General features: G+C 70.0%; 48 protein-coding genes and 3 pseudogenes. 31 read left to right on the forward strand and 20 right to left on the reverse strand.

Going from position 1 to position 50045, the window contains the following annotated elements:
• Positions 1-227 precede the first annotated feature (227 nt).
• Positions 228-947: an enoyl-CoA hydratase/isomerase family protein gene (locus tag ACH4E8_RS33355; RefSeq protein ID WP_398455367.1), complete on the forward strand. Its 720-nt coding sequence runs from the start codon at positions 228-230 to the stop codon at positions 945-947.
• A 226-nt stretch (positions 948-1173) separates the two neighbouring features.
• Positions 1174-1644: an Lrp/AsnC family transcriptional regulator gene (locus ACH4E8_RS33360; RefSeq protein WP_398455311.1), complete on the forward strand. Its 471-nt coding sequence runs from the start codon at positions 1174-1176 to the stop codon at positions 1642-1644.
• 28 nt (positions 1645-1672) lie between these two features.
• Here ACH4E8_RS33360 and ACH4E8_RS33365 read toward each other — a convergent pair whose 3' ends face one another.
• Positions 1673-2161: an Lrp/AsnC family transcriptional regulator gene (locus tag ACH4E8_RS33365; RefSeq protein WP_398455312.1), complete on the reverse strand. Its 489-nt coding sequence runs from the start codon at positions 2159-2161 to the stop codon at positions 1673-1675.
• Positions 2162-2446: 285 nt separating this feature from the next.
• Between ACH4E8_RS33365 and ACH4E8_RS33370 the strand changes: the two genes are divergently transcribed.
• The 10 genes from ACH4E8_RS33370 (at position 2447) to ACH4E8_RS33415 (ending at position 13749) form a co-directional block, all read left to right on the forward strand.
• Positions 2447-3352: an ABC transporter permease gene (locus ACH4E8_RS33370; protein ID WP_398455313.1), complete on the forward strand. Its 906-nt coding sequence runs from the start codon at positions 2447-2449 to the stop codon at positions 3350-3352.
• Complete coding sequence (locus ACH4E8_RS33375) at positions 3349-4146, forward strand: ABC transporter permease (RefSeq protein ID WP_398455315.1); 798 nt, start codon at positions 3349-3351, stop codon at positions 4144-4146. Before ACH4E8_RS33370 ends, ACH4E8_RS33375 begins: the two co-directional genes overlap by 4 nt.
• 64 nt (positions 4147-4210) lie before the next feature.
• Complete coding sequence (locus ACH4E8_RS33380; RefSeq protein ID WP_398455317.1) at positions 4211-5287, forward strand: PotD/PotF family extracellular solute-binding protein; 1077 nt, start codon at positions 4211-4213, stop codon at positions 5285-5287.
• A 2-nt stretch (positions 5288-5289) separates the two neighbouring features.
• Positions 5290-6405 carry an ABC transporter ATP-binding protein gene (locus ACH4E8_RS33385; RefSeq protein ID WP_398455318.1) on the forward strand — a complete coding sequence of 372 codons (1116 nt, stop codon included), beginning with the start codon at positions 5290-5292 and terminating at the stop codon, positions 6403-6405.
• 88 nt (positions 6406-6493) lie between these two features.
• On the forward strand, positions 6494-7294 hold the full coding sequence (locus ACH4E8_RS33390; protein ID WP_398455319.1) for a carbon-nitrogen hydrolase family protein: 801 nt from the start codon (positions 6494-6496) through the stop codon (positions 7292-7294).
• Between the two features lie 7 nt (positions 7295-7301).
• Entirely contained in the window at positions 7302-7976 is a 675-nt protein-coding gene (locus ACH4E8_RS33395; protein ID WP_398455320.1) for an RraA family protein, read from the forward strand.
• Between the two features lie 44 nt (positions 7977-8020).
• Complete coding sequence (locus ACH4E8_RS33400) at positions 8021-8740, forward strand: 3-keto-5-aminohexanoate cleavage protein (protein WP_398455321.1); 720 nt, start codon at positions 8021-8023, stop codon at positions 8738-8740.
• A gap of 386 nt (positions 8741-9126) precedes the next feature.
• The gene (locus ACH4E8_RS33405) at positions 9127-9825 is read left to right on the forward strand and encodes an HAD family hydrolase (RefSeq protein ID WP_398455323.1); all 699 of its coding nucleotides are present in this window, start codon (positions 9127-9129) and stop codon (positions 9823-9825) included.
• Between the two features lie 447 nt (positions 9826-10272).
• Positions 10273-11988 carry a dihydroxyacetone kinase subunit DhaK gene (locus ACH4E8_RS33410; RefSeq protein ID WP_398455324.1) on the forward strand — a complete coding sequence of 572 codons (1716 nt, stop codon included), beginning with the start codon at positions 10273-10275 and terminating at the stop codon, positions 11986-11988.
• Positions 11989-12117: 129 nt separating this feature from the next.
• On the forward strand, positions 12118-13749 hold the full coding sequence (locus ACH4E8_RS33415; protein WP_398455326.1) for a cytochrome bc complex cytochrome b subunit: 1632 nt from the start codon (positions 12118-12120) through the stop codon (positions 13747-13749).
• A gap of 17 nt (positions 13750-13766) precedes the next feature.
• Here ACH4E8_RS33415 and ACH4E8_RS33420 read toward each other — a convergent pair whose 3' ends face one another.
• The 3 genes from ACH4E8_RS33420 to ACH4E8_RS33430 form a co-directional block, all read right to left on the reverse strand.
• A complete protein-coding gene (locus ACH4E8_RS33420) occupies positions 13767-14159 on the reverse strand; it encodes a cytochrome c oxidase subunit 4 (RefSeq protein ID WP_398455327.1) in 393 nt (130 codons plus the stop codon).
• The gene (gene ctaD / locus ACH4E8_RS33425) at positions 14156-15847 is read right to left on the reverse strand and encodes a cytochrome c oxidase subunit I (RefSeq protein ID WP_398455329.1); all 1692 of its coding nucleotides are present in this window, start codon (positions 15845-15847) and stop codon (positions 14156-14158) included. The genes ACH4E8_RS33420 and ctaD overlap by 4 nt, the downstream gene beginning before the upstream one ends.
• A 153-nt stretch (positions 15848-16000) precedes the next feature.
• Complete coding sequence (locus ACH4E8_RS33430) at positions 16001-16486, reverse strand: MarR family winged helix-turn-helix transcriptional regulator (RefSeq protein WP_398455330.1); 486 nt, start codon at positions 16484-16486, stop codon at positions 16001-16003.
• Between the two features lie 57 nt (positions 16487-16543).
• Between ACH4E8_RS33430 and ACH4E8_RS33435 the strand changes: the two genes are divergently transcribed.
• Positions 16544-17380, forward strand: coding sequence for an alpha/beta fold hydrolase (locus ACH4E8_RS33435; protein ID WP_398455331.1), 837 nt, complete (start codon positions 16544-16546; stop codon positions 17378-17380).
• Positions 17381-17461: 81 nt separating this feature from the next.
• On the opposite strand, the gene ACH4E8_RS33440 is transcribed toward ACH4E8_RS33435, so the two are convergent.
• Positions 17462-19102: a purine-cytosine permease family protein gene (locus ACH4E8_RS33440; RefSeq protein WP_398455332.1), complete on the reverse strand. Its 1641-nt coding sequence runs from the start codon at positions 19100-19102 to the stop codon at positions 17462-17464.
• 259 nt (positions 19103-19361) lie between these two features.
• Positions 19362-20135 carry a YoaK family protein gene (locus ACH4E8_RS33445; RefSeq protein ID WP_398455334.1) on the reverse strand — a complete coding sequence of 258 codons (774 nt, stop codon included), beginning with the start codon at positions 20133-20135 and terminating at the stop codon, positions 19362-19364.
• 162 nt (positions 20136-20297) lie between these two features.
• On the opposite strand from ACH4E8_RS33445, the gene ACH4E8_RS33450 reads away from it, so the two are divergent.
• The 3 genes from ACH4E8_RS33450 (at position 20298) to ACH4E8_RS33460 (ending at position 23339) form a co-directional block, all read left to right on the forward strand.
• The gene (locus ACH4E8_RS33450; RefSeq protein ID WP_398455335.1) at positions 20298-20792 is read left to right on the forward strand and encodes a RidA family protein; all 495 of its coding nucleotides are present in this window, start codon (positions 20298-20300) and stop codon (positions 20790-20792) included.
• Positions 20793-20919: 127 nt separating this feature from the next.
• Positions 20920-21669 carry a FadR/GntR family transcriptional regulator gene (locus tag ACH4E8_RS33455; RefSeq protein WP_398455336.1) on the forward strand — a complete coding sequence of 250 codons (750 nt, stop codon included), beginning with the start codon at positions 20920-20922 and terminating at the stop codon, positions 21667-21669.
• Between the two features lie 38 nt (positions 21670-21707).
• The gene (locus tag ACH4E8_RS33460; protein WP_398455337.1) at positions 21708-23339 is read left to right on the forward strand and encodes a gamma-glutamyltransferase family protein; all 1632 of its coding nucleotides are present in this window, start codon (positions 21708-21710) and stop codon (positions 23337-23339) included.
• Positions 23340-23395: 56 nt separating this feature from the next.
• Here ACH4E8_RS33460 and ACH4E8_RS33465 read toward each other — a convergent pair whose 3' ends face one another.
• Positions 23396-24286 carry a universal stress protein gene (locus tag ACH4E8_RS33465; protein ID WP_398455339.1) on the reverse strand — a complete coding sequence of 297 codons (891 nt, stop codon included), beginning with the start codon at positions 24284-24286 and terminating at the stop codon, positions 23396-23398.
• 472 nt (positions 24287-24758) lie between these two features.
• Between ACH4E8_RS33465 and ACH4E8_RS33470 the strand changes: the two genes are divergently transcribed.
• Positions 24759-25886, forward strand: a complete 1128-nt coding sequence (locus ACH4E8_RS33470; protein WP_398455341.1) for an acyltransferase family protein — start codon at positions 24759-24761, stop codon at positions 25884-25886.
• A gap of 17 nt (positions 25887-25903) precedes the next feature.
• On the opposite strand, the gene ACH4E8_RS33475 is transcribed toward ACH4E8_RS33470, so the two are convergent.
• Entirely contained in the window at positions 25904-27280 is a 1377-nt protein-coding gene (locus ACH4E8_RS33475; protein ID WP_398455342.1) for a carotenoid oxygenase family protein, read from the reverse strand.
• A gap of 112 nt (positions 27281-27392) precedes the next feature.
• Here ACH4E8_RS33475 and ACH4E8_RS33480 point away from each other — a divergent pair, with 112 nt between their 5' ends.
• The 4 genes from ACH4E8_RS33480 (at position 27393) to ACH4E8_RS33495 (ending at position 31189) form a co-directional block, all read left to right on the forward strand.
• Positions 27393-27989 (forward strand): helix-turn-helix transcriptional regulator, encoded by a 597-nt coding sequence (locus ACH4E8_RS33480; protein WP_398455343.1) that lies wholly within the window; start codon positions 27393-27395, stop codon positions 27987-27989.
• Between the two features lie 147 nt (positions 27990-28136).
• Positions 28137-29555, forward strand: a complete 1419-nt coding sequence (gene argG / locus ACH4E8_RS33485; RefSeq protein WP_398455344.1) for an argininosuccinate synthase — start codon at positions 28137-28139, stop codon at positions 29553-29555.
• A 587-nt stretch (positions 29556-30142) separates the two neighbouring features.
• Positions 30143-30601, forward strand: a complete 459-nt coding sequence (locus ACH4E8_RS33490) for a Fic family protein (protein WP_398455345.1) — start codon at positions 30143-30145, stop codon at positions 30599-30601.
• Between the two features lie 264 nt (positions 30602-30865).
• A complete protein-coding gene (locus ACH4E8_RS33495; protein WP_398455346.1) occupies positions 30866-31189 on the forward strand; it encodes a resolvase in 324 nt (107 codons plus the stop codon).
• A 543-nt stretch (positions 31190-31732) separates the two neighbouring features.
• Here the strand turns inward: ACH4E8_RS33495 and ACH4E8_RS33500 are convergent.
• The 3 genes and pseudogenes from ACH4E8_RS33500 to ACH4E8_RS33510 all read right to left on the reverse strand — a co-directional run bounded on the left by ACH4E8_RS33500 (position 31733) and on the right by ACH4E8_RS33510 (position 33233).
• Positions 31733-32239: a DUF6624 domain-containing protein gene (locus tag ACH4E8_RS33500; protein WP_398455347.1), complete on the reverse strand. Its 507-nt coding sequence runs from the start codon at positions 32237-32239 to the stop codon at positions 31733-31735.
• A gap of 126 nt (positions 32240-32365) precedes the next feature.
• A pseudogene (locus ACH4E8_RS33505) lies at positions 32366-32671 on the reverse strand (IS5/IS1182 family transposase); the annotation flags it as partial.
• Between the two features lie 394 nt (positions 32672-33065).
• On the reverse strand, positions 33066-33233 hold the full coding sequence (locus tag ACH4E8_RS33510) for a hypothetical protein (protein WP_398455348.1): 168 nt from the start codon (positions 33231-33233) through the stop codon (positions 33066-33068).
• A gap of 131 nt (positions 33234-33364) precedes the next feature.
• Between ACH4E8_RS33510 and ACH4E8_RS33515 the strand changes: the two genes are divergently transcribed.
• A complete protein-coding gene (locus ACH4E8_RS33515; RefSeq protein WP_398455349.1) occupies positions 33365-34408 on the forward strand; it encodes a winged helix-turn-helix domain-containing protein in 1044 nt (347 codons plus the stop codon).
• 176 nt (positions 34409-34584) lie between these two features.
• On the opposite strand, the gene ACH4E8_RS33520 is transcribed toward ACH4E8_RS33515, so the two are convergent.
• Complete coding sequence (locus ACH4E8_RS33520) at positions 34585-34830, reverse strand: hypothetical protein (RefSeq protein ID WP_398455350.1); 246 nt, start codon at positions 34828-34830, stop codon at positions 34585-34587.
• Positions 34831-35038: 208 nt separating this feature from the next.
• On the opposite strand from ACH4E8_RS33520, the gene ACH4E8_RS33525 reads away from it, so the two are divergent.
• Both ACH4E8_RS33525 and ACH4E8_RS33530 read left to right on the forward strand, forming a co-directional pair.
• Positions 35039-36172, forward strand: coding sequence for an alpha/beta hydrolase family protein (locus ACH4E8_RS33525; RefSeq protein WP_398455368.1), 1134 nt, complete (start codon positions 35039-35041; stop codon positions 36170-36172).
• Between the two features lie 339 nt (positions 36173-36511).
• Complete coding sequence (locus tag ACH4E8_RS33530) at positions 36512-36877, forward strand: transposase family protein (RefSeq protein ID WP_398455370.1); 366 nt, start codon at positions 36512-36514, stop codon at positions 36875-36877.
• Positions 36878-37083: 206 nt separating this feature from the next.
• On the opposite strand, the gene ACH4E8_RS33535 is transcribed toward ACH4E8_RS33530, so the two are convergent.
• From ACH4E8_RS33535 to ACH4E8_RS33545, 3 genes are all read right to left on the reverse strand, one after another.
• Entirely contained in the window at positions 37084-37458 is a 375-nt protein-coding gene (locus ACH4E8_RS33535; protein WP_398455351.1) for a VOC family protein, read from the reverse strand.
• 54 nt (positions 37459-37512) lie between these two features.
• The gene (locus ACH4E8_RS33540; RefSeq protein WP_398455352.1) at positions 37513-37944 is read right to left on the reverse strand and encodes a VOC family protein; all 432 of its coding nucleotides are present in this window, start codon (positions 37942-37944) and stop codon (positions 37513-37515) included.
• Positions 37945-38267: 323 nt separating this feature from the next.
• Positions 38268-38618, reverse strand: coding sequence for a hypothetical protein (locus tag ACH4E8_RS33545; RefSeq protein WP_398455354.1), 351 nt, complete (start codon positions 38616-38618; stop codon positions 38268-38270).
• Positions 38619-40207: 1589 nt separating this feature from the next.
• On the opposite strand from ACH4E8_RS33545, the gene ACH4E8_RS33550 reads away from it, so the two are divergent.
• From ACH4E8_RS33550 to ACH4E8_RS33560, 3 genes are read left to right on the forward strand one after another with little or no spacing between them, the layout of a single operon-like run.
• Positions 40208-40372 (forward strand): hypothetical protein, encoded by a 165-nt coding sequence (locus ACH4E8_RS33550; RefSeq protein WP_398455355.1) that lies wholly within the window; start codon positions 40208-40210, stop codon positions 40370-40372.
• A gap of 12 nt (positions 40373-40384) precedes the next feature.
• Complete coding sequence (locus ACH4E8_RS33555; protein WP_398455356.1) at positions 40385-40894, forward strand: hypothetical protein; 510 nt, start codon at positions 40385-40387, stop codon at positions 40892-40894.
• Between the two features lie 54 nt (positions 40895-40948).
• Entirely contained in the window at positions 40949-41833 is an 885-nt protein-coding gene (locus ACH4E8_RS33560; protein ID WP_398455357.1) for an IS982 family transposase, read from the forward strand.
• 16 nt (positions 41834-41849) lie between these two features.
• On the opposite strand, the gene ACH4E8_RS33565 is transcribed toward ACH4E8_RS33560, so the two are convergent.
• Positions 41850-42245: a peptidase inhibitor family I36 protein gene (locus tag ACH4E8_RS33565; RefSeq protein ID WP_398455358.1), complete on the reverse strand. Its 396-nt coding sequence runs from the start codon at positions 42243-42245 to the stop codon at positions 41850-41852.
• A 1007-nt stretch (positions 42246-43252) separates the two neighbouring features.
• Here ACH4E8_RS33565 and ACH4E8_RS33570 point away from each other — a divergent pair.
• A complete protein-coding gene (locus ACH4E8_RS33570) occupies positions 43253-44635 on the forward strand; it encodes a transposase (protein WP_398455359.1) in 1383 nt (460 codons plus the stop codon).
• Positions 44636-45224: 589 nt separating this feature from the next.
• On the opposite strand, the pseudogene ACH4E8_RS33575 reads toward ACH4E8_RS33570, so the two are convergent.
• Positions 45225-45356, reverse strand: a pseudogene (locus ACH4E8_RS33575) (IS5/IS1182 family transposase); the annotation flags it as partial.
• 271 nt (positions 45357-45627) lie between these two features.
• Here ACH4E8_RS33575 and ACH4E8_RS33580 point away from each other — a divergent pair.
• Positions 45628-46503 (forward strand): GNAT family N-acetyltransferase, encoded by an 876-nt coding sequence (locus tag ACH4E8_RS33580; RefSeq protein WP_398455360.1) that lies wholly within the window; start codon positions 45628-45630, stop codon positions 46501-46503.
• Between the two features lie 416 nt (positions 46504-46919).
• Here the strand turns inward: ACH4E8_RS33580 and ACH4E8_RS33585 are convergent.
• A pseudogene (locus ACH4E8_RS33585) lies at positions 46920-47012 on the reverse strand (AAA family ATPase); the annotation flags it as partial.
• 38 nt (positions 47013-47050) lie between these two features.
• Between ACH4E8_RS33585 and ACH4E8_RS33590 the strand changes: the two are divergent.
• Complete coding sequence (locus ACH4E8_RS33590; RefSeq protein ID WP_398455362.1) at positions 47051-47536, forward strand: hypothetical protein; 486 nt, start codon at positions 47051-47053, stop codon at positions 47534-47536.
• 198 nt (positions 47537-47734) lie between these two features.
• Here the strand turns inward: ACH4E8_RS33590 and ACH4E8_RS33595 are convergent, their stop codons facing one another.
• Complete coding sequence (locus ACH4E8_RS33595; RefSeq protein ID WP_398455363.1) at positions 47735-48277, reverse strand: hypothetical protein; 543 nt, start codon at positions 48275-48277, stop codon at positions 47735-47737.
• Positions 48278-48413: 136 nt separating this feature from the next.
• On the opposite strand from ACH4E8_RS33595, the gene ACH4E8_RS33600 reads away from it, so the two are divergent.
• Positions 48414-48704, forward strand: a complete 291-nt coding sequence (locus ACH4E8_RS33600) for a hypothetical protein (protein WP_398455364.1) — start codon at positions 48414-48416, stop codon at positions 48702-48704.
• Positions 48705-48728: 24 nt separating this feature from the next.
• On the opposite strand, the gene ACH4E8_RS33605 is transcribed toward ACH4E8_RS33600, so the two are convergent.
• Entirely contained in the window at positions 48729-49862 is a 1134-nt protein-coding gene (locus ACH4E8_RS33605) for an IS630 family transposase (RefSeq protein ID WP_398455365.1), read from the reverse strand.
• Between the last annotated feature and the right edge of the window lie 183 nt (positions 49863-50045).

Consider the following 50045-nt stretch of genomic DNA (forward strand, 5'->3'; position numbering starts at 1 on the left):
CTGTCTCTGCGGCGAAGTCGGCTGTGGCGACGAAGCGTGCGGCCACGACGAAGTCCGCTGCGGCGAAGTCAGCCGCGCCGACGAAGCGCGCCACCACCGCCAAGTCCGCCACGACGAAGACTGCCACCACCACGAAGCGCGCCGTGCCCGCGACCCGGGCGCGCCGTACGAAGGGTGCGTCCGACGCGCCGTCCGGCACGCCGGCCACGCCGTCGACGCCCCTCGACATCCGGGAGGACGGCCCGGTCCTCCACGTCGGCCTCAACCCCGGCGGTGACGCCAGCACGCTGGACGTCGCCGTCATCGACGCACTCATCGCGCTGTTCGACGGCCTCCACGACCGGCCCGGGATCCGGGTCGTGGTGCTGTCGTCGCTGGGGGAGGACTTCTGCCTGGGAGGCAACCGCAGCGAGTACCGGGACGCGCTCGCCGCGGACCCCTCCGGGCTGTCCCTGCGTCGCATCCTGGACAAGGGGCACCGGCTGTTCCAGGCGCTGGAGGGTTCCCACGTCGTCACCGTCGCCCGGCTGCACGGCAAGGTGGTCGGGCAGGGGCTGGCGCTGGCCGCGTTCTGCGATCTGCGGGCCGCGGCGGACACCTGCACCCTGCGGCTGCCCGAGGTCGGCCTGGGGATGCCGCCCGCCTGGGGCGGCGTCCTCGGGCGGCTGATCTCGGAGGCCGGTGCCGCGAGGATCCGCGAGCTGATGCTCACCTGCGACGTCCTGGACGCCGCCGGCGCCCAACGGCTCGGCCTCGTGCACAAGGTGGCGCCGCTGGACGAACTGGACGGCGTCGTCGAGGGCTGGACCAGGCCGATGGCCCGGCGGTCGGCCGAAGCCCTCACGCTCACCAAGCGGATGTTCGCCGGTTACGCACGTGCCGACCGCACCGCCGACGTCGCCCTGCTCGACGCCCATCTGATGGCCGCACGGCTCAGCCATCCCTGACCCCGGCGCGGCCGCCGCCCGCTCAGACCAGCAGGTCCTCGTCCTCCAGCGCATCGAGGTCAGGCCCTGGCCGGAGCGGCGGCGGCCCGCGTCCGTTGATGCGTACGTCCGCACCGTCCGCGCCGTCGGCACCGTCCGCACCAGATAGGAGAGTGCACTACACCCTGGTTTGTGACGGGCGCCACATTGGGGCGTCATGCGGCGTTTCGGGTGACATGGTGGGGGCGTGCTCGACGACACCGACCGCAGGATCATGCGCGCGCTCACCCGCGACGGACGGACGCCCTACACCGCGCTCGCCCGTGACCTGGGAGTCTCCGAGGGGACCGTGCGCCAGCGGGTGGCGAGGCTCCAGGAGAGCGGGGTGCTGCGGATCGTGGCGCTCTGCGACCCGTTGCAGTTGGGGCACCAGTCCGTGCGGCTGATGATCCGGGTACGGGACCTGACCCCGCGGGCGGTGGCGAAGACGCTCTCCGGCATGCCGATGATCAACCACGTCGCGCTGTGCGCCGGCAGCCAGGACATCTTCCTGGAGGGCACCTGCCGCGACCAGGCCCAACTCGTCCAACTCCTGGACGACATCCGGATGCTGCCGGGGGTCTCGCGGGTCCAGGTCCTGCTGTTGCTGGAGCTGTTCAAGGACTACTCGTGGAGCGGGCTGGCGAGCGCGGTCGGCCAGGGCGTCGCCGAGGAGTAGCCCGTGACGAACCAGCCCGGGCCGGCCGTCACCCCGGGATGATCCGCTTCTCCGGTCGCACCGGGACCTCCCGGAACCCCGCCCACAGGTACGAGTCCTTGATGACCTCCAGCACGGTCAGCGCCTCCGCGTGCGCCACGCCGTTGACCCGGCGCACGCGCTCGGTGAGCAACTCCGCCAGGTGCTCCAGATCGCGGCAGCGGACGTCCACGATCAGGTCGTAGGGCCCCACGCAGGAGGCCACGTAGCGCACCTCCGGCATCCGGGACAGCTCCCGCGCCACCAGCGACACCGGGATGTGGTGGACCCGGACCGCGAGGTGCACCTCCATCTCGCCCATGCGCACCGCGTCGGTCATGCCGACGACCTGGAGCACGCCCTTGCGCTGGAGGCGCTGGTAGCGGGCGCGCACCGAAGCCTCGGAGAGGCCGACCGTACGCCCGATCTCGGCGAAGGAGCGACGGCCGTCCACCCTGAGCTGGTCGATGATCTGCCGGTCCAGGTCGTCGATCACCATGTCCTCCGGGGCGTGTGCGGGTGCCTGCGGGCACTGTCAGCACCCTCGTTCCCCACCCCGCCGACTGTCAAGGTCGTCCGTCACACCACCACGGCGCTGCGAGACACGTGGAAATCGGGGCCGCATTCCACGGGATTCGTTGTGGATCCATCTTCTCGGGTCACCACCCGTTCCCCCACGCTTTCCCCATCCGACAACCAGCCCCGAACGGCCCGCCCCCGGACAAGGAGTTCAGCGCATGCACACCACCCCTCCGCCCGACCGAGCGCCCCGGCGGACGTCCCGGTGACGGTCACCCAGCCCACCGCCGTCGCGCCGCCCCGCCCCGCGCCCCCGCCGCGCACCCGGCGGGCCGCGGTGACGACGTTGTTGCTGGCGCCCGCCGGGATCACCGTCCTCGGCCTCGTACTGGTGCCGCTGGTGCTGGTGGTGCGCAACAGCTTCGCCTCGGCCGATGCGTACGGCGGCATCCAGGGCGGCTGGACGCTGTCGAACTACCAGGACCTGATGGACCCGGTCTACCTCAAGGTCTTCGGCTACAGCCTGGGCATGGCGGCCCTGAACACCGCGGTCTGCCTGGTCCTCGGCTACGTCGTCTCGTACTACCTGGCCGGCCGCTCCCCGCAGCGGCAGATGCTGCTGCTCCTGCTGATCATCGTGCCGTTCTGGACCGACTTCCTGGTCCGCACCTTCGCCTGGATCAACCTGCTGAGTCCCGGCGGACCGGTGAACGCCCTGACCGACGGGATCGGGCTCACCGACGGCCCCACCCAGTGGATCCCCAGCCAGGGCGCGTCCTTCGTCGGCCTGGTGTACGCCTTCCTGCCCACCGCGATCTTCCCGATCTACGCGGCCCTGCGCGGCGTCGACGGCTCGCTCGGCGAAGCCGCCCGCGACTTGGGCTGCGGCTGGTGGCGGGTGCACACCAGGGTGCTGCTGCCGATCGCCCGGCCCGGCATGCTCGCAGCGGCGCTGCTCACCTTCATCCCGACCCTCGGCGTGTTCGTCATCCCCGTCCTGCTCGGCGGCGGACGCGACCAACTGGTCGGCAACCTGATCGTCACCCTCTACACCGAGTTCCGGAACCAGCCGATGGGCGCTGCCGCCTCCGTGGTGCTGCTGCTCCTGATGGTGGCCTCCATGGCGGCGTTCGGACTGGCCGCCCGACGGCTGAGGAGGAAGTCGGCATGAAGCACGCACTCGACACCGTGACCGCCTGGCTCGCCCGGGGCGTCATCGCCTTCCTCTACGTCCCCATCGTCGTGGTCGTGGTGCTCTCCTTCAACGACTCCGAGGTCACCTACAAGTGGGCCGGCTTCAGCACCCGCTGGTACGGGCGGCTGGCGGAGAACACCGAACTGCTCGCCGCCCTGCGCGTCAGCGCCGAGACCGCCTTGGTCTCGGCGACCCTCGCCACCCTGTGCGGACTGCTCGCAGCCATGGGCACGGCCCGGCTGCGGGCCCGCGGCAAGGCGCTCTTCTCCGGCGGCCTGTTCCTGCCGCTGATCATCCCGGAGATCGTGCTGGGCGTGGCCCTGCTGTCCGTCTTCGGCGCGATGCACGCGGAGCTCGGCATGACCACCCTGGTCCTCAGCCACCTGGTGGTGACCCTGCCGTACGCGGCGCTGATCGTGCTCGGCGCCCACCGGGCCCTGGACCCCTCGCTGACGGAGGCCGCCACCGATCTCGGCTGCAACGCCTGGCAGGCGTTCCGCCGGGTGACGCTGCCGCTGCTGCGCCAACCGCTGCTGGCCGCCTGGCTGCTCAGCTTCACCATCTCCTTCGGGAACATCGTGATGTCGACCTTCACCGGCGGCATCGGCAGCACCACCCTCCCGCTGCGCGTCTACTCGATGCTCAAGGGCGGCCTCACGCCCGAGATCAACGCACTGGGCACGCTGCTCGTCCTCTTCACCCTGCTGATCATCCTCGGCGTCGGGTTGCGGCAGATGCGCCGCGTCCTGCTCGGCGCCGACCGCCCCTGACCCGGCGAGTCGGCCCCCACTCGTCGGATCCCGCTCTTCAGCCCCGTACGAAAGGCACCACCCCATGCGCGCAAGAAGCCTCTCCAGAAGAGTCATCGCCGTCTCCGTCGTCACCGTCACCGGGCTCGTCGCCACCGGCTGCGGCGGCTCCGACGCCGACTCGGCGTCCGGTGGCGGCAAGAAGCTGAACGTCTACGCCTGGGCCGGCGAGATCCCCGACTCGGTGGTGAAGAAGTTCGAGCAGGACACCGGCATCGACGTCACCCTCGACACCTTCGACAGCAACGAGACCATGACGGCCAAGCTCAGCTCGGGCTCCGCCGGCTACGACCTCGTCGAGCCCAGCCAGTACAGCGTGCAGCAACTCATCGGACAGAAGCTGATCGAACCGCTGGACCACTCCCGCATCAAGGGCCTGGACAACCTCGCGGACAAGTTCCGCAACCCGTCGTACGACCCCGGCAACAAGTACTCCGTGCCGTGGATCTGGGGCACCACCGGCTTCGCCTACAACGACAAGTGCATCCCGTCGGCGACCAGTTGGGCGACGCTCTTCGACGACGAGTACAAGGGCAAGGTCTACATGCTCGACAACATGCTGGCCGCCTACATCGCCGGACTCCAGGTCACCGGCGCCCGCGCCACCAGCACCGACGAGGACGAGATCAAGGCCGCCACCGACGCCCTGACGAAGCAGAAGAAGATGCTCGCGGGCTACAACTCCACCAACTATCCGCAGCTGCTGTCCACCGGTCAGGCGTGCGCGGCCCAGGCGTGGAGCGGCACGGCGATGGCCAAGGCAGTCGCCGCCAACCCGAACGTGCACTACGTCCTGCCCGAGGAGGGCGGCTCCATCTGGACCGACGGCCTCGCCATCCCCAAGGGCGCCAAGAACACGGACGCCGCGTACCAGTTCATCAACTTCCTGCTGCGACCCGAGATCGCCGCCATGGCGACCGACGACGGCGGCAGCGCCAGCACCAACGCCAAGGCCCGGGACTTCGTCAAGGACAAGAAGGCGCTGGAGAACCCCGCGGTGTACGCCTCCGACGCGGCCATCGAGAAGGCGGACTTCCTGCTCGACCCGGGCACCGCGATGAAGCACTTCCAGCAGGGCTGGACCAAGGTGAAGGCGTCCTGACGATGACCTCCGGCACCAAGACCGCCGCCGCGGCGGCGACCCCCGACACCGACGCCCCGGCCGTCCGCCTCACCGGCGTGGGCAAGGCGTTCGGCGCCACCCGAGCCGTCGCGGACGTCACCCTGGACATCCGGCGCAACGAGTTCTTCTCCATCCTCGGGCCGTCCGGCTGCGGCAAGACGACCCTCATGCGGATGATCACCGGCTTCGAGACGCCCAGCGAAGGCACGGTGGAACTCGGCGGCGTCCCCGCCAACACCATCCCGCCCCACAAGCGGGACCTGAACATGCTGTTCCAGAGCTACGCCCTCTTCCCGCACCTGTCGGTGGCCGACAACGTCGCCTTCGAACTGAAGGTGCGCAGGTCCCGGCCCAAGGCCGAGATGGGCGACGCGGTGCGCGAGGCCCTCGCCCTCGTACGGCTCACCGGGTACGGAGACCGCTCCATCGCCCAGCTCTCCGGCGGCCAGCGACAGCGCGTCGCCATCGCCCGGGCCCTGATCGGACGCCCCTCCCTGCTGCTCCTGGACGAACCCCTCGGCGCCCTCGACCAGAAGCTGCGGGCCGAGATGCAGTTGGAGCTGAAGAAGATCCAGCGGGAGGTCGGGGTGACGTTCGTGACCGTCACCCACGACCAGGAGGAAGCGCTCACCATGTCCGACCGCATCGCGGTCATGGACGGGGGCCGGGTGCTCCAGGTCGACACCCCCGAAGCGATCTACGAACGACCCGCGACTCGCTTCGTCGCCGACTTCATCGGCACCTCCAACTTCCTCACCGGCACCCTGGACGCCACCGGCCTCGCCGTCCCCGGCCTCGGCCACCTCCCCGTCCCCGACGGCCACGGCCTCGCCCCCGGCACCGAGGCGCACCTCGCGGTGCGACCGGAGAACGTCCACCTCACCGGCGCCGACGAACCGTCGTCGCGGGCGGACCTCATCGACGGCACGCTCCAGCAGATCGTGTACCTCGGCAGCGCCACCCGCTACCACCTCGCCCTCGCCGACGGCACGGACCTGATCGCCGAGTCGCGCGGCCGGGGCCGCAGCGGACTCTGCGTCGGCGCCGCCGTCCGCGCCGGCTGGGACCCCGCCCGGTCCCGGCTGCTCGCCGAATGACCGCCACCGCCCCGGACCCGCTCCGGATCGCCGACGGCGGTGCACCCCGCCCCCGCCGCACCCCGCCCCTGCACAAGGAGACACGGCCGTGAAGGTCGCCGCAGCACAGTTCGCCCCGACCGCAGACGCGGCGGCCAACCTCGCCGTCATCGAGGAGATGACCGCCGAGGCCGCCGCCGCGGGCGCCGAACTCGTCGTCTTCCCCGAGGAGTCGATGATCCCCTCCGACGTCCTCGACGAGAACGACGTCCCGCTCGGGGAGTTCGCCGTCACCCACTGGGAGCCCTTCCTGGAAGGGATCTCCCGCACCGCCCGCACGCACGGCGTCGCACTCGTCGCCGCCGGGTACGAGGACAGCGGTACGGCGCTGCCGTACAACACCATGGCCGCCGTGGACGCCGGCGGAGAAGTCCTCGGCCTCTACCGCAAGATGCACCTGTACGACGCCTTCGACTACCGCGAGTCGCGGCACATCCAACGCGGGGACACCGGCCCCGTCGTCGTCCGCATCGGGGACTTCAACGTCGGCCTGGTGAACTGCTACGACGTCCGCTTCCCCGAGTTCACCCGCTCCCTGGTCGAGATGGGCGCCGACCTGCTGGCCGTGTCGGCGGCCTGGGTGAAGGGTCCGCTGAAGGAGGACCACTGGCGCACCCTGCTGCGTACCCGGGCCATCGAGAACACCTGCTGGGTCGTGGCGTCCTCGCTCACCACCCCCGACTGCATCGGCACGTCCATGGCCGTGGACCCCCTCGGCGTGGTGCGCGCATCCCTCGGCGAGGAGGAGCGCTCGCTGCTCGTCGTCGACGCCGACAAGGACCGGATCGACCGGGCCCGCACGGTCCTGCCCGTGCTCCGCAACCGCCGCATCATCATCGGACCGAGGTGACCCGACCGTGCCCCTGGACATCCGCGAACTGCCCGCCCCGCTCGACGCCGAGCTCGTCGAACGGCTGCGGACGGTCGACTTCCCCACCCTCGGCCACTACCTGGAGGAGGGCTTCTGCCACCCGGGACTGCAACGCGTCGCCGGTCGCGGCAAGTTGGTCGGTCGGGCCGTGACCGTACGGACCACCGCCACCGACTCCACGATGCTCCACCACGCCGCCGGCCTCGTCGGCCCCGGTGACGTGGTCGTCGTCGACACCGGCGGCGACCGCCGCCACGCCCCCCTCGGCGAGGTGCTCGCCAACGCGCTCGCCGCGCGCGGTGCGGCCGGCGTCGTGGTCGACGGCCTCGCCACCGACGTCGACGCCCTGCGGGAGGTCGGGCTGCCGGTGTACGCCTTCGGCCGCAGCGCACTCACGACCAAGCTGCACGGGCTGGCCGACGGCTCGCTGTGCGCCCCCGTCACCTGCGGCGGAGTCCCGGTCCACCCGGGCGACCTGGTGCTCGGCGACGCGAACGGCGTCATCATCGCCCCGGCCGGCCGGCTCGCCGCCGTGCTGGCGGACGCGATCGACGACGACGCACAGGAACCGGCGCTCGTGGCCGAAGTGCGGCGCGGTGCGCCGCTGGGGTCGCTCACCGGCGCCACCGACATGCTCCGCGGGCTGGGCGCGTTCGACTGAGCCGGCGCACCCGCCCCCGTCCGTACACCCCCGAAAGGACCACCGTGTTTCTGAAAGCCGCCGTCAACGGCGGGCGCTCCCAGGCCGAGCACCCCACCGTCCCGGTCACCGCAGCGGAGATCGCCGCCGACACCCTGGCGGTGCTCGCCGCCGGAGCGGACGTCGTCCACTTCCACGTCCGCACCTCCGACGGCGGGCAGACCATCCGCCCCGACGCGCTCGCCGAGGTGTTGACCGCCGTCCGGGCCGTCGCCCCCGAAGCCGTCGTCGGCACCACCACCGGCCTGTGGACCTGCTCGGGCCCCGAAGAGCGGTACGCCCTGGTCGAGGCGTGGGACGTGCTGCCCGACTTCGCCTCGGTCGCCTTCAGTGAACAGGGCGCGGCCGAGACCGCTCAACTCGTGCGGGAGCGGGGGATGGTGCTGGAGAGCGCGGTGTGGACCATGGACGACGTCCCCGCCCTGCTCGCCTCGCCGACCCTGCACGACAACGTGCGCATCCTGATCGAACCCGTCGAGGAGGACCCCGCGGAGGCGGTGGCAGCCGCCCGCGCCATGGCGGCGCGCATCCGAGCGGCCGGCGTCCAGTGCCCGATCCTCTACCACGGCGAGGGCCCGACGGTGTGGCCGCTGGTCAGGGCCGCGGCCGAAGACGGCCACCAGGCCCGGATCGGCTTCGAGGACGGCACCGACCTGCCCGACGGCAGCGCCGCCCCCGACAACGCGGCGCTGGTACGGGCGGTGCGCGAGCTGACGGCCGGCTGATCCCGCCCGGCGCCCCCGTCCCCCGGGAAGCAGCAGGAGCACACCCCTCCGCCATGGAACATATTCCGCAGGGAACGGGGATGCGTCGATCACATGGCTGCTTTTCCGGGGCCGGGTATCGGGATGATCCGGTATGCGATGGCCCTTTTCGATCCCGGGCGATGATAGGACTTGAGCGGCATGGGTTCCGGGCCGCTCAATTTTCCGTTTGTGTCACTTTCGGAATCCTCGTTGACTTGTAGCTGTAGCGGGAAATAGCTTGCCAATAGTCACGTTCGACTCTGGTACGGCTCGACCAATCGTGTGCGAGCGAGCCATGTGCTTTCCGGTGAGCCGACGGAATCCGGAGTTCGATCTCACTCCAGAAGGATTGAAGGGGTGTTGGCATGCTGAAAAACAGAAGTCCGCGCTGGTCCCCACGGGCCGTCGTCTTCGACTGCGACGGAACGCTACTGGACAGCGAGAAACACTGGATGGACGCCCGGCGGCACGTGCTGGCGGGCCATGGAGTCGCCCTGGACGAGAAGTTCGCCGAACTGGCGCAGGGCGTCCACTACACGGAGTGCGGCCGACTGATGGCCACCTTGGCGGGCCGGCCCCGGCTCGCCGCCACGATGACCGACGAACTGCTGCGGGCCTTCCGCGACTTCGCCTCGGCCGCTCCCGTCACCTGCCCCGGGGCGCCCGACCTCGTCGCGTCCGCGGCCAGCCGGGTGCCGCTCGCGGTGGCCAGCAACTGCCCCCAGGACGTGGTCGAGACCTGCCTGGAGTCCGCGGGGCTGCTGGGGCACTTCCGCCACGTGGTCGTGCCCGGGGGCGACGTCCGGCCGAAGCCCGACCCCGACGTCTACGCGGAGGCGGCGTCCCGGTGCGCCGTCGCCCCCGCCTCCTGCCTCGCCCTTGAGGACTCGCTCTGCGGAATCCAATCGGCGGTCAGCGCCGGCATTCCAGTGATCGGAGTCGGCGAGAACCCATCGCCGGAACACCTTCGACTCGCGGACGGGTGGGTGACGTCCCTGACTGATTCGAAACTCAACGCCTGGGTCAGCGGCTGGGAACAGTACGGCCCGTCCGGCGTGAACTGAACGCCACGGAGAAGGAAGAAACGGGGGCTCGGCCAGAAATTCTCCGCCCCTTCTCGGTGATTATCGCTGAGTGGCGTAATCATCGCCCGCGGATCTCGCCGAATAGTCCGAGCCTTTTCCCTCCACTCATGCGGGATCGGCGACGACGTCGATTTCCTGCCGCAACCAACTCACCTGCCTCCGCCGCATCGGAACGCTCCCGGGGGGCGTCCGTTCCCTGCGCGACGACGTCGATCCCGGCCCTCGGGCCCGCCCTCGGACGCGACCCATCACCGGTCGAGTCGGCTTACCATCGCCTCGTGGAGCAGGAGCGCGGGTCCGGCACCTGTCCGTCCGCCCGCGGGCGGACGTTTCGCCGGCAGCCCGCGCGGGCGTCCCCGCGCGCCGGTGGTCGCGCGGGCGGCAGTGGCGCGTTGGCGCCGGTGCCGTCACCCGTTTGGAGGCACGATGAGTCACTTCCTGCCCGAAGACGAGGTCGTCCTGACGGCGTGCCAAGGGCTCGCCCTCACGTACCCGGGCATCGGCCTGTGCGTCGAGCCGCTGTACTTGCTGGCCACTCGGCCCGCACCGCAGCGCCGGGTCGCCCTCGTGGCCGGCGGGGGCGCCGGCCACGAACCCCTGCACACCGGTCTGCTGGGCCGGGGCGGATTGGACGCCGTCGTCCCCGGCGCCGTCTTCACCTCGCCCGGCAGCGCCCAGATAGCCGCCGCCACCCTGGCCGCCGCCCTGCTCGGCGAACGCGACGGCGTCCTGCACATAGTGAAGAACTACACCGGCGACCGGATCAACTTCGCCCTCGCCGCCGACCAGACACGGGCCGCCGGCATCCCCGTCGCCGAGGTCGTCGTCGACGACGACCTGGCCACCGACCGGGCCGCGGCAGGGCGACGCGGCACCGGAGCCACCGTCGTGGTGGAAAAGCTCCTCGGCGCCCTCGCGGACCAGGGCGCCGACCTGGACGGACTCGCCGAACTCGGCGGCCAGGTGGCCGCGGCCTCCCGCAGCATCGCCGTCTGCGCCCGTGCCCACACCTCACCCGCCGACCGGGCGCCCGCCTTCCACCTCGATCCCCGAACGCTCGACTACGGGATAGGCATCCACGGCGAACGGGCCGCGCACACCCTCGCCGACCACCCCTCCGTCGACCTCGTCGTCACCCGAATGCTCGATGAACTCCTCGGCCACGTCCCCACCGGCCCCTACGGCGTGATCGCCGTCGTCTCCAGCCTCGGCGGCACCAGCGACCTGGAACTGCGCATCATCAGCGCCCTGGTCCACCAGGACCTCACCTCCCGCGGCGTCCACGTCCACGCGCTGGCCGCCGGCGCCTACGTCACGGCCCTCGACATGGCCGGCTTCAGCATCACCCTGACCGGGCTCGCCCCCGGCTGGGCCGGCCTGTGGGACCTGCCCACGGACACCCCGCTGCGGCTGCCGGGCTCCGCCGCGTCCACCACCACGACCCTCGCGCCCCCCACCCACGCCCCGTCCGCCGCCCGCGCGACCGCCCCAACGGCGCAGGGCGGCGGCCGTGCCTTCCTCGACGAACTCCACCAGGTCGCCGCCCTCGCCCACACCGACCTCACCGCACTCGACCAGGCCACCGGCGACGGCGACTTCGGCGACAACTTCTGCGGCGGCGTCACGGCGGCCGTGCACCTGGCCGACCGCGCCGGCATCGCCGGGACCGCCGCACTGGCCGACACCTTCCGCGACCACGTCGGCGGCTCCAGCGGCCCCCTCTTCGGCATGCTCTTCACCGCCCTGGCCCCCAGCGCCGACCGCTTCCCCGCCGACGTCCCCGCCCTCGCCGCGGCCCTGCGCCGCGCCCTGAGCCGCATCACCGCCATCGGCGGCGCCCGCCCCGGCGACTGCACCCTCGTCGACGCCCTCGCCCCCGCGGCCGACGCCCTCGCCGTCACCCCACCGGCCGAACCGGGCCGCGCCCTGACCGCAGCCGCACACGCCGCGATCGACGGCGCCCGCCGCACCGCCGCCCTGACCGCCCGCCGCGGCAGGGCCAGCTACACCGGCTACCACTCCGAAGGACTGCCCGACCCCGGCGCCGTAGCGATCGCCCTCGTCCTCACCGCCCTGGCCCACGTGCACGAACCCCAACTCGCCGGGGAACTCCCCGCGCTCCCCGACATGATCCGGAGCTGACGGACCGCCAAACGGACCCGCTGCCCCTGTGTCACGGGCCGCACCCCGAGCGATCCGTGATCCCATGGACACCTGATGTGACAAACAGTCAGGTGCGTCGGTCCGGGGGTCGTCAGGAAGGTCTCGGGGATGGAACAGCCGGCACCCCCCATGCGCCCCCGCCCGCCGGGCGAGCGACTGGCCGACTGGGCGGACGGACGGCTGCCGCTGTACGAAGCGGCCCGCAGCGCCCTGCGCAAGGCGTTCCCCAACCACTGGTCCTTCCTGCTGGGCGAGCTCGCCCTGTACAGCTTCGCCGTGCTGGTGCTGACCGGGGTCTTCCTCACGTTCTTCTTCGACCCTTCCATGGAGCAGTCGGTGTACGAGGGCTCCTACCGGCCACTGCAAGGCGTGCCGGTGTCGCAGGCGTACGCCACCACGTTGGAGTTGAGCTTCGACGTCCGCGGCGGGCTGCTGGCCCGGCAGATCCACCACTGGGCCGCGCTGCTTTTCGTGGCGTCCATCGCGGCCCATCTGCTCCGGGTGTTCGTCACCGGCGCCTTCCGCCGTCCCCGCGAACTGAACTGGGCCGTCGGGGTCACGATGCTCCTGCTCGCCATGGTCGAGGGGTTCGCCGGCTACTCCCTCCCCGACGACCTGCTGTCCGGCACGGGGCTGCGCACCGCCCAGGGCATCACGCTCTCCGTGCCGATCGTCGGGACGTACGCCTCCTTCCTCGTCTTCGGCGGACAGTTCCCCGGCGAGGACATCGTGCCGCGGCTGTACGCCGCCCACATCCTGCTGGTCCCGGCGCTGCTGGTGGCGCTGGTCACCGTGCACGTGGCGCTGATCGTGTACCTCAAGCACACCCAGTGGGCGGGGCGGGGAAGGACCGCGCGCAACGTCGTCGGCGAGCCCGTCCTGCCGCGCTACCTGGCGAAGTCGGGCGGGTTGTTCTTCCTGGTCTTCGCCGTCCTCGCGGTGCTCGGGGCGATCGCCCAGATCAACCCCGTCTGGGTGTACGGCCCCTACCGCGCCGACCAGGTGTCCACGGGCTCCCAACCGGACTGGTACGTCGGCTTCCTCGAAGGCGCGCTGCGGCTGATGCCCGGGGTGGAGACCCGGCTGTGGGGCCACACCGTGGCCTGGAACCCGCTGTTGCCCGGAGTGGTGCTGCCGGGGCTGCTGTTCCTGATGCTGTACGCGTACCCCTTCTTCGAACGGTGGATCACCGTCGGCGCCGGGGAGCGGCACCTGTGCGACCGTCCGCGGGACCGGCCCGTGCGGACCGGGCTGTGCGCCGGGGCCGTCACCGCGTACGGGGTGCTGCTGCTCGCCGGGGCGCAGGACGTGCTCGCCTTCGTCTTCGACGTCCCGGTCCACGCACTGACGTGGGGCCTCCGGGCGGGCCTGGTGGCCCTGCCGCTGCTGGCGTTCTGGGTGACCAGACGGGTGTGCCTGGGACTCCAGGAGCGGGAGGGGCGACGGTTGGTGCAGGGCGAGGGGACCGGCGGCGTACGGCAGTCCGCCGACGGCGGATACCACCCGGAACACCGTTCGGTGCCGCCCGAGCGCCGGTACGCGGCCCTGGTCAGGGAACTCCCCGCGCCGCTCGCGGCGCCCGACCCGCTACCGGACGAGCGCGCCCGCCAGCGCTGGACGCGCAGGCTGCGGACGGGGCTCAGCACCTGGTACTACGGAGACCGGGCCGGCCGGATCGCCCCGCAGGAGGAACGCGAACGGGTACTCGCCGGACCGACCCGCCACGACGGGCACGAATGACCCGTCGGCGGCGCCGCTCACTCCGCCTCGTCGCGACCGCCGAAGACGAAGCCGTACACCCCCGGCACCAGGACGCCCACCCCGATCAAGAAGATCCACAACCCCTTGACCACTCCGAGCCCGAGGAGGGCGAACCCGGCCGCGGCCGTCACCGGTGCGTAACTGTGCGGCCGGGGGAAGGTGAAGCGACGGCCGGCCGCGTCCTGGACCTGGGCGTCCTTGCGGTCCTCCGGGCGGGGGAGCGTCCGTAGCCGCTGCCGCCACAGGAACGCCGAGATCAGCGCGGTCATCGCGAAGGACACGAGCAGCGCCGACAGGCCCGCCGGCTCCCGGGCGAAGACCCCGTAGACCACCGCCACGCCCAGGAAGAAGCCGGCCGTCGCGGTGAACAACCACGCCTCGCCCTTCACCGCGCGCCCTCCCCGGCACCCGCCCGCGCCCCCGCGCCGAACGCCTCCGGATGGTGCAGGTCGAAGGCGGGCGAGTCCGAGCGGATCCGGGGCAGGGCCTGGAAGTTGTGGCGCGGCGGGGGAGAGCCCGTCGCCCACTCCAGGGAACGCCCCCACCCCCACGGGTCGTCGACGGTGACGCGCGCGCCGCGGCTCGCCGTCCGCCAGACGTTGTAGAGGAAGACCAGCGTCGACAGCCCGAGGACGAAGGACCCGACGGTGGAGAGGGTGTTCAGGGCGGTGAACCCGTCGCCCGCCAGGTAGTCGGCGTAGCGGCGGGGCATGCCCTGCTCGCCGAGCCAGTGCTGGACCAGGAAGGTGAGCTGGAACCCGACGAACAGCGTCCAGAAGTGGACCGCGCCCAGCCGCTCGTCCAGCATCAGCCCGGTGAGCTTGGGCCACCAGAAGTAGAAGCCGGCGAAGGTCGCGAAGGCGATGGTCCCGAACAGCACGTAGTGCAGGTGCGCCACGACGAAGAAGCTGTCCGTCAGGTGGAAGTCCAGGGGAGGGGAGGCGATCAGGACCCCGGTCAGACCGCCGAGGAGGAAGGTCACCAGGAAGCCGATGGACCACAGCATCGGCGTCTCGAAGGAGAGCGACCCCTGCCACATCGTGCCGATCCAGTTGAAGAACTTCACCCCCGTCGGCACGGCGATCAGGAACGACATCAGCGAGAAGAAGGGCAGCAGCACCGCGCCGGTGGCGAACATGTGGTGCGCCCAGACCACCGCGGAAAGACCCGTGATGGCGATCGTGGCGCCCACCAGCCCCACGTAGCCGAAGACCGGCTTGCGGCTGAAGACCGGCAGGATCTCCGAGACGATCCCGAAGAACGGCAGCGCCACGATGTAGACCTCCGGATGGCCGAAGAACCAGAACAGGTGCTGCCACAGCAGCGCTCCGCCGTTGGCAGCTTCGAAGACCTGCGCCCCGAACTTGCGGTCCGCCTCCAGCACCAGCAGGGCGGCGGTCAGCACGGGGAAGGCGAGCAGGGCCAGCACCGAGGTGAAGAGCACGTTCCAGGTGAAGATCGGCATCCGGAACAGCGTCATGCCCGGGGCCCGCAGGCAGATGACCGTGGTGATGAAGTTGACCGAGCCGAGGATCGTGCTCAACCCGGACACGGCGAGCCCCATCACCCACAGGTCCGCGCCGACGCCGGGGGTGTGGTCGGCGCTGTTGAGCGGCGCGTAGGCGAACCAGCCGAACGAAGCCGCCCCGCCGGTGGTGAGGAACCCGGCGACCACCAGCAGCCCGCCGAAGAGGTAGACCCAGTAGGTGAACGCGTTCAGCCGGGGGAACGCCACGTCGGGTGCGCCGATCTGCAACGGCATGATCACGTTGGCGAAGCCGGTGAAGGTGGGCGTCGCGAACAACAGCATCATCACGGTGCCGTGCACCGTGAAGAGTTGGTTGTACTGCTCCGCGGAGACGATCTGGAGACCGGGCCTCGCCAACTCCGCCCGCATCACCAATGCGAGGGCGCCGGCGAACAGGAAGAACGCGAACGAGGTGGTCAGGTACATCCGGCCGATCGTCTTGTGGTCCGTCGTCGACAGCAGATCGAGGATCCGGGCGCCCAGGGCCACGCGCCGGCGCGCCCCTTCGGTCGCGACACCGCCCGGTGGCCGGCGGTCCACCTCGGTCATCCGTCCTCCCGGGCTCGGCACGCGTACGGCGGGGCGACGTACTGGGCCAATCTGACACCGCGGGTGGGGTCGCGAGCCGGACGACGTGCCGCCGCGCGCCGCCGTCACCCGGCTGACCGCGCGGGGACGCGCCGCCGGGGACGTTCGGACGCATCAGTCGGATTCGGCCGGCGCGTCCCCTTCGCCGAAGAGCACGAGCATCTGCCCCAGCACCTTGACGCAGGCCGCGATCTCGGCGTCGGTGAGGTCACCGCCGGCGCGGCGCAGCAACAGCTTCTCGCGGGCGGTGACCGCCGTGATCGCCACCAGCCCCCCGTCGGTGAGCCGGATCAGCGGGGAGCGCCGATGGGCCGGGTTCGGCACGGTCTCCACCCAGTGTTCGGCCGCCGCGTCGTGCACCATCCGCTGCACGAACTGCCTGCTCAGCTCCTGCGTACGGCTCATCTGAGGGACGGTCATGGGGCCCTGCGTCCGGAGCAGGTCGAGGACGGCCCGCACTCCGACGGACAGGCCCTGGGCCGGAGCGGTCTGTTCCACCTTGCGCAGCACCCGCCGGTAGAGGAGCCCGACCAGGCCCAGCACCTCCGCGAGGTGGTCGGCGAGGTCGTCGGGCGGCAGCGGTTCTGAGGTCTCGGACACTCGATCATCATGACACCTCAGTTGTCATTCTTCGACCGTCATGACACCTTGGTTGTCATGACTGACGCACCCCCGAACACCGGCACGCAGGAGTTCCGCACCGAGGACGGCGTCCTCGCCTATCGCGACTGCGGCACGGGCGACGCCCTCGTCCTGCTGCACGGCGGCTTCCTGGACCACACCATGTGGGAGGCGCAGATCGACTTCTTCGCCCGCTCCCACCGGGTGATCGCACCGGACGCCAGGGGGCACGGCGGCTCCACAAACGCCACCCGCCCCTTCCGCCACACCGACGACGTCGCCGCCCTGCTGCGCCACCTCGACTGCGCGCCCGCGGTCGTGGTCGGCCTGTCGATGGGCGGCGGGATCGCCACCGACACCGCACTCGAACACCCCGAATTGGTGCGGGCCCTGGTGGTCAGCGGGGTGGGGACCAGCGAGCCTGACTTCAAGGACCCCTGGACGACCGGTGTGCTGGCGGACGTCCAGCGGATGCTGGCCGCGGGCGACGCCGCGGGCGGGATCGAGCGCTTCCTCGACTTCGCCGCCGGCCCCACCCGCACACTGGCCGACGTCGCACCCGAGGCGGTGCACGCCCTGCGGCAGATGGCGTGGCGCACCCTCGCCAAGCACGGTGCCGGGGAGCCGGTGGTCACGGTGCCGGTGCCCCGGACCTGGGAACGGCTGCCGGGCATCGCGGTGCCCACCCTCGCCCTCAACGGCGGCGTGGACTCGGAGGACCACCTGCGGATGGCCGGGCGGCTCGCCCGCGAGGTGGCGGACGGCCGGACGGCGGTGGTCGAACTGACCGCGCACTACCCGAACATGGAGCGCCCCGAGGTGTTCAACGCGATCCTCGCCGAGTTCCTGGCGGAGTTGCCCGACGCCCCGTGACCTCGGCGCAGGCCGGCCCGTTCCGTACGCGAAGACGGCCGGTGCCCCCGACTGTTCGGGGACACCGGCCGGTTCATGGGCTCACCCGCGGGCGGCCGGCTCCGGTGCCCGGTCGCCCGGGGTCCCTTCGGCCGCCGCCGCGGCCCGTACCGCCCTGCGGAACTCCGCGCTGCGGCCGGCGCAGTCCGCGCAGATCGCCGGGGAACCCTCGACCGACGGGTCACGGTCCATCTCGGCCGCGATGTACGAGTGGTCGCACCGGTGGCAGCGGACCCGGGCCTCCCAGATGTCGTCCACCTCGTCCCGCGGGTCAGCGTCGCGGTCGAGCACGGGGGAGCGCGTCAGCCGCAGCGCCAGCACGTACAGCCCGATGCTCAGCACGAACGTGAGCGGTGAGGACCACGTCGTGCCGAACGTGCCGGTGAACTCCAGCACCACGATGCCGGTGAGGGAGGACACCAACCAGACCGCGGCGCCCGGGGCGATGGACTTCACCCGGCCCGGACGGAACTCGGGCAGGCCGTCCCGGTCGCCGTTGCGGTGCAGCGCGAGGTGCGTGAGCACGATGCCGACCCAGCCCACCACGAAGGCGCCCTGCCAGGCCAGTGCGGTCAGGACGTAGCTGAGCACGTCGGTGAGCATGATCAGGTACGTCACCACGCTGGCCAGCGCGAGGGCCACCACGCGCGGCACCCGGACGTGGAAGAGCCGGGCGACCGCGGCCTCCAGGTTCGTCGACGCCACGTAGTAGTTGGCGGTGTTGATGCGGGACTGCGTCAACCAGACCACGCCGAGGCCCCACACCCCCATCAGGGCGACGACGGTGTCACCGATCGCGGTCTCGGTCGGCATGCCGACGGCGCCGGCCGCGAGCACCAGGAAGATGCCGATGAGGCCGTTGACGAAGTAGCAGAAGAAGTAGAAGACCGGGCCGAAGGTGACGACGCCGTGGAACTTCGCGTCCTCGCGCTTGCCGAAGCGGCCGAAGTCGATGGTGTACATCATGAACACGAACACGCCCATGTACACGAAGAAGGCGTACAGCCAGCCGGGCGCCCCGAGGTCGGGCAGCACGTCCGGGGTGTGGGTGAGCCAGCCGGAGGGCTTGTACTCGCGGGCGGCGAGGACCACCACGATGATCAAGCCGGTCCAGTACAGCGGCAGCAGGGCGCCGTTGAACTTGTCGAGCCAGCGGCGCACCCCGCCGATGACCATGGGGACGTTGCTCAGGATCGAGATGGCGTACCAGACCTCGATCGTGAACGCCCCCGTGTAGGCGTGCAGCGCGTGGGCGATGACGGAGCCCTCGAACACCGCGTAGTAGATGGCGGTGGCGGCCAGCACGAGCGGCGCCAGGACCGAACCGATCGAACCGAAGATCCGCTGCGAGAGCAGGGCCACGGTCAGCCCGGTGCGGGCGGCGTAGCGGGAGAAGACGTAGTTGACGGTGCCGAACACGGCGACCGCGAGCAGGATGCCGATCAGCGTGTTCACGGTGCCCACGGTCACCGCCAAGGTGGCCGCGGTCACCAGGTAGAACATCCCGCTGACCAGGGCGTACCAGGTCATGGCCAGGGACAGTCGCCCGCTGCGCCAGGTCAGCGGGACGATGTGCGTCGAATAGTCCTCGTTGGCGGCCTCCTTGACGACCCGGGGGTCGTCGGTGAAGGACACGTCCAAGGGGGCGAGCGGGGCGGAGACGTCCGGGCGTGGAGAGGTCACGGGGAGTCCTTGGGAGACGGCCGCCTTGGGGGAGAGCGGGGGCGGGGCGCCGGGTGCCGGCGGGCGGGCGAACGGTGGACCCGGTTCGCCCGCCCCGCGGACGAGCGCGGCGCGAGGGGCGGCTTGGTCGGCCCCGGGGGCCCTCCGGCAGGGTGGGCCTCGTGCGGCCAAAGGTGTGGCCGGTCACTGCTGCTTGTCAACGACCTCAGCGCGAAATGGGGGTCAGACAACGGAAAACGTTAGTTGATCTCATATTGAACTACGGATTTCGTCGCACTGAGTGGAGTCGAGCCCCGAGGACGAGTGTGACCGCGACGAGCGCCGGAGCGATCAGCGCGGCCGCCGTGGGGGAGTGGCGCAGGGCCAGTGCACCGGCCAGGGCGCCGAGCACCAGTGCCAGCAGGACGCCGAGCCGGCGCGGCAAGTGCTTGGCCGAGCCGTGCGAAGCGGCCTCCGCGACCGAGGTCAGGGTGCCGGTGACGAAGGTGGTGGTGATCCCGCCGAGCGCCACCCGCCGTGCGCAGGCCGTCTGCACTCCCATCGCCAGCGCCGACAGGCTGACCAGGCCGACGTCCGCCACCTCGCCCGGCCGGCCGTCGGCGGCGGCCCACCCGACGAGGAAGCCCAACTGGCATACCAGGCTCACGGCCAGCGCGGCCGTGATGCGAGGTGGCCACACCGCGCCCTTCGGCAGGTCGCGGGTCATCAGGAAGGCCACCACGAGACCGGCGGTGAAGGCCACCGTCGCCGCGGCGGCGCGCGCCACGTGCAGGTCCACGCCGTGGGATCCCGCGATGCCGAGCAGTACGAGGTTGCCGGTCATGTTGGCGGTGAAGACCCCGCCGAGGCCGAGGTAGGCCACCGCGTCGGTGGCCCCGGCCGCGACGGTCAACAGGAGCGGAAGGACGTCGGCGAGCCGGCGCACCGTACGGTCGTCGCTCTTGGGTGCCGTGCCGGTCCCCCTTCGTGCGGGGGACGGCCCGTGCGGTCGGTCGCGGGGGTCCTCAGGGTTGTCCGCTGGCTGATTTTGCATGGTGCCGTTCCTCGGGGTCGGATGCCGTCGTCGACGACGTGCCGCCGACGACGGGGGTTGACATGGGGGAAAACGTGCCCAAACAATAAACCCACTTGGTCGGACCATCTGACTATCTCGGCCCACCGGCAGGGCCACCACGATCCCGAAGGCACGATCTCCATGGCTCAAAACGATCCCGAGACCCGCGTTCGCGAACTGGGACTCGTCATCCCCGACTTCTCCGCCCGGCCCTACTACGGCGCCGAGTACGGCTCCATGAAGCCCCACCACATCAGCGGCAACCTGCTCTTCCTCGGCGGCCACACCGCCGACGACGCGGACGGCAACGTCCGCCACCCCGGACGGCTCGGCGCCGACGTCACCGTCGACGAGGGCTACGAGGCCGCCCGCCTCACCGCGCTCAACTGCCTGGGCGGCATCCGCTACGCCCTCGGCTCGCTGAACCGGGTGAGCTCCCTTGTACGCTCACTGTGTTTCGTCGTCAGCACCCCCGAGTTCGAGGACGTGCACAAGGTGTCCTCGGGCGCGACCGACCTCTTCCGCGAGGTCTTCGGGCCCGAGGCGGGCCTCGGCGGCCGGGCCACCATCGGCGTGATGAGCCTGGCCCGCCGCAGCTGCTTCGAGAACTGGCTCACCGTCGAGATCGACGACTGACCGCGCCCGTGCCGCGGCCCGCGCAACCGCCGCCCGGCGGACGCGGGGCCGTGCGCCCGGCACCACCCCGCCCGCCCCCGGCGGCGCCCGCCCGGCGCCGTACGGCCCCGACCGGAAAGGTCCCCCGGTGCCCCTCGACTGGACCCTCATCGCCCCCGAGGCCGCCCTCGGCCCCGACCGGCTCGCCGGCCGCCTCCAGGGACTCATCGAGGACGGCCGGCTGGCCCCGGGCACCCGCATCCCGTCCGAACGCGAACTCGCCGAAAAGCTCCGCATCTCCCGGGCCTCGGTGCGCGAAGCGCTGCGGGAACTGGAACTGCGCGGGCTCGTCAACCGCAAGCCGGGCCGGGGCACCATCGTCACCGGCGCCGACCGACCCGACCTGCACGCCCGCCAACTCGGCGACATGGACGACGCGGCCCGGCTCGTCCACGAAGTCATGGACCTGCGCTCCGCCGTCGAGCCGCCCGTCGCCGCCCGCGCCGCGGTCCGCGCCACCGACGGCGACCTCCAACACCTCGCCGACCTGCTGTCCCGGGCCGAGGCAGAACGCGAACGCGACAACCGCACCGCCCTGATCGAACTGGACGGCGCCTTCCACGTCGCCGTCGCCAAGGCGGCGCACAACCCCATGCTCACCCGGCTCCTCGAAGCCACCAACGAATGGGTCGGCCCCTCCCGCGACCCCCAGTACCAGTCCACCGAACGCCTCGCCACCTCCCTGCGCGCCCACCGCCGCATCCTCGCCGCGATCATCAGCCACGACAGCGAGGCCGCGGCCCAGGCCATGGCCGACCACCTCGTCGAGGTGCAGGGAATGATCATCGACACGCTGGAGCACGGCGGCCCCGCCCCCACGCACCCGGGGACCGCCTGACCGGCTCCGCGCCCGCCGCCCCTCAGGAAGCCACCCACATGTCCGTCGCACCCCCTTCCCCCGTCCGCCCCGCGTCCCCCGGCGGGTCCGGCCCCGCTCCGTACGGACTGGCCGCCCCGCACGCCCTGGCGACCGAGGCGGGCGCCGCCGTACGGCGGGCCGGCGGCAACGCCGTGGACGCGGCCGTCGCCGCCGCCATCGCCCTCACTGTCGTCTATCCGCACCAATGCGCCGTCGGCGGCGACCTCGTCGCCCTCGTCGCGCTGCCGGACGGACGCGTCGTCTCCGTCAACGGCAGCGGCGCGGCAGCCGCGGCGGCCGATCCCACGGCCGTACCCGGCCCGCGGATGCCCGTCACCGGCGCGCTCACCGTGACCGTCCCCGGAGTCGTCGCCGGCTGGGCCGCCCTCCACCGCACCGCCGGACGGCTGCCGTGGGAGCGGCTGTTCGCCGACGCGATCGAGTACGCCCGCCACGGGGTGCCCACCGCACCCGGGGTCGCGACCGCCCTGCGCGCCGAAGCCGACCTGCTGACGGCCGACGAGGGGATGCGCGCGGTGTTCTTCCCCGACGGCACCCCCCTCACCGAGGGCGCCCCGCTGCGCCAACCCGCGCTCGCCGACACCCTCGCACGGCTCGCGTCCGAGGGCCCGACCCCCTTCTACGAAGGCGAACTCGGCGCACGCATCGTCGCCACGCTGCGCGCCAAGGGCTCCCCGCTCACCCCCGACGACCTCGCCCGCCACACCACCGAGACCGGCGAGCCCCTGTCCGCAGCGTTCCGCGGCGAGGAGTACCTGACCGCTCCGCCCAACTCGCAGGGCCTGCACCTGCTCCAAGCCCTGGGCATCGTCGAACGCCTCCCCGCCGAAGCCGAACTGCTGGGCTCCGACGCGGACGTGACGGCCCGGGTGTTCGACGCGATCACCCGCGACCGGGACCGCCACCTCGCAGATCCCCGTCACGTGGACGTCCCCGTCACCGAACTGCTGGGCGCGGCGCACCTGGACCGGCTCGCCGCCGAGGTGCGCACCGCGCCGCGCCGCACCGCCTCCGAGCCCGCCGCCGTACGCCGCAACGAAGCCGCCCGGCCCAGCGGCGACACGGTCGCCGTGGTCGCCGCGGACGACGAAGGCCACGCGGTGTCCCTGATCCAGAGCCTCTTCCACAGCTTCGGCTCCGGCATCCTCGATGCCGCGACCGGAGTCGTACTGCACAACCGGGGCTCCTTCTTCGACCTCGCGCCGGGCGCCCCCAACCGACTGGCCGGCGGCAAGCGTCCCGCCCACACCCTGATGCCGGTCCTGACCCGCCGCGACGGCGTCGTCACCGGCGCCCACGGCACCATGGGCGGCAAGGCCCAGCCGCAGATCCACACCCAGTTGGCGCTGCGGATCGCCGCCGGCGACGGCCCGGCCGCAGCGCTCGGCCGACCCCGCTGGGTCATCGGAGGTCTCGGCGTCGACGAGCCGGCGCAGGTGGCATCCGTGGAGGGCGCCGTACCGCAGGACGTCGTCGCGGCCCTGAACAAGGGCGGCTACCGGGTGGCGGTCTGCGCCGACCAGGACGAACAGGTCGGCCACGGCCAACTCGTCCGCCGCGACCCATCCGGCACCGGCTTCGAAGCAGGGACGGACCCGCGCAGCGACGGTTCCGTGAGCACCGCCTGACACCCGCGGCCGTTCCGTCCGGGCGCACGAACGCCCGGACGGAACACGGACGGGGCTCAACCGGTCTCGTGGACGATCGCCACCGGGCAGGCCGCACGGTGCAACACCGCGTGCGCGACGTGCCCGACGCGCGGACCGCGGCGCTGGTCGTGGTGGTGCTCCTGGTGTGAAGCGCCGATCACCAGGAGATCGGCCTCCGTCGACAGCCCCGTCAACACACGATGGGCCGGCCCCTCCACGGCAGTGCGCCGTACGGCCACGTCACCCCCGCCGCCCACGACGATGCCCACCGCCTCCTCCAGCAGGTGCACCACCCGGTCCCGCTGCGCGCGCATCGTGTCGCCCGGTACCCCCATGTGGTCCACCGGTTCCTGCGCAACCCGCCGCCACGCGTGCACCACCTGCAATTCGCACCGCCTGGCCGCAGCCTCGCGCAGGGCGTACCGCAGCGCGGGACGCGCCTGCGCGGGATCGTGCACGCCGACGACCACCCGGCGGTACAGCCCCTGCACATTGGGCTGCTCGCCCCGGACCACCACCGAAGGGCAGTGGGCCCCACCGGCGAGCGTCAGGCTCACCGAGCCGAGGAGGCGCTCCGTGATCAACCCGCGCCCCGACACACCCGTCACCACCAGCGCGGCGCCCCGCGACTCCGCGACGAGCGCGGCCCCCGCGTCCTGCGGCAACGCCACCGCCTCCACCCGCAACCCGGGGGAGTGCGCGTGCACCCGCGCCTCCGTCGAGCCGACGATCCAGTCGGCCAGGGCCGCGTCCTCGGGGCGCGCGGAGCCGAAGGAGGCGGGCGCGGCACCCTCGTAGCGCTCCCACAGGGACGCGTACACCGCACGCAGGGGCAACCCGAGACGGCGCGCTGCGTCCGCGGCCCAGTCGAGCGCAACCAGGGCCGCGTCCGAGCCGTCCACACCCACGACGATCGGACCGGTCACGGCTCTTCCCTCGTACCCGTCACTCACACCTCTCGCGGCCCCCTCACGATTTTCCCTCCGCGAGGCGGACGCCGCAGCCAGAGGGCCCACCACGGACAGGCACGCCGGCGCGCCGACGGGCGTGAAGGCCACCGTCCGTCCGACCCGCGCGGGGAACGCGCACTGCACCGGCCACCCGCACCGCACGATCCTGGAACAACCCCCCTGGTCCGGGCATAGCCGCTGCCCGGCTGCCTCCACCGCAGCCACCGTGCCGACGCCCTGCCACCAGCCGCGGCCCCTGCGGCGTGCGCCCCCACACGGCTCCAAGGAGGCCGAAACGTACCTGCTACGGTGGCCGGACGAGGCCCCGGATCGCACTCTTCGTGCGGTTGGTCCGGCGTGAAGCCCTGTCCGACGTGCCGCACGTCGACTGCCGCGCCTCGATCGACCGGGTCTCGCGTGCCCTGCACCCACACGCGAAGGATTTGTCTTGCCGCAGGAGCAGAACGCCGTCCTTGGACCGCCCGATCTGCACACGGTGACGAGACGTCAGGCCGCACCGGCCGAGGAAAGAGACGCCTTCCTGGACAACGCCAAATACCTACTGATCGTCCTGGTGGCGGTCGCACACGCCTGGGAGGTCGTGGAGGCCACCCGGGCCACCAAAGCGCTGTACGTGCTCGTCTACGCGTTCCACATGCCGGCGTTCATCATCCTCTCCGGCTACCTCTCGCGGAGCTTCGCCGGCCGGCCGCGGCAACTGAGACGCCTCGTCTCCGGCATCGTGGTGCCCTACGTCGTCTTCGAGACGGCGTACTCGCTGTTCAAACGGTACGCGGACGACACCCCGGACCATCCGATCAGCCTCCTCGACCCATGGTTCCTGACCTGGTTCCTGGGCGCCCTGTTCATCTGGCGCGTCACGACCCCGCTGTGGCAGTGGCTACGACACCCGCTGCCGCTCGCCCTGGCCGTCGCCGCGCTCGCCTCGGCGTCGCCGGCCATCGGAGAGGACCTGAACCTCCAACGCGTCCTCCAGTTCCTGCCCTACTTCGTCCTCGGCCTGTGCTTGAAGCCCGAACACCTGGCCCTCGTACGACACCGACGCGCCCGACTGCTGGCCGCGCCGGTGTTCGCCGTCGCCGGCGGCTTCGCGTACTGGGCGGCCACCCGGGTGGAGACCGGCTGGGTCTTCCGCAACAGCAGCGCACAGGAACTCGGTGCGGCATGGTGGGTCGGCCCCCTGATGACGACCGCCCTGTTCGGCGGCGCGCTGCTGCTGACGGTCGCCTTCCTGGCCCTGGTCCCGAAGCACCGCACGTGGTTCACGGCCCTGGGCGCCGGCACGATCTGCGGCTATCTGCTGCACGGCTTCCTCATCAAGGGGGCCGAGTACGCGGGCCTGTTCGAACGCGTCGGCTGGCTGCACGACCCCCTGGGCAAGGTGGTGCTGTCCGCGGCCGTCGCGATCGCCGTCACCCTGATGTGCACCCCGCTGGTGCGCCGGGTCCTGAAACCGGTGACCGAACCGGACCTGTCCTGGGCCTTCCACAAGGAGCCGGCCCGTGACCGCACGCCGACCGCGGTGTCCCTCGCCCGAGCGGGCACGCGGTCCTGACGAGCGGTCCGGGACCATCAGCCGACCTCGTCGTCGAAGACCCAGGTGCCGTGGAACCCGAAGGGGACGCGGCGCGGCAGGTGCACCCGCGCGAGCGGGGCGGCCGCCACGTCGGCGGCGTCCAGCACGACCAGTTCGCTGCGGTCGACGGTGGCGTCGTAGACGACCGAGAGGATCCAACCGTCGTCCTCGGCCACAGCGCCCGGCCGGGGCACGAACGTCGGTTCCTGCGTCACCCGTCCGGCACCGAAGCGGTGCACCGCCGCTTCGCCGGTCGTGGTGTCGAACTTGACCAGCGGACCGGGTTCGAGGCTGCCCCCGCGGTCGCGGTTGACGTCGTCGGACAGGCGCAGGCCGTCGCGACCGACCCCGCCGAACCAGCCGTACCGGTGTGAGCGCCCGGCCAGTTCCTGGTTGATCCGGGGCCACTCCATGCCGTAGTCGGACATGATCTGCTCGGACACGGCGCCCCGGTGCGGAGCGATCGTCCAACGGGCCAGGGCGGGCGGCCCGTCCGCGGGCCCGCGGAGCGCGTCGCGGAAGACCGTGTCGTAACGGACGACGTCCATGACGAGCGAGCCGTCCGGGGCGTCGTACGCATTGAGGACGTGGAACACGTAGCAGCGCGGCGCTTCGAACCACCTGATCTGCTCGGCCGTGCCGCCGCGCGGCAGCACCCCCACCCGCGACGGATGCTCCTCGTTCCAGCGCATCGGGAAGGCGTCGCCGCCCTGCGGCGTCCCGGCCGCGAGACGTCCGGCGGCCTCCGTCGACAGCGTCACCGGAAGGTCGAGCACGACGACCCGGGTGGCGGTCATCGCCATGTCGTGAACCATGGGCACCCCGGGCACGGGCAGTTCGGCGGTGTGCGTCGCCTTCCCGGCGGCGTCCATGACGACGTACCGCAGGTGGTCCGCCCCCGGCTTGAGCAGGTAGCTGACGGAGTGCATCTCACCGGTGACCGGGTCGACCTTCGGATGGGCGGTGAAGCCGGGGCGCAGCGCACCGTCGGAGTCCCAGGTCGACATCCGGGCCAGATCCGGGGAGATCGACACCGGCGCCCCGCCGCCCTCGACGAGTGCGAGGATCCGGCCGCCCTGGGCGAGCACGTTGGTGTTGGGCGAGTCCCCGGGGCCGTCGCCCCGGACGAACCGGTTGCGGTACCACTCGGCCCGCCCGTCGCGCAGCCGGACGCCGTGCACCATGCCCCGCCCGATGAACCAGTGGTGGCCCGCGCCGGTCTCGTCGCCGCGGGGGTTGGGGCCGGTCCGCAGGTAGCGGCCGGTCAGCTCGCGCGGCAGCGCGCCCGTCACCGGCAGGTCGTCGACGCTCACCTCGTCGGCGACGGGGGCGAAGTTGCCCTCCAGATAGGGATTGCGGATTGTCGTGGTCATCGATGACTCCGATCGACAGGAGGGAACGTGCAGCCTGTACGGTCTTCGATACTCCGACGTCGAAATAGGGCGTGCAACGCCGAGGTTCAGACCGTCCAGACCGGGAGATGCCATGCCAACGTTCTCCGCCAGCGCCTTCGTCGTGCTCGGCCTCCTCGAACGGTCGGGCCCCACCACCCCCTACGCACTCGACCGCGAGATCCAGCAGAGCATCGGGCACTTCTGGGCCTTCCCGCGGTCCCAGATCTACGCGGAGGCCGCCCGGCTGGCGCGCCACGGGCTCGTCGCCGAGGACCGGGAGGGCGCCGGGCGCCGACGGCGGACGCTGTCGCTGACCCAGGCCGGGCGGGACGTGCTCGCCGCCTGGCTCACCGACCCGGCCGAACACGCCACGGACGTGCGTGACGAGGGCCTGCTGCGGCTCTACTTCCAGCAGGACGGGACGTCCGCCGATGCTCAGGTGCGTCGACTCGCGGTGACGCAACTGGAGGCGCACCGCCGCAAGCTCGCCGAGTACGAGACGATCCTCGCGTCGGCCACCGCGCAGGAGACGTCCGCATCCGACGTCGTGGCGGGCGGGCCGGGGCTCGAAGGCCCGCAGGCGGCAGCCCTGGCGTTCGGCCTGCGGTTCGAGGAGGTGGCCGTGGAGTTCTGGTCCGAGGTCGCCGAACGCGGCGCGAGCGCGGTCGATCCACGCCGCACGGAGTGATCCACGGCGCCTGTGGGTCCGCATCCGAGCAGGACGCATGCTCTTGCGGGGCACTGCAAAAGTATGCCATCCTGATGTTCTCGGTGTTCCCGAGCCACGTGTCTGTCACGAGTCAGGGGCCCGCGACGGCGGGTCTAGGGTGCGCACATGTCAAAAGTCTTGAGTAAGTTGCCAGTCGGCGAACGGGTCGGCATCGCCTTTTCCGGCGGGCTGGACACGTCGGTGGCAGTCGCGTGGATGCGCGAGAAGGGTGCAGTTCCATTCGCGTACACGGCCGACATCGGCCAGTACGACGAGCCGGATCTGGCGAACGTCCCCGAGCGCGGTCGTACCTACGGTGCGGAGCAGGCGCGGCTTCTCGATTGCCGAGCTCCTTTGGTGGAAGAGGGACTCGCGGCGCTGACGTGCGGTGCCTTCCACATCCGGTCCGGCGCTCAGACCTACTTCAACACCACCCCGCTCGGCCGCGCCGTCGTGGGCACGCTCCTGGTGCGGGCGATGCACGAGGACGCCGTGTCCATCTGGGGCGACGGGTCCACCTACAAGGGCAACGACATCGAGCGGTTCTACCGCTACGGCCTGCTGGCCAATCCTGAGTTGCGGATCTACAAGCCCTGGCTGGACCGGGAGTTCGTCACCGAGCTCGGCGGCCGGCACGAGATGTCCGTCTGGCTCGCGGAGCGCAACCTCCCCTACCGGGACTCCGCGGAGAAGGCTTACTCCACCGACGCCAACATCTGGGGCGCCACGCACGAGGCCAAGCGCCTTGAGCACCTCGACACCTCGCTTGAGCTGGTGCAGCCGATCATGGGCGTCCGCTTCTGGGACCCCGAAGTCGACGTCCCCGCCGAGGACGTCACGGTGGAGTTCGAGCACGGGCGCCCCGTCCGGATCAACGGACGTGCGTTCGCCGATCCGGTCGAGCTGGTGCAGGAGGCCAACCTCATCGGTGGCCGCCACGGGCTCGGGATGTCGGACCAGATCGAGAACCGCATCATCGAGGCGAAGAGCCGAGGCGTGTACGAGGCCCCCGGGATGGCCCTCCTGCAGATCTGCTACGAGCGCCTTCTCAACGCCATCCACAACGAAGACACCATCGCCATGTACCACGTCGACGGACGCCGACTCGGGCGCCTGCTCTACGAAGGGCGATGGTTCGACCCGCAAGCGCTCATGCTCCGCGACGGCCTTCAGCGCTGGATCGGCTATCCGATCACGGGCTCCGTCACCGTACGGCTCCGTCGCGGGCAGGATTACACGGTGGTCGACACCCAGGGGCCGAACCTCAGCTACCACCCCGAGAAGCTGTCGATGGAGCGCAGCCTCGACCCCGCGTTCGTCCCGGACGACCGCATCGGTCAACTCACCATGCGGAACCTGGACATCGCCGACTCACGGAACAAGCTTGAGCAGTACGCCACCCACGACCAGCTCAGGCCGTGGAGCGGACTGATCGGGGAGCTCGCCCCGGGCGGCGCTGTGGCCATCGCGGCCGGTGACGGCGAGCCTGAGATCGTGGAATCAAGCCGGCTCGACCATGCGGCGATCGAGTCGGGTACGGACTGACACCTACCTGGCAGCGAGAACCGCAGTCGCATTCCGTCGATTCCACCGCTCCCGGGGACGATGGAAAAGGACCGAGGTCAGGCTCCGGCTGACGGTCACACAAGTGCGACAAGAAGGGCACCTGACGGGAAGAATTCCAGATCAGGCGCCCTTCTTGCATTCCTAGAAGAAGCCCGGCTTCTTCGGCAAGTACGACACCAACACGTTCTTCGTCTGGTGGTGGTACAAGGACTGCTCCGTGACGACCCCGGATACGACTGCCCTGCTGGTTGTTGAGGCCCTTCAGGAATGGCGTGGCTGGCTGGAAGACCTGACGGAACGGTTCGCGGACCTGGCTCCGCCGGGGAACACCCCGGTGACTTCGACAAACCACTGGTACTGGGAGCGAGCGTGCACCCGCCTGGTCGCCGTGGTGGCTGACCGCACTCGGGCCGAGAGTGGCTGGTACGGGCACTGCATGCAAGTCCTCCCCCTGGCACACCCCAGCCTCAGGAGCACCGACCCGCGATGGCTTGCGGCGGTCCTTCAAGGCAGCGCAAGACGGACGGGACAACCAGAGAACCGCGCGGGTCCTGGCCGCTCTCGACTTGGCCTTCGCCGACGCCCAGCAGCGCAGACCACTGACCTTTGCTCTGATGGTGAAATGGCAGCGGATCGTGCTGGGCCAGGATCTTGTCGGGTTCCGTACGACGCCGGCCTTCGCGAAGGGCGGACGGGAGCGCTACGACCTTGCGCCCGATACACAGGCGCTGTTCGAGCACTGTCTGTCCGAGAACGTCCAACCGGATCTGCCCCTCCCGTCACGTGCTGCCCGGACCTACCTCGACATCCTGTTCTTCCATCCGTTCGAGGACGGCAACGCCCGCGCGGCCATGCTGGCATTGGCCTTCGTCCTGGCCCGCGAAGACGTCCTCCTCGACCAGGTTCACCCACTGCAGACCACGCGTTGGGCCGACGACGCCGAAGGCGCGGCCGAGATGGCGATGCTGCTCGGAATCCTGATCACCGCGGCGGAGCGACGACTACCCCACGGGAAGCGGTCATGAACGAACGCGATTTTCTACTCAACAAGCCCACACAGGGGCATAGGGCATCGAATGGTTGGCCGGCCCCGGCCAGGAGGAGCAGTCCGATGGGCTGCACACAGGGATCACGCTGAAGCCGAAGGACCAAATCACCAGAATCGACCTCCAAACACCTCCCCTACCGCAGGCGATACGCTGGTACCGCTGCTCAGCCTCGCGGTCATCCTCCGCAGCGACTGAGGATCACGACGTCGTCTTCTGGATCACCGCGGCGTCAGCCACAGTGTGATCTGTACCGCCGTCGCCAAGCTCGTGCCCGAGCACGCCGCCGCCTCGGAGGACTCCCCAGCGCCGAAGGTGTTGGTCACCCTCGACGTGCCGGGTAAGGTCGCCGACTTCCTGCGCACCGCCGAACTGGAGCCGGCCGAGCGGGCCGCGCTCGACCAGGGGGTGACCGTGCGGCGCAGCCAGGGCTGCACCCTACGCGTCACCGCCGTCCCGCCGTGCACCATCGACTCCTCGCCCGCCGCCAACCGCTCGACGGCGGCCAGGGCATCCCCGCGGGCCCGGCGCGAGTACGAGAACCGAGTCAGTGCCTTCAGCCAGTGAGCCAGTCCACTCCACATGCTGCGGCTGCCCCGACCGGGTGGCAGTCGTCGGCGGTCCATCGTGGAGAGAACGGCGAGACACAGGGTGAGGCATGCGGCGAAAGCGATACTGCTGCGGGTGAGGGCTGATGGGACCGTAGCCCCGTCCCAGCGGGCCAGGGCGAAGGCAATCGCCGCGACGAAGGTGGAGAACAAGAGGGCCAGCGTCAGCGCGAGGGGGCGGGACCGCCGGGAGGGTGTAGTTCATGAGCGCACCGCCTGGATCGTGTGATGTCCGTGGTCGAGACGACGATCCCCGGGCCGAACCCGCAGGTGAGCCGGTTGGATGGTTCTCCGGCGACAACATGGGGTTGTCCGGCAACCATCGATCGGGAGGGCGAGTGAGCGGCAAAGGGAAGCGACCGGGGCTGCCATGGGGGCCGCCCAGGGGGTCGTGCGCTGAGCTCAACCAGCTGGTTGAGCTAGGGCCTGTCCGGCGGATCATTGCCCCACGGTAGGTGAGCCTTGGGCAAGGATCCGCCGGCATATAGCTGGCGGCTGGTCGTCAGGTCATCGCGAACTTGGCAACGTACTCGTCGAAGGGCTCGATGCCGACTTCCGCACGGAGTTCGTCCATGCGCTCGGGCTCTTCGCAAGGCCACGGAACCGGTGACCCGTCCTTCACGCCGGCGATCTGAGTGCCGTAGACCTGCTTGCGGCCCTCGTTGACCAGCGTGCGGTCGCACAGAAAGGCCAGCTCGCGTGGGCTGGCCGAGCCGGCCGACACCGCCTGCTCCATCAGCTGGAGGGCGCGCCGCTGGACGTCGAGCTGCCGGTCGGCGTGCTGGGCGATCAGCCACGCCGCGCGGGCGGCTTCCTCGCCGACCAGTTCTGCAGTCGGCCAGCCGTACCGATCCATGATTTCGCCGAGTCGATCGCCGTGCCGTGCGGTCAGCCGGCGCCACGCCAACTGCTCGGCTGGGTCCTCGCTGTTCGCGCGGACTGCGGACTGGTGATCTGCCACGGCCATGTCGGTGAGTTCCACCGCCAGCGCGGCAACGTCGTGCGCCACTCTCAACTCCTTGGATACGTCAATGCGTTGTGCTCGTCGACGGCAACCCTAAAGGCGCAAATCAGGCGTAAAGATCATTCTGGAGGACGGTGACAGGCACCCCTTCGCACCCGGATAATGGATCTGTGCCCGGAGCCAGAGCCGGATCGCTGCGACGGTCACGGTGCCCTGGAAGACGTAGGCACGCTTGTCGAATCTCGTGGCCACGGCCCGGAAGTTCTTGAGGGCGTTGATCGTCCGCTCCACTGCGTTCCTGCGCGTGTAGACCGTCTTGTTGAAGCCGGTGGGCCGCCCGCCGCGGCGCTTGCGGTTGGCCCGCTGACTCGTCGGCTCGGGGATGGTGTGCTTGATCTGCCGTCGCCGCAGGTAGCGGCGGTTGCGGCGGGAGGAGTACGCCCTATCGCCGCCGCGATGGTCCGGCCGGTTGGCAGGTGAAAGCACGTCGCGCTGCACCAGGCCCGCGAAGCCGCCAAGAAGCGCGGCGACAGTGAGACCTGCGCCCGGCGCCGCCGCCGTCAGCGCGTCGTACAGCGCGACGGTCGCGAGCCGTCCGGGTTCGCCACGGCCTGATGGCCGGCCGGGCCTGGGAGCTCCCGGGCCGCCGGCGGGACCGTGCTGGACCGCTGGCCCGACATCGCGGCCGCCGTCGCGCCGCAGCTTCCCGACCACGGCGCTGCCGCGGAGGCCAGCCACATGCAAGAGCGGCGTGACCCGCCCTGGTAAGAAGAAGAGGCCGAGACCAGCCTGCACCGTCCCAGCAGGGACGGGCTATGGTGCTCGGCCTCTACCCGTCATGACCGCGCACCTGATTTCGGCGCAGGAGGACTCAGCGCAGCAGGAGCAGCAGTACAAGCAGCCCGCCCACGCACAGCGCGCTCGCCGACCGTGCCTTGGCGCCGAATGCCAGGAGGAGCACGCCGACGAGCAGCATTGGGCCGTACCGTAGTTCCGCGTACTGCTCCACCAGGAACAGGGACACCCTGGACCACACCACGACGCCTCCTCAGGGGGTCTTCGGACACCCAGGTTCTCCGGCGACCGACCGGCCCTGCGTCGTGATTCGGTCTGGTCCGAACAGCAGAGTTCCGGGACAGTGGTGGGCACCGACCGGCGCCGGAGGGGACCATGGTCTACCGCATCCACTTCACCGCCCAGGACCTGACCCGCACCCACGTCGCCACGGCGCCGATGCCGATGGTCGAACTCACCGAAGCGGCACGGGCGCTGCAAGGGCGGAACCAGCCCGCTCGGCTCGACGCCTGGCGCCGCGAAGCGATCCCGCGGCTCTCCCCCCAGACACGGCTGGCCTTAGCTCTCGCCCCGCAAATCGGTGTGGCACCTGACTTCTTCTGCCCTCTCATGGCGGGCCCGCCCGACCAGGTACTGGAGCACGTGCGGGCCACGCCCGGCCGAAAGATCGCGGCGGACGTGAACTCGATGGCGCAGCGATGGCCCGTCCCTTCCTGGACACGCCGACTCGCTGACGACGCCGAGCTTCGTGACGACCTCCTCGAAGGCTGGCACCAGCTCTACACGCACCTGCTCGAACCGCACTGGGCGTCGATCAACGACCTCCACGCGGCGGACCGCACAGTACGCGCACGACAGATGCTGACCGGCGGCGTGGAACACCTCCTCGCTCAGGCCAATCCGCGGTGGATGCGATGGAACCCACCGGTGTTGGAGATCCGCACCGTGATGAAGGAGGCCGTGTACGACCTCCACCTAGAGGGGCGGGGACTGCTCCTCGTCCCCTCGACGTTCCTGACGACCTCCTCCTCGGTAAACGTCGAAGGCGTCGCCCAACCGGTGGTCACCTACCCCGCAGGACAGCACCACCCGCTACCGTCGCTGATGGCCCTGACTCCCAAGCCGGCCGACGCGAAGGCCCCGACCGCGGTCACAGCGCTACTCGGTAGAACCAGAGCCGCCGTACTGAGCACGATCGCCGAACACCCCGGCTGCGGCACAAGGGAGATCGCCCGACGCGTCGGCATCGCCCCCGCCAGCGCAAGCGAACACACCACCGTCCTCCGAGAAGCCGGCCTGGTCCACACCGCTCGCCACCGCAACACCGCGCTCCACAGCCCCACCCACCTCGGCACCGCCTTACTGAACGCCCCACCACCCACCCCGGCCCCGACGCACCGGCTCTCCGCGGCATCATGACGCCCGGAAGAAAGCCGGCCTCCGCGCCACGGTGTCCGCCAGACCCAGGCCGGATGTCAGAAGCTGATCAGCCGGACGGCGGTGATGGTGAGCGCGGCCGGGGCGCTGGTGCGTGGGGGCGGGTGACGACCGGCTGCCGTAGACGGCGGCCCGAGTGGGAAGAGGGCATACACCCTTCAACCGGGCAATTCGAAGACAGTCACCACGGTGTCCTCCGTCTGGCGCACCCTGCGATCTGGCTCACCCGGGTGCACTTCCAGGCCGCCATCGGCGTTGAGCATGGGATGACGGCCTGGATAGGTGCGCCTTGCGGCCTCCACGTCACGCTCGTCGAAGTTGCCCGCGAAGACCAGTGCGCCGTGAAAGAGCTCCGCCTTTGGTGCGGCGGTGGGCCAGCGGGCAAGAAGGGCCTCCGCAGTCATCGGTGACCGACGTTCTCTTACGACGATGTTCGCAGTTGGCGGTGCGGCGAGGGCTGCTCGGTCCCTGGAGCTCGGGACGCTTGAGGACTCGCATGAGCCTGTGGTTTGGCCGTCGAAAAGCAGGTGCGTTCGGCACGTCGTCCGTGTTGTTGTCATGTTGCCACCGCGGCGATGACGAGAGGACGATGGAATGGCGGATTCCCGCAGCATGTGTCCAGCAGTTGATGACGCTTCCACCCAGCGGGCTGTGCCCCGCTTGGAGTTGCCCCGTCCCACTGGTCGCCATGCTGTCGGCGTGCGGACCGCACATCTCGTTGATCATGACCGGGACGACCCGTTCCGCCCTGGTCAGCCTCGGGAGCTCATGGTCCAGCTGTGGTATCCGGCACAGGAGGATCCCAGCGCGGTAGTCGACCATTATGTCCCGCCCACGGTGGCTGGCCTGCTGCTCGACTGGTGGGAGGTGGAGCCGAATGGATCCGGGCTGACGCGGGATGAGGTGGCTGCTGTCGTCCTGCACGGTGTGGGCGGCGCGCCCTTGGCACCGGCCGCACGCGACTGTCCGCTGGTGCTGCTGTCGCCGGGGCACGGGCAGTACCGCGCATGCCTGACCTCGCTCGGAGAGGACCTGGCCAGCCGCGGCTTTCTGGTGGCCTCCATCGATCATCCGGCAGACGCGGTCGGGGTGGAGTTCCCCGACGGCCGGGTCGTGGACTACCGGGAGCCGGACGGGTTGGAGAAGGGAGACAACAACGACCTGTCCACGCGCTACTTGCGTACCCGCGTCGCCGACGTCCGCTTCGCTCTCGACCGGCTGACCGATCCCGCGTACTGGTGGAGCGGGCACCTCAACTCGTCGAAGATCGGCATCGCGGGCCACTCCCTGGGCGGCGCGACCGCGGCCGAGGCCATGCGGCTCGATCCGAGGGTCGTGGTGGGCGCGAACGTGGACGGCACCCCTTACGGCGAAGTCCTCGAAGCCGGTCTCGACCGCCCCTTCCTGATTGTCCAGCTCTCCACCGATGACCCTGAGTTCCCCGAGGAGCCGCAGGCGCGGGCCCAGTTGTGGAACGGTCTGCGGGGCTGGCGTCGCCACATGGTGGTGTCCGGCGCGGGCCACATGTCGGCCACCGACCTCGATGTCCTGGCCGGGCCCCTGGGCATTCGCGAGTGCGCCGATGAGGAGGACGAATTCGCCTTCGGCACTCTGGCCCGCGGCCGAGGCATCGAGATCACCCGTGCTTGCCTCGGCGCACTGTTCGAGCACCACCTCCTGGACCGCGAGCACCCACTGCTCGACGCTCCCTCCTCCCTCTACCCAGAGATCGAACTCTCTGGCTGAGGGGATCATCCCGACAAGGCGCACCCCGCAGGATCAGCCCGGCAGCCTGCCGCCTGGCCGCAGTGACCACGCGAGCGCGGGCACATCCGCCGGCGACGGCCATCGGCAGTGGTCGACCCGTGACGTGCAAAGAGCCTCATCGGTTCTTCGGTCGTGACCACGAAGTGGGCCTGTGAGGCTCTGTCCCATCCCGCCTTCACGGGCCTCTCGCGCGCACATCTTGGCGTGTTGGTGGAAGAGCCGTCCGGCCCGTGGGCGGCTCAACGCGAGGGCCGTCTACACGCCCGTCGTGGCAGTCGCCGGCAACGGGCGGCCGGGGCCGGCCGCAAGCACCAGCTGGTGCTCGTCGACCGAGTCCTGCTTACGCTCGCGAACCTGCGTCTGGACATGCCGCATGCCGCGCTGGCTGAGCTCTTTGACGTCGACCGGTGCACCGTCACCAAGGCGATCGGACAGATCAGACCGTTGCTGGCCCGTCTCGTCCTCGCCACCCCGACCGCGGTGGGCCCGCGCAGAACGTGCCGCCCGGCAGGCCGGGACCGCTGCCCTGGTCCCCGCCGCGCCCCTTCCGCTGCGCACCACCGCATGACGGGGCGCGCGGGTCCGGGGCCACGGCACCGACAGCCCGCCGCTCCTGCTCCTGCTCCGCAAGGAACAACCGGTCCTGCTCGCGGTCGTAGGCCACCGCCCTCATCACCCACGTGAACGACCGCGACCACCGGCCCACCAGCGCCCGGGATTTGTCCAACTCCCGTGCCACCTTCGTGACACTCCGCGCCGGGCCCAGATCGCGGTGTACAGCGAACGCCTGGACCGACTCCCCGCGCACTCGTCTGACGGCACCTCTCGGCACCGGGCGGGGCAGGCAAGCAGCGCGCCGACCAACGGACGCATAGGTGAGGTGGGGTGGGTTACTTGAGCTGGAGGATGCTGAGGGAGTTCCCGGCGGGGTCGGTGATCCAGGCGGCCCAGGCGAATCCGGCGTCGGCGATGCCGTGGTCGGTGGCCAGGCCCGGCTGGTCGATGTCCTCGATCGTCACCCCGCGGGCGCGCAGCGCGTCGGCTTCGGCCCAGACGTCGGTGACGGTCCAGGACGCCTGGGTCTGGGTGTCGGCCGTTCCGGTGCTGCTGAGGGAGACCAACAGGAGGCTGGGCCCGGTGCGGAAGGTGATCAGGGCGTCGTTCTCGGCGGCGATCTCCAGGCCGAGGAGGTCGTGGTAGAAGTGGCGGGCCTCGGCCAGGTCGGTGGCGAGGAGGACGGGGCTGACGGGGTGTTCACCGAGCATCCGGATACCTTCCTTCCGTCCGGGGCCGGGGCAGGCCCGTTCCTCGCGTCGTGGTCAGGCGGTGTCGCGGTCGAGGACACCCGTCGCCTGGCCGACCTCGATGAGGTGGCCGTCGGGGTCGCGCATGTAGCAGCGGATCTCCGCGCCGCGGTCGAGGGGCGGGGTGAGGAAGTGCGCGCCTTTCGCGGTCCACTGTTCGTAGCAGGCGTGGACGTCGGCGACCCGCAGGTTGAGGAAGGCGGTCACGGTGCGGAGGTCGGCGGGCGGGCGCAGGGTGACGTCGGGTTTGTCGGGGGTGGGGCCGCCGCCGGTGGCCATGGTGATCCAGCCGTTGGCGACCTTGACGATGCACGGGTCGGAGTCCAGGACGACCTCCCCGCCCAGGACCGTGGTGTACCAGTCGCGGGCCCGGGTCACGTCCGCGACCGCGATGAAGTGGGTCAGGACGAACCCCTCGGCGGGGGCTGGGAACCTCATGCTCTCCATGACGCGCGGCTTTCTCGCTCACCGGCCCGCACCCCTGCCCGCGGTGGGAGCCGGGCCGGTGTACGGCGATTCCTCTCCACCGTAGGACGGTGCCGTCCGGGCGGCGACCGGACCGCCGGGCCGGGGACAGAGCATCGTCGCGCCATGTAGCGCCTTGCCGGGCACGGGCCGTGCCCACCTCACGGGCCCCCGAGGTGCCGGAGCCGTTCCTGCGTATGACCCTGGGTCCGCTGCGGATGCCTCCCGCGCCGCAGCATCGTGGCGTCCTCGCCCGGCGGCCGGTCGCTCGTCGCCGGCCGCCCGGGAGCTGCCAGCTGCGGTGCTCACAGGCCGGACGGTACGAACACCGAGCGGATGACACTGCCGGAATGGAAGGATCCGACCACGGCCGGGACCTCAGCGAAGGGACCCGCGCAGTTCGGCCGGGCGTAGATCCGCACTACGCGTGTGGTGTTGTTCGCGATGTTGGTCTGCTGCTGCCCGGACGCGGTCGGAGTGGGGACGCAGCCTCCGTTGAGGAAGAATTCCAGAGTCTCGATCCCGAGGACCGTTCCGCTGGCGTCGAGTTGCGTCACCGTCACCATACCGGTGGCGGCGACGGCGGAGGAGGGAGCCAGGAGCGGGCAGAGACCGCCCATCAGCTCCACGGCGAAGAAGCGGCCCCATCGGGACATCGGAATCTCCATGATTACGTGACGTGATACGCCATGACCGAATGTAGTTCGCATCGTCATCGTGAGGGCCGCTGCGGGCGCGGTTAGCCCGCGCCGGATGCGGCCAGCCGGAGCCGCAGGGAACCGGTTCCCGTCCGCCGCCGTCGGGCCCGTCCGCTGCGGTCTTGGGGTCGGCGGGTGTCGCGGTGCGGGGGTGCACGGGGGTGCTGTTCGGGTTAAGGGGGGTCTCTTCGGCGGAGTCCGCCGCGCGGGGTGGTGGCCGACGGGTTGAGAAGCCGTCCCACATCCACGGTGAGTGACTGATGGCGGAGTGTCGTTCAGCTGTGGTCAGTTGAACGCAGTATCTCGTGGGTCATGAGAGCGCGCCGAAACTGCAGGGACTACGAGACGCTGCCCCAGCACGCCGATTGGACTGACCAAATAGTCCAGTCCGGAGCGGTGTTCCTGCTGGGCAGGGGTACCCCACGTCGTCAGGTGCCGACCGTTCCGGCCGTCGGCGACGTCGACCAGGAGCCCCTCGTGCTGGAGGAGCGGACCCGCAGGCAGGTCATCGACTGGCGGGCCCGCACCTCTCACGACTCCCAGGTGGTGTCGACAACATCAACCAGTACGGCGGAACCTCGGCCCGGCGCCTGTTCAGCAACCAGCTGGTCGACCAAGCGCAGCGCCTCTCCGGATTCGGGCACCTCAACCTCGGCTGCCTCCCTTGGGGCAGGCGTGAACGGCGAGTTGTCCGGGGCGGACCCGGCCCGGGTCGCGCTGCGGGCCGGGTCCACCCCGGCGCGCTGCGGGCCGCGATGGAGGCAGCGCGCACCAACGGCCGGGGCAAGGAGAAGGCGAAGCCGCAGGTCGTCCGTACGGTGCTCCGCGACGGGCGTGAGCCGATGGGCCTCGGGACCGCGATCGGCACGCTGGTCACCGAAAAAGCCTCGGAGCTCCCGGCAACCTCCCGGCCGAACCTCAAGCCGAGTATCCAAGCCGTGTGGTCCGTGGCCAGCGGTTCCAACTCATCGCGGCCTCGACCGCGGAAGCGCACGGCGCGCTCCAACATGCCTACAGCGAGTGGTGCTCGATGCTCAGCCGCCACGCCTCGCGTGGAGTGCTGCGGGCCTCGCGGTCGCGCAGTTCACCGGCGAGCGCTTGGCGACTCGACTGCAGAGCAGCTCTAGTGAGACCTTGACCAGTAGCCGCCAGACTTGACGAAGGTCCACGGCGCACAGAAAACGATGGAAACCCCGCTGGACGTCCAATTCGGTGCATCGCGACCGACGATCTGACCTTGGAAGCTTTCGCAGATCACGCTGGCTTTGTACTTGCCGCCATTGCTGTGTCTGCACGGCCGACCCTGATTGCGCGAGCCTGCGGCCGGACGCCGGCCTCGGTCGCCGTACCCGTACCCGCATGTGACTGACCAGCCGCCCTTGGGTGCTGCTGGGTAATCGGCCTACCCTGCCGTACCCGACGCGGGCGGAGGTGACGGGCAGCTTGACGCTACTTGGGTTCGTCGGACCTCGGCAGGATGTCCATCTTCCTGAGCCGCCCGATCGCCGTCGACGCCCCGATGGTTGTGAAACCGGCCAGGGGTCGTCGTGGATGCCCGAGCACGCCGGCCTTCGGCGCTGCAGGCGGTGCTGGAACGCGCGCATGCCGCCCAGTGCGCCGCAGCGGCCGGCTCCGCCCCGGCGGTGACGTCTGGCGCCGAGCGTGCCGCGGCACTGGCCGACCCGGAGCTGGAGGAGGCGAGCGCCTGGTAGAGCGCTGACCGTTTGCCCGGTCACGACGTCGCGGGCCTGCTGCAGGAGTTGGTGGCGACCGTTCACCCCGCTGCCGCCGAGGGCGGCGCATTCCGGTCGGCCCGCGCCGTACCCGGTGCGCTGGCGGGGTTGCTACGCCGCGACGTTGAGGCGACCGCGCCCGCGGCCCGGCCTCTGGTCCTCGACGTCGACCACGACGAGGTCCGCCTCGGCGACCCGGCGGCCTTCGCCGAGCCGCTGCTCGCCCGTACGGTTCTCGACCTCGCCGCAGTGGATGCCACGGCCGGCCTCCCGCTCGCCAAGCGGCTACGGGCGTGGCTCCGGATCGACCAGGTCCACGCGCATCTGCACGCCCGACTGCTCGCCGCGCACCCGCCCCACGCCGCGGCCCTGGACACCGCGGCCCCCTCCGATGTGACGGCGGTGGGGGAGTGGTGGGACCGGGCGGTGGAGGCCACACTGCGGCTACTGGCTGACCGCCCGACCCCGGAGGGCGCCCGGCTGGTCGCCCTAGATGATTGAGTCCGATTTTTGCGCTGGTCGCAACCATGGCGAAGGGCGCCCGTTGGCTTGGGTGTGACTCCTGGCCTGGACGCCCTTCTGGCGGCACTGTACGTGTTCATGGACGACCATGTGGCGCCTCCTCGCCGGATCGGGCGACCTCCGAGACTGACGGATGCCGAACTCCTGTGCCTGGCGGTGGCCCAGGTACTGCTCGGCTTCCCCTCGGCCCGTCACTTCATCCGCTTCGCCCACGCCCGACTGGGGCGCCTGTTCCGCTACCTGCCCCAGCAGTCCGCCTACAATAAGCGCCTGAACACCGCCGGGCCACTGATCAGCCACGTGATCGAGGCATTGGCCCGGCAGGTGCCCACCTGGAACGACAACCTGCGGTTGATCGATTCCACACCACTGCCCTGCGCGGCCTCCCGCGAGACGGTCAAACGGTCCGATCTGGCCGGTCACTGCGGCTACGGCTACTGCCGCTCCCACTCCCGCTTCTTCTGGGGCTTCCGGCTCTACCTGGTCACCACCGCCGAGGGCATGCCCGTCACCTGGTGCCTGGCCAACCCCAAAATCGGAGAGCGCGAAGTGATGACCGCGCTCTTGCACCGCGACCATCACCTCGTTCACGCCGGGCAGGTGACCCTGGCCGACAAGGGCTTCGCCGGGAAGGAGTTCGAGGCCCTACTGACCGAGTGGTTCGGTGTTCATCCCATCCGGCCAGACCGCAAGGACGAGCCGGTCCGACACGGCCGCCTCGCCCGCTCACGCCAGTGGATCGAGGCCGTCTTCGACACCCTCAAAGGCCCACTCAGCCTGGAACACCACGGCGGCAGAACCCCAGCAGGAGTCTTCGCCCGCACCGCCCAACGACTCCTCGCCCTCGCCACAGCCATCTGGCACAACTGGACCACCGGCACCAAGACCAAACGATCTCTAATCGCATACGACCACTGAGAACATCGGACTCAATCTAGCTGGGGACGGCTGACCCTGTGCACGTCTTGCCGTAGTTACCGAACGCCCTCGGGGAGGATGTGTTGGAGCTGGAGCGGCCTGGTCCGATGGTGCCGTCCAGGGCGTAGGCGCCGTTCGCTGTCAGGTGGTAGACCCTGACGTTGACCGAGAGGTTGTTGACGTAGGAGCCGATTCCGTGGCGGAACCCGGTGTGGCCGTAGTTGCGGAGGTCGATGCACGCGTTCGTGCTCTGGGAGGTCACATCGAGTCTCCCGAAGTTGATGGGTTCGTACAGACACAACTTCCCGGAGGGGCACCCCCCGACCGCGGCGGCGGGGCCAGCGGTCGCCATCGTCCCGCCCACTGCCATCGCGAGCGCGGACAGGGTCACAGCCGTCTTCGTGAACTTCATGTCCTCATTTCCCTTCTCGCTCTGTCGCCGTGCGTTTCGTCCGGGTGCGAACCTACAAGGGGGCGGGGAGAGTGATGCGGCGATGCCTGCACGGATAGTTGGCGTTCCGCGCATCTGCCCTCAACTATTGACGACAACGCCGCGAGGCATGGTGCCAGGGCACGCGAGCCCAGCAAGATCCGAACGACACGCCCTAGACGGCTCCCCGCCGGTCATTCGTCGCAGGGGTGCAGGGCCGCGTGTGTCCGGTGCGGGAGTGGCTGGCCGATCAGACCTGGCGTGACGTCGTCGAACTCCCTCCGTTGGTTGTCGGAGGGACGGGCACCTTCCCGGCAGGGCTGAAGCACGCGGACGTCGTTTCCGCCTTGGGCAGGGCCGGCTGTTCCTGGAAGCCGCATGCTGCGCTGACCTTTGGTAACCAGTGCTCGCTTACGGTGATCGAGTCAAGAGCGAACTTCACCTTTGAGATCCCCGAGGGCGAGGAACCCGTGCTGAACGTCATGGGCCTGCCCGGCGATGGACACGACTGCTCCGCACGGACCGCAGGCCAAGATCACTGACGCGTAGCGCCGTCAAAACTCATGAAGACATTTCCCCCAGAGATCGCTAACCGCTGTTCAAACTGGTCGACAAACGCTGTCAGTGAAGGTGAACGAAGCCACGTCACTGCAGGTCGACCTCGCGACGGTGACAGCGAACGTCGCCCCAGGGGCACCAGTTCGGGTGGCGCGCTCATGCAGCTCCGCCTTCGTCAGCCGCTCCAACTCCTTCCGCGACGCTCTGGCCGAGGTGGCCCGCTTCTTCGCCCCCGCCCCGCCGCGCTTTACTCCGGCTCGGGCGCCGTTCCCACCTCCGTGCCCGCGGGCAGCCGGCCATGAGCTCCGGTGCGGGATGGCGCTCGCCGGGGGACCCCGGCTACGGGGGCCCATCCGCGTGGAGGAGGAGACGGGAGGGGATTTTGAATGCGTTCAGAAATGCGGGAGCTGGTGCAGCCGCAGGTGCGCGTGATGGACAGGTTCGGAGCGGTGTTGGTGGCTGCGATGTCCGTGCTGTCCGTCGAGGTTGTGATCGGGGCGATCGCGCTCGTCGTGTGGGGGCAGACCCAGGAGAGCCCAGGTCTTGCCTACAACACGATGGGGATCTTCGTCCTGGTCGTGGTGGCGCCGTTCGTTGCGGCGGCCGGAGCTGCCCTCGGTGCCCTGCTGTCCGTCGGTGTGGTGATGCCGCTTTTGGTCGTGGCCGGATGGCTTGGGCGCCGGCTCTCGGGACGCGAGGAGTGGTGGTGGGTCCCGGTGCTGGCGGCCGCCGGAACTGCCTTGCCGGCCGTGGTTGCGGCGGTATTCATGGAGTCCGGTCTCCTGGCGTGCCTCGGAGGGGGGCTCGTGGTGACGGTGGCGCTCGCCGTATCGGTGCTGGTCGCCCGTAGGTTGCTGCTACCGGACCGTCCGTGGCTCTCCGGCGGCGCGATGTTCGGGCGGGTGGCGCTCTATGGGACGTTCGCCGTTGTCACCACCGGCATGCTCGCCGGGATCGGCCTGTACGCCGGGATCGGATACGAGCCTCCGCGGCTGAGCACGGAACGGGCGGCCGGGACTTGGTCCGACGGAAAGGGCGGCGTGCTCACTCTCACGGCCGACGGTAGGGCCACGGCAATCCGCGTCGAGACGTTCGACGTGGACGAATCCTTCGAACCCGTGATGCACCAGTGCACCGGCATCGGGACCTGGGAATACGACCCGGGTGCCGGACCGTGGTCACAGGAGGTGGTTGTCTCCGTCGACGACTGCCCTACGGACACCTGGGAAGTACTCGGGACCCCCGAGCACCCGAAGCTGTTCGTCTTCGTCGGCGACCCCGACAACCGGGACCTCTACATCCTGCAACGCCGCGACCACGCCGTGTCTTACGGATTACCGCCGAGGTGGGAGTCGAACTTCTCCCCGCCCTCGACCAACAGCGCGTGCGCCGCCGTGCCCGTGCCAGCCTCTTCCGGGCGCACCGACCGCCACCGACTCAACCGCGGCGGAGACCGCCAGGCCAACCGCGCGCGGCACACAATCGTGCTGGTCCGCATGCGCTACGACCCGCGCACCCGCGACTACGTCGCACGACGCACCCTCGAAGGGCTCAAGACGAAGGACATCTTCAGATGCCTCAAGCGTTTCGTCGCGCGAGGTCTACCACCACCTCACCAGAGCAATCAGCGGAGCACCCCGGCTGTCTCCCACGGCTTGACGATCTATAGAAGCTTCAGAGTCGCTCAAGGAGTGAGGAGGTGGACGGCGGGGAGGTTCCCGGCCTGTGCGGCATCCTGGTCGATGCTCAGCCCCGTGTACGCGCCCAGCGCGGTGAACACCAGGGCGGGCAGGCGCGCGCCGTGCTGTTCGTAGTAGGCGATCACCTCGTCGGCGGTGGCATCGGGGATGGAGGGGAAGACGGCACCGGCGGCGGTGAGCGCCGCATCCAATGCCGACTCGTGGCCGGTGGTGGTGCCGAACTCTGCGCGCCGTATCACCTCGTCGCCTTCGACGTGCAGGATCGCGGCGGGCGGGCTGTACAGGTTCCGACTGGCGCACAGGATCTCTTCACCCGGGCCGGGCCACATCGAGGGGACACGGCGGAAGCCGGTTGCCCAGATCGCGGCGTGGTCGTTCTCCAGCACGTACGTCCACTCACCCTCGCTGCCGTACATCGCGTAGGAGTAGCGGGTGGGGTCGTGGCCGGGCGGGGTGGGCTGGCTACGCAGTTCGGCCAGCGGGGTGCGAGCGGCGAGCTCATCGAGGTCGGCCCCGAGGTTGATGAGGAACTCGTCAGGGTCGATGCCTCGGGCGAGAGTGAGGGAGACGCCGCCGCGCATTCCGGGGACGGGCGTGTCGGTGTAGGCGTGGGCGCCTATCCAGGTGAGGCCGTTGGTCATGGAGGGGGGTCCCTTCACTGGTGGGGTGGGGTCGAGCTTAGAGGTCGTTTTCTCCCGTTATTTCATCCTGGACTGCGAACTTGATCCGGTGATGCCGGGTTGCGCCAGGAGATCGTGGTCTCGCCGGTGAGGCGGCGGGCCATGAGGTCGGTCATGGCGAGGTGGATCATGGCTTCTGAGCGGGTGGGCAGGGTTGTCGGGTAGCGGGGACGCAGCAATGCGTCCCCGCTACCCGACACGCCTCCCGCAGCACTCCGAAGCCCACCTGAACTGGGCGCTCATCACCATGATGACCCGACGCCTCACCCGAAAAAACTCCCGCACCAGCCAGTGGGCAAGGAGAACTCGTGCCTGATCAACAGCAGCTGCGCGCCACGTGACTGAAAGTCATTGGCGCAGGCGTCGCGATGGTGCGTCTCCCCGCAAAGCGCTGCACCGAGTTCAACACATCCGGGATCATGAACCATGCTCCCGGATGCCTGGCACCTCACCGAAGACATCGACGACTTCCTTTCCCGGGCCGGAGACTTCCTCCGCTCGCGCCCCGCTCTGCACAACACGCCGCTCACCACACTGGAAAAGTGGCGGACCCAACCGGACGCGTTCACCTCAGGAGCCGTCCTCTTCGGCCGACTGGAGTCGGCAGGCGAGACCCAAGCGATCTTCTACCGCCCGCCGACCCGTCGACTGACCCTCACGCCACTCTCCCCCGAGCAGGCCGACGTCCTCGTCGTCCATCTGACCGGCCTCGGCCACACCCTCGCCGGCGTCACCGCGGACCACGACACCGCCACCGCATTCGCCGAAGCCTGGCAGCGGCACACCGGCGCGACGCCCACACTCCGCGTCCCGATGCACCTCTACCGCCTCGACACCCTCACCCCGCCGAACCCGCACCCAGACGGCCACAGCCGCCCAGTGGGCGAGCAGGACCACGACCACCTCATGCGCTGGTGCCGTGAACTCGCTGCCGACCTCAGCGAGACCGTCACCATCAACGCCGCCTCCTGGGCCGGCACCCGCTTCGCCGAGAAGACCTACACCTTCTGGGAGACCCCGGACGGCACCCCCGTCTCCATGGCAGGCGTGAACCCGATGGTCGCCGGCATGGTCAGGGTGGACCCCGTCTACACCCCAGCCCACCTCCGCGGACGCGGCTACGCAGCAGCCGTCACCGCAGAGGTGAGCCGGGCCGCCTGCGCCGCAGGCGCCACAGAGGTCGTGCTCTTCACCGACGCGGGCAACCCCACCAGCAACGCCCTCTACCAACGCCTCGGATACCGCAGGATCACCGACTGGGCCCCGTACGACTTCACCTACGCCACGCCAGAAACCATCTGAGAAGCAGGAACGCGAAAGGCCCAGACAACACCACCCCTTCCCCGGACTTCGCCCCCAGCTCCTGCCGACCTTCCGCGATCCGTGAGGCAGGTAGAAAAACACCTACCTAGCCTCGCGCTTTCAGTACGACGTGAAGTCGCTGTCATGCAGTGGTAGTTGCAAGGAGAGGAGTCGACTGCCCCGGCCCGTGACCGATGGCCGGTCCCCAGCCGGTTGGTGCTGCCCTTGCGGGCTGATTCTCGCCCCGGGCGAGGCACGTGGTGTGCTCGCCTGGTTGATGAGCTGGGCGTTGGAGCTGTGGTGGTGGCCGCGGACAAGGGACGTGTCGAGGATGCCGATGGCGCCGACGCCGTGATCGCAGCCGGCCAGGCCACGTTGCTCTCGCGCTCGATGGCCTTGAGGTGGTTCTTCAGCTGTTAGCTGGGGCCGTCGATGGAGATCACTTCGCAATGTGCAGGAGGTGGTCGAAGGATGGCGGTGGCGAGGACCTCGTCGCCGAAGACCTGACCCTGGTCTCTCACCTGGATCGGCCTGCGAGGATTCAGCCATGGACGATGCAGACCTCCTCGAATCGCTTGTCTCCTCTCTGGCCAGCGAGGAGACCGTCTACTCACGGTGGTGCTGGAGTTGGGGAGCTGACCTCGCGCACCATGTCCACGACCTCGCGAAGACCGCTGAAGCCGACTGGGCTCACGAGGCGGTAAGGGGCGCCGCTGGACCGACCACGATCAAGGAGATCGAGGCGGCCCTCCACCCCGTCACACGTGACACAGCGGTCGAGCTCCTGGTCAAACTCTCCGCCGACAGCCTGGTATTCCCCGGACACTCGCGGCGTGACCTCACCCACACCAAGCGAGCCGCAACGACGACGATGTCGATTCTGGGCCCTGGGTCGGAATGGTTCTCCAACATCAACGGCCCTTGGACAAACGGACGCGCGTGGAATCCCGTGACCCGACACACCTTCGACGGCGTAGTCGCCGGCAGCGGAAACGGATTCGTCGTCGTGCTCCTTCAGGTGGGCGAGGACTGAGCACCTCCGGACGCACGCCAGGCCCCTACGATTCCCCCCCATGACGATCGCTCCGGAGGCGCCTTCGCCCGCTCCGTTACGGTTCCTGTCCCTGGAATTTACCGACCTGCTTTCTCCCTGTTCATGATGTTTGTAGTGCCCGTGTCCTGACCGGCTCTAGTACTCCAGCCGTGGTTCGCGATCATGGCGAGTCGCTGCTTACGGCCCGTAGACGAGATCCACGCCGCCGCTGGCCTCGATCAGCCAGGACAGCGAATCGCTGCCGAAGGGCCAGCCGGTGGTGGCCACCTGCACCCAGCCGCCCGACTTGTCGGTTCCTGCGTGCCACCACCACCAGCTGCGATCGTCTCCCATTCCCTGCTCGGTCGGGTCGAAGTAGTACAACCATCCCGAGAGCGTCCACGACCCCTGGTCGACGGCCGCTTTCTCCTCTGGCGTCATCGCGCGCCACTGACGGAGCCAAGCCTCCGTATCGAAGGGCTCGCCGTGCTCCGATTCCGCGGTCTCGAGCGCGCACCGCTGAATGAACCAGGCTGGCAGTAGTTGCGGCCAGAGCTCATCTGCCGGCCAGTCACCGGTCTGGGAGACGACACACGCCAGTACCGCCCGCGCGTTGTCGATGACCTGGACCGGATCCTCGGCAGCGAAGCGGAGGCGCACAAGAAACGGCCGGGGCTCGTCGTCATCCTCGGCGCCCGGTCCAGATCGAAGGCGCCGCAGCTCGCCTGTTGTGATCTCCACGGTGAGGAAGTATGCACCGGCACTGACCTCGCGACATCTAGTGCCGCATCAAGCAACGTTTGCCCTACCGATGTTGCCGGGAAGGAGTTGATCAACACCTGTTGATCAAGGGATCCCTGCTCCTACTCTGTGACGCATGGCCGATGAGATGAAGATAGAGCGCTACCGGCATGAGACCGTGGAGCTGACGGTGGGGGAGCTACTCGAAGCCCTCAGTGGATTGCCTGCGGAGGCACCGATACGCATCGACGTGCCGCTGGCGCCGAGGTCGGTCGAGATGAAGGACTCGATCGACTCGGGTGGCAGCCACTTCGTGGTGAGCGGAGTCATCCTTGATGATGCCGGCTATCGGGACAAGGCGGTTCTACAGGCGGATTTCAGCTCGGATTGGTACGTCCGCCCAGTTGAGGCGGATGCAGAAGAGTGACCTGGCCCTGCTTGGGATGGCAGTTCAGGCGACGTTTGCTCTGCTCACGACGGCGCGAAGACGTTCATCTGCGGCGTGTTTGTTCCGCCAGATGATGTAGCGGCGGATCATGCTGCCCTGTTCCTTGTGGCTGGCGTGGTCGGTGCCGTCGAGGGTGAAGTAGCGCAAGGCGGTGAACTGGCATTCGATCCGGTTGAGCCAGGAGCTGTTGGTTGGGGTGTAGGCGATCTCGACGTTGCTCGCTGCCGCCCAGGTGCCGACCCGCTGGCACTTCTTCGTGGTCAGGTGCGGGGAGAAGTTGTCGCAGAGGATCGCGATGCGGACTTGGGGCGGGTAGAGGCTGCGCAGGTATCGGCAGAACTCCAGGAACTGGGCGCGCTTCTTGATCGGCTTGATGTGGCCGTAGAGCTTGTCCTTGGCCAGGTCCAGGGCGGCGAACAGGTGTCGAACTCCGCCGTAGCGGTTGTAGGTCGCCCGCCGCCTGCGGCGTGGCTCGCGTTCGGGGTCCTTGTGCTTGCCTGCGCGTTCGGCCCATTGCCCGCCCGGGTGGGGCATCGGGTTGAGCGGCCCGAACTCGTCCATGCAGAAGACGACGTCGGGCTCACCCTCTTCCGGTATTACCTCGCCGTCAGCGATCGCATAGAGGTGTTCGACGCGGGCCTTCTTGGTCGCGTAGTCGGGGTCGCGGGAGGTCTTCCAGGTCTTCAGGCGTTGAAAGGAGACGCCTTCCTCGCGGAGCAGGGTGCGTAGGCCCTCGTGGCTGATGTCGTCGACCACCTCCTCGGCGACCAGGAAGTCGGCCAGCTTGGTCAGGCTCCAGGTGGAGAACGGCAGGTCGTGCTCGGTCGGCTTGGACTTCGCGATCTTCTTGATCTCGCGCCGCTCAGGCAGGGTGAAGGTCCTTGGCCGGCCGCCTTTGTACTTCGGATACAGGGAATCGAAGTCGTCGGTGTTGAAGTTGTGGATCACATCCCGGACCCGTTCATCACTGGTGAACGTCACTTCGGCGATCTTCGCCACCGGCATGCCCTGCGCGGACAGCAGGACCATTTGGGCGCGCCGCCAGGTCACCACCGACCCGGTTCCCCGGCGGATGATCCGAAGCAGCCGTCTGCCCTCGTCATCGTCGATCTCACGTACACGCACTCGTTCTGCCACGCGGACAGGGTGACGGCCACGCGCCGCCCGGCACAACACCGGGACGGCGCGTCAGATCACAACAGGGCAAACGTTGCTTGCTACGGCACTAGATGAATGAGTCCGATGTTTGTGCTGGCCGCGACCATGGCGAAGGGCGCCCGTTGGTCAGTGTGTGAAGACAAACCTGGACGCCCTTCTGGC

Origin of the sequence: Streptomyces sp. NPDC017979 (genome assembly GCF_044328175.1) — a bacterium.
Classification (GTDB): Bacteria; Actinomycetota; Actinomycetes; order Streptomycetales; family Streptomycetaceae; genus Streptomyces.

What these genes read in the sequence shown, in the direction of transcription:
- ACH4E8_RS33365 (WP_398455312.1), bottom strand. Translation starts at nt 2,161, where the DNA reads ATGGTGATCGACGACCTGGACCGGCAGATCATCGACCAGCTCAGGGTG.
- ACH4E8_RS33375 (WP_398455315.1), top strand. Translation starts at nt 3,349, where the DNA reads ATGAAGCACGCACTCGACACCGTGACCGCCTGGCTCGCCCGGGGCGTC.
- ACH4E8_RS33380 (WP_398455317.1), top strand. Translation starts at nt 4,211, where the DNA reads ATGCGCGCAAGAAGCCTCTCCAGAAGAGTCATCGCCGTCTCCGTCGTC.
- ACH4E8_RS33385 (WP_398455318.1), top strand. Translation starts at nt 5,290, where the DNA reads ATGACCTCCGGCACCAAGACCGCCGCCGCGGCGGCGACCCCCGACACC.
- ACH4E8_RS33405 (WP_398455323.1), top strand. Translation starts at nt 9,127, where the DNA reads ATGCTGAAAAACAGAAGTCCGCGCTGGTCCCCACGGGCCGTCGTCTTC.
- ACH4E8_RS33410 (WP_398455324.1), top strand. Translation starts at nt 10,273, where the DNA reads ATGAGTCACTTCCTGCCCGAAGACGAGGTCGTCCTGACGGCGTGCCAA.
- ACH4E8_RS33415 (WP_398455326.1), top strand. Translation starts at nt 12,118, where the DNA reads ATGGAACAGCCGGCACCCCCCATGCGCCCCCGCCCGCCGGGCGAGCGA.
- ctaD (WP_398455329.1), bottom strand. Translation starts at nt 15,847, where the DNA reads ATGACCGAGGTGGACCGCCGGCCACCGGGCGGTGTCGCGACCGAAGGG.
- ACH4E8_RS33435 (WP_398455331.1), top strand. Translation starts at nt 16,544, where the DNA reads ATGACTGACGCACCCCCGAACACCGGCACGCAGGAGTTCCGCACCGAG.
- ACH4E8_RS33445 (WP_398455334.1), bottom strand. Translation starts at nt 20,135, where the DNA reads ATGCAAAATCAGCCAGCGGACAACCCTGAGGACCCCCGCGACCGACCG.
- ACH4E8_RS33450 (WP_398455335.1), top strand. Translation starts at nt 20,298, where the DNA reads ATGGCTCAAAACGATCCCGAGACCCGCGTTCGCGAACTGGGACTCGTC.
- ACH4E8_RS33460 (WP_398455337.1), top strand. Translation starts at nt 21,708, where the DNA reads ATGTCCGTCGCACCCCCTTCCCCCGTCCGCCCCGCGTCCCCCGGCGGG.
- ACH4E8_RS33475 (WP_398455342.1), bottom strand. Translation starts at nt 27,280, where the DNA reads ATGACCACGACAATCCGCAATCCCTATCTGGAGGGCAACTTCGCCCCC.
- ACH4E8_RS33480 (WP_398455343.1), top strand. Translation starts at nt 27,393, where the DNA reads ATGCCAACGTTCTCCGCCAGCGCCTTCGTCGTGCTCGGCCTCCTCGAA.
- argG (WP_398455344.1), top strand. Translation starts at nt 28,137, where the DNA reads ATGTCAAAAGTCTTGAGTAAGTTGCCAGTCGGCGAACGGGTCGGCATC.
- ACH4E8_RS33515 (WP_398455349.1), top strand. Translation starts at nt 33,365, where the DNA reads ATGGTCTACCGCATCCACTTCACCGCCCAGGACCTGACCCGCACCCAC.
- ACH4E8_RS33520 (WP_398455350.1), bottom strand. Translation starts at nt 34,830, where the DNA reads ATGACTGCGGAGGCCCTTCTTGCCCGCTGGCCCACCGCCGCACCAAAG.
- ACH4E8_RS33525 (WP_398455368.1), top strand. Translation starts at nt 35,039, where the DNA reads ATGTGTCCAGCAGTTGATGACGCTTCCACCCAGCGGGCTGTGCCCCGC.
- ACH4E8_RS33535 (WP_398455351.1), bottom strand. Translation starts at nt 37,458, where the DNA reads ATGCTCGGTGAACACCCCGTCAGCCCCGTCCTCCTCGCCACCGACCTG.
- ACH4E8_RS33540 (WP_398455352.1), bottom strand. Translation starts at nt 37,944, where the DNA reads ATGGAGAGCATGAGGTTCCCAGCCCCCGCCGAGGGGTTCGTCCTGACC.
- ACH4E8_RS33545 (WP_398455354.1), bottom strand. Translation starts at nt 38,618, where the DNA reads ATGTCCCGATGGGGCCGCTTCTTCGCCGTGGAGCTGATGGGCGGTCTC.
- ACH4E8_RS33565 (WP_398455358.1), bottom strand. Translation starts at nt 42,245, where the DNA reads ATGAAGTTCACGAAGACGGCTGTGACCCTGTCCGCGCTCGCGATGGCA.
- ACH4E8_RS33570 (WP_398455359.1), top strand. Translation starts at nt 43,253, where the DNA reads ATGGACAGGTTCGGAGCGGTGTTGGTGGCTGCGATGTCCGTGCTGTCC.
- ACH4E8_RS33580 (WP_398455360.1), top strand. Translation starts at nt 45,628, where the DNA reads ATGCTCCCGGATGCCTGGCACCTCACCGAAGACATCGACGACTTCCTT.
- ACH4E8_RS33590 (WP_398455362.1), top strand. Translation starts at nt 47,051, where the DNA reads ATGGACGATGCAGACCTCCTCGAATCGCTTGTCTCCTCTCTGGCCAGC.
- ACH4E8_RS33600 (WP_398455364.1), top strand. Translation starts at nt 48,414, where the DNA reads ATGGCCGATGAGATGAAGATAGAGCGCTACCGGCATGAGACCGTGGAG.